This is a genomic window from Nocardioides islandensis (assembly GCF_015352455.1).
GTDB lineage: Bacteria > Actinomycetota > Actinomycetes > Propionibacteriales > Nocardioidaceae > Nocardioides > Nocardioides islandensis.
The window spans coordinates 57,672-114,273 of sequence record NZ_JADKPN010000008.1 but is presented as its reverse complement, the minus strand read 5'-3'; the positions used below and the strand labels follow the sequence as shown (position 1 = coordinate 114,273).

The 56,602-nt window shown below is 72.3% G+C and carries 55 protein-coding genes (2 of these 55 only partly in view); 30 read left to right on the top strand and 25 right to left on the bottom strand.

The features are described 5' to 3' along the window. A protein-coding gene (locus ISU07_RS14115; RefSeq protein WP_194707442.1) for a MurR/RpiR family transcriptional regulator crosses the window boundary here: on the top strand, nt 1-357 show its 3' end. Its footprint begins 564 nt before the window's first position; only the last 357 of its 921 coding nucleotides appear in the window; its start codon lies off the left edge, out of view; it ends in the stop codon at nt 355-357. Here the strand turns inward: ISU07_RS14115 and ISU07_RS14110 are convergent. Beyond that, on the bottom strand, nt 354-1,340 hold the full coding sequence (locus ISU07_RS14110) for an N-acetylglucosamine kinase (RefSeq protein WP_194707441.1): 987 nt from the start codon (nt 1,338-1,340) through the stop codon (nt 354-356). The two genes, ISU07_RS14115 and ISU07_RS14110, sit on opposite strands and share 4 nt — an antisense overlap. A 55-nt stretch (nt 1,341-1,395) precedes the next feature. On the opposite strand from ISU07_RS14110, the gene ISU07_RS14105 reads away from it, so the two are divergent. After that, a complete protein-coding gene (locus ISU07_RS14105) occupies nt 1,396-1,905 on the top strand; it encodes a YciI family protein (protein WP_194707440.1) in 510 nt (169 codons plus the stop codon). A gap of 6 nt (nt 1,906-1,911) precedes the next feature. Here ISU07_RS14105 and ISU07_RS14100 read toward each other — a convergent pair whose 3' ends face one another. Together ISU07_RS14100 and ISU07_RS14095 are read right to left on the bottom strand one after the other, a co-directional pair. Further along, nucleotides 1,912-3,516 carry a glycoside hydrolase family 13 protein gene (locus ISU07_RS14100; protein ID WP_323742613.1) on the bottom strand — a complete coding sequence of 535 codons (1,605 nt, stop codon included), beginning with the start codon at nt 3,514-3,516 and terminating at the stop codon, nt 1,912-1,914. Between the two features lie 82 nt (nt 3,517-3,598). Continuing rightward, nucleotides 3,599-4,918, bottom strand: a complete 1,320-nt coding sequence (locus ISU07_RS14095; RefSeq protein WP_194707439.1) for an ABC transporter substrate-binding protein — start codon at nt 4,916-4,918, stop codon at nt 3,599-3,601. Between the two features lie 149 nt (nt 4,919-5,067). Between ISU07_RS14095 and ISU07_RS14090 the strand changes: the two genes are divergently transcribed. From ISU07_RS14090 to ISU07_RS14080, 3 genes are all read left to right on the top strand, one after another. Then, nucleotides 5,068-6,114, top strand: coding sequence for a LacI family DNA-binding transcriptional regulator (locus tag ISU07_RS14090; RefSeq protein ID WP_323742612.1), 1,047 nt, complete (start codon nt 5,068-5,070; stop codon nt 6,112-6,114). A gap of 265 nt (nt 6,115-6,379) precedes the next feature. Then, nucleotides 6,380-7,348 carry an aldo/keto reductase gene (locus ISU07_RS14085; protein WP_194707438.1) on the top strand — a complete coding sequence of 323 codons (969 nt, stop codon included), beginning with the start codon at nt 6,380-6,382 and terminating at the stop codon, nt 7,346-7,348. Beyond that, nucleotides 7,345-8,787: a hypothetical protein gene (locus ISU07_RS14080; protein ID WP_194707437.1), complete on the top strand. Its 1,443-nt coding sequence runs from the start codon at nt 7,345-7,347 to the stop codon at nt 8,785-8,787. Before ISU07_RS14085 ends, ISU07_RS14080 begins: the two co-directional genes overlap by 4 nt. Before the next feature lie 96 nt (nt 8,788-8,883). Here ISU07_RS14080 and ISU07_RS14075 read toward each other — a convergent pair whose 3' ends face one another. Further along, nucleotides 8,884-9,546 (bottom strand): helix-turn-helix transcriptional regulator, encoded by a 663-nt coding sequence (locus tag ISU07_RS14075; RefSeq protein WP_194707436.1) that lies wholly within the window; start codon nt 9,544-9,546, stop codon nt 8,884-8,886. An 88-nt stretch (nt 9,547-9,634) separates the two neighbouring features. Here ISU07_RS14075 and ISU07_RS14070 point away from each other — a divergent pair, with 88 nt between their 5' ends. After that, nucleotides 9,635-10,081, top strand: coding sequence for a DoxX family membrane protein (locus ISU07_RS14070; protein WP_194707435.1), 447 nt, complete (start codon nt 9,635-9,637; stop codon nt 10,079-10,081). Here the strand turns inward: ISU07_RS14070 and ISU07_RS14065 are convergent. From ISU07_RS14065 to ISU07_RS14050, 4 genes are all read right to left on the bottom strand, one after another. Continuing rightward, nucleotides 10,071-10,757 (bottom strand): calcium-binding protein, encoded by a 687-nt coding sequence (locus tag ISU07_RS14065; RefSeq protein ID WP_194707434.1) that lies wholly within the window; start codon nt 10,755-10,757, stop codon nt 10,071-10,073. The two genes, ISU07_RS14070 and ISU07_RS14065, sit on opposite strands and share 11 nt — an antisense overlap. 99 nt (nt 10,758-10,856) lie before the next feature. Then, a complete protein-coding gene (locus tag ISU07_RS14060) occupies nt 10,857-11,225 on the bottom strand; it encodes a hypothetical protein (RefSeq protein WP_194707433.1) in 369 nt (122 codons plus the stop codon). Further along, on the bottom strand, nt 11,222-12,616 hold the full coding sequence (locus ISU07_RS14055; RefSeq protein ID WP_194707432.1) for a DUF4331 domain-containing protein: 1,395 nt from the start codon (nt 12,614-12,616) through the stop codon (nt 11,222-11,224). The genes ISU07_RS14060 and ISU07_RS14055 overlap by 4 nt, the downstream gene beginning before the upstream one ends. Before the next feature lies 1 nt (nt 12,617). Further along, nucleotides 12,618-12,884, bottom strand: a complete 267-nt coding sequence (locus tag ISU07_RS14050) for a hypothetical protein (RefSeq protein WP_194707431.1) — start codon at nt 12,882-12,884, stop codon at nt 12,618-12,620. A 101-nt stretch (nt 12,885-12,985) separates the two neighbouring features. Here ISU07_RS14050 and ISU07_RS24050 point away from each other — a divergent pair, with 101 nt between their 5' ends. From ISU07_RS24050 to ISU07_RS14035, 3 genes are all read left to right on the top strand, one after another. After that, nucleotides 12,986-14,380 (top strand): class I SAM-dependent methyltransferase, encoded by a 1,395-nt coding sequence (locus tag ISU07_RS24050; RefSeq protein ID WP_323742611.1) that lies wholly within the window; start codon nt 12,986-12,988, stop codon nt 14,378-14,380. A gap of 244 nt (nt 14,381-14,624) precedes the next feature. Continuing rightward, nucleotides 14,625-18,992 carry a S8 family serine peptidase gene (locus ISU07_RS14040; RefSeq protein WP_194707430.1) on the top strand — a complete coding sequence of 1,456 codons (4,368 nt, stop codon included), beginning with the start codon at nt 14,625-14,627 and terminating at the stop codon, nt 18,990-18,992. Nucleotides 18,993-19,055: 63 nt separating this feature from the next. Next, nucleotides 19,056-19,526: a hypothetical protein gene (locus tag ISU07_RS14035; protein WP_194707429.1), complete on the top strand. Its 471-nt coding sequence runs from the start codon at nt 19,056-19,058 to the stop codon at nt 19,524-19,526. 35 nt (nt 19,527-19,561) lie between these two features. Here the strand turns inward: ISU07_RS14035 and amaB are convergent, their stop codons facing one another. Beyond that, entirely contained in the window at nt 19,562-21,088 is a 1,527-nt protein-coding gene (amaB, locus tag ISU07_RS14030; protein WP_194707428.1) for an L-piperidine-6-carboxylate dehydrogenase, read from the bottom strand. After that, nucleotides 21,085-23,226 carry a thiamine pyrophosphate-dependent enzyme gene (locus ISU07_RS14025; RefSeq protein WP_194707427.1) on the bottom strand — a complete coding sequence of 714 codons (2,142 nt, stop codon included), beginning with the start codon at nt 23,224-23,226 and terminating at the stop codon, nt 21,085-21,087. The genes amaB and ISU07_RS14025 overlap by 4 nt, the downstream gene beginning before the upstream one ends. A gap of 41 nt (nt 23,227-23,267) precedes the next feature. Here ISU07_RS14025 and ISU07_RS14020 point away from each other — a divergent pair, with 41 nt between their 5' ends. After that, the gene (locus ISU07_RS14020) at nt 23,268-24,083 is read left to right on the top strand and encodes a thioesterase family protein (protein ID WP_194707426.1); all 816 of its coding nucleotides are present in this window, start codon (nt 23,268-23,270) and stop codon (nt 24,081-24,083) included. 11 nt (nt 24,084-24,094) lie between these two features. Here the strand turns inward: ISU07_RS14020 and ISU07_RS14015 are convergent, their stop codons facing one another. After that, entirely contained in the window at nt 24,095-25,180 is a 1,086-nt protein-coding gene (locus ISU07_RS14015; RefSeq protein WP_194707425.1) for a hypothetical protein, read from the bottom strand. A gap of 17 nt (nt 25,181-25,197) precedes the next feature. On the opposite strand from ISU07_RS14015, the gene ISU07_RS14010 reads away from it, so the two are divergent. The 3 genes from ISU07_RS14010 to ISU07_RS24835 all read left to right on the top strand — a co-directional run bounded on the left by ISU07_RS14010 (nt 25,198) and on the right by ISU07_RS24835 (nt 28,891). Further along, nucleotides 25,198-25,587, top strand: coding sequence for a (deoxy)nucleoside triphosphate pyrophosphohydrolase (locus tag ISU07_RS14010; RefSeq protein ID WP_194707424.1), 390 nt, complete (start codon nt 25,198-25,200; stop codon nt 25,585-25,587). A 677-nt stretch (nt 25,588-26,264) separates the two neighbouring features. After that, nucleotides 26,265-27,176, top strand: a complete 912-nt coding sequence (gene mshB, locus ISU07_RS14005) for an N-acetyl-1-D-myo-inositol-2-amino-2-deoxy-alpha-D-glucopyranoside deacetylase (RefSeq protein WP_323742610.1) — start codon at nt 26,265-26,267, stop codon at nt 27,174-27,176. A 65-nt stretch (nt 27,177-27,241) separates the two neighbouring features. Next, the gene (locus ISU07_RS24835; RefSeq protein ID WP_194707422.1) at nt 27,242-28,891 is read left to right on the top strand and encodes a VanW family protein; all 1,650 of its coding nucleotides are present in this window, start codon (nt 27,242-27,244) and stop codon (nt 28,889-28,891) included. Here the strand turns inward: ISU07_RS24835 and ISU07_RS13995 are convergent. The 4 genes from ISU07_RS13995 to ISU07_RS13980 form a co-directional block, all read right to left on the bottom strand. Beyond that, a complete protein-coding gene (locus ISU07_RS13995; protein WP_194707421.1) occupies nt 28,855-29,280 on the bottom strand; it encodes a RidA family protein in 426 nt (141 codons plus the stop codon). The two genes, ISU07_RS24835 and ISU07_RS13995, sit on opposite strands and share 37 nt — an antisense overlap. Further along, complete coding sequence (gene aspS, locus ISU07_RS13990) at nt 29,277-30,557, bottom strand: aspartate--tRNA(Asn) ligase (RefSeq protein WP_194707420.1); 1,281 nt, start codon at nt 30,555-30,557, stop codon at nt 29,277-29,279. Before aspS ends, ISU07_RS13995 begins: the two co-directional genes overlap by 4 nt. 205 nt (nt 30,558-30,762) lie before the next feature. Beyond that, complete coding sequence (locus tag ISU07_RS13985) at nt 30,763-32,061, bottom strand: carboxypeptidase-like regulatory domain-containing protein (RefSeq protein WP_194707419.1); 1,299 nt, start codon at nt 32,059-32,061, stop codon at nt 30,763-30,765. Between the two features lie 126 nt (nt 32,062-32,187). Further along, entirely contained in the window at nt 32,188-33,102 is a 915-nt protein-coding gene (locus tag ISU07_RS13980) for a GNAT family N-acetyltransferase (protein ID WP_194707418.1), read from the bottom strand. An 86-nt stretch (nt 33,103-33,188) separates the two neighbouring features. Between ISU07_RS13980 and fdxA the strand changes: the two genes are divergently transcribed. After that, nucleotides 33,189-33,515, top strand: a complete 327-nt coding sequence (gene fdxA, locus ISU07_RS13975; RefSeq protein ID WP_194707417.1) for a ferredoxin — start codon at nt 33,189-33,191, stop codon at nt 33,513-33,515. Further along, a complete protein-coding gene (dapC, locus tag ISU07_RS13970; RefSeq protein ID WP_194707416.1) occupies nt 33,515-34,645 on the top strand; it encodes a succinyldiaminopimelate transaminase in 1,131 nt (376 codons plus the stop codon). The genes fdxA and dapC overlap by 1 nt, the downstream gene beginning before the upstream one ends. A 259-nt stretch (nt 34,646-34,904) precedes the next feature. On the opposite strand, the gene ISU07_RS13965 is transcribed toward dapC, so the two are convergent. The 4 genes from ISU07_RS13965 to ISU07_RS13950 form a co-directional block, all read right to left on the bottom strand. Continuing rightward, nucleotides 34,905-35,099, bottom strand: a complete 195-nt coding sequence (locus ISU07_RS13965) for a hypothetical protein (RefSeq protein ID WP_194707415.1) — start codon at nt 35,097-35,099, stop codon at nt 34,905-34,907. A gap of 320 nt (nt 35,100-35,419) precedes the next feature. Continuing rightward, the gene (locus tag ISU07_RS13960) at nt 35,420-36,388 is read right to left on the bottom strand and encodes a hypothetical protein (RefSeq protein WP_194707414.1); all 969 of its coding nucleotides are present in this window, start codon (nt 36,386-36,388) and stop codon (nt 35,420-35,422) included. Between the two features lie 18 nt (nt 36,389-36,406). Next, entirely contained in the window at nt 36,407-37,345 is a 939-nt protein-coding gene (dapD, locus tag ISU07_RS13955; RefSeq protein ID WP_194707413.1) for a 2,3,4,5-tetrahydropyridine-2,6-dicarboxylate N-succinyltransferase, read from the bottom strand. Nucleotides 37,346-37,380: 35 nt separating this feature from the next. After that, complete coding sequence (locus ISU07_RS13950) at nt 37,381-37,914, bottom strand: DinB family protein (protein ID WP_228521902.1); 534 nt, start codon at nt 37,912-37,914, stop codon at nt 37,381-37,383. 77 nt (nt 37,915-37,991) lie between these two features. Here ISU07_RS13950 and ISU07_RS13945 point away from each other — a divergent pair, with 77 nt between their 5' ends. Further along, nucleotides 37,992-38,156 carry a hypothetical protein gene (locus ISU07_RS13945; RefSeq protein WP_194707412.1) on the top strand — a complete coding sequence of 55 codons (165 nt, stop codon included), beginning with the start codon at nt 37,992-37,994 and terminating at the stop codon, nt 38,154-38,156. Between the two features lie 3 nt (nt 38,157-38,159). Here the strand turns inward: ISU07_RS13945 and ISU07_RS13940 are convergent, their stop codons facing one another. Continuing rightward, nucleotides 38,160-39,044 (bottom strand): diacylglycerol kinase catalytic domain-containing protein, encoded by an 885-nt coding sequence (locus ISU07_RS13940; protein WP_194707411.1) that lies wholly within the window; start codon nt 39,042-39,044, stop codon nt 38,160-38,162. Further along, nucleotides 39,041-39,991, bottom strand: coding sequence for an SPFH domain-containing protein (locus ISU07_RS13935; protein ID WP_194707410.1), 951 nt, complete (start codon nt 39,989-39,991; stop codon nt 39,041-39,043). Before ISU07_RS13935 ends, ISU07_RS13940 begins: the two co-directional genes overlap by 4 nt. An 87-nt stretch (nt 39,992-40,078) precedes the next feature. Here ISU07_RS13935 and ISU07_RS13930 point away from each other — a divergent pair, with 87 nt between their 5' ends. The 3 genes from ISU07_RS13930 to ileS all read left to right on the top strand — a co-directional run bounded on the left by ISU07_RS13930 (nt 40,079) and on the right by ileS (nt 45,321). After that, nucleotides 40,079-40,756, top strand: a complete 678-nt coding sequence (locus ISU07_RS13930; RefSeq protein ID WP_228521901.1) for an NUDIX hydrolase — start codon at nt 40,079-40,081, stop codon at nt 40,754-40,756. 1 nt (nt 40,757) lies between these two features. Next, the gene (locus ISU07_RS24830; RefSeq protein ID WP_194707409.1) at nt 40,758-41,774 is read left to right on the top strand and encodes a methyltransferase domain-containing protein; all 1,017 of its coding nucleotides are present in this window, start codon (nt 40,758-40,760) and stop codon (nt 41,772-41,774) included. 295 nt (nt 41,775-42,069) lie between these two features. After that, entirely contained in the window at nt 42,070-45,321 is a 3,252-nt protein-coding gene (ileS, locus tag ISU07_RS13920) for an isoleucine--tRNA ligase (protein WP_194707408.1), read from the top strand. Here the strand turns inward: ileS and ISU07_RS13915 are convergent. Beyond that, a complete protein-coding gene (locus ISU07_RS13915) occupies nt 45,299-46,387 on the bottom strand; it encodes a M48 family metalloprotease (RefSeq protein ID WP_194707407.1) in 1,089 nt (362 codons plus the stop codon). The two genes, ileS and ISU07_RS13915, sit on opposite strands and share 23 nt — an antisense overlap. Nucleotides 46,388-46,454: 67 nt before the next feature. Between ISU07_RS13915 and dapE the strand changes: the two genes are divergently transcribed. Genes dapE through ISU07_RS13890 form a run of 5 tightly spaced genes read left to right on the top strand, consistent with a single transcriptional unit; the run spans nt 46,455 to nt 49,857 of the window. After that, nucleotides 46,455-47,597 carry a succinyl-diaminopimelate desuccinylase gene (gene dapE, locus ISU07_RS13910; RefSeq protein WP_194707537.1) on the top strand — a complete coding sequence of 381 codons (1,143 nt, stop codon included), beginning with the start codon at nt 46,455-46,457 and terminating at the stop codon, nt 47,595-47,597. 4 nt (nt 47,598-47,601) lie between these two features. Then, nucleotides 47,602-48,354 (top strand): LOG family protein, encoded by a 753-nt coding sequence (locus ISU07_RS13905; protein ID WP_194707406.1) that lies wholly within the window; start codon nt 47,602-47,604, stop codon nt 48,352-48,354. Between the two features lie 22 nt (nt 48,355-48,376). After that, nucleotides 48,377-48,670 (top strand): DivIVA domain-containing protein, encoded by a 294-nt coding sequence (locus tag ISU07_RS13900; protein ID WP_194707536.1) that lies wholly within the window; start codon nt 48,377-48,379, stop codon nt 48,668-48,670. Nucleotides 48,671-48,685: 15 nt separating this feature from the next. Beyond that, the gene (locus ISU07_RS13895) at nt 48,686-49,084 is read left to right on the top strand and encodes a hypothetical protein (protein ID WP_194707405.1); all 399 of its coding nucleotides are present in this window, start codon (nt 48,686-48,688) and stop codon (nt 49,082-49,084) included. Further along, nucleotides 49,063-49,857, top strand: coding sequence for a DUF2817 domain-containing protein (locus ISU07_RS13890; RefSeq protein ID WP_194707404.1), 795 nt, complete (start codon nt 49,063-49,065; stop codon nt 49,855-49,857). The genes ISU07_RS13895 and ISU07_RS13890 overlap by 22 nt, the downstream gene beginning before the upstream one ends. A 219-nt stretch (nt 49,858-50,076) precedes the next feature. On the opposite strand, the gene ISU07_RS13885 is transcribed toward ISU07_RS13890, so the two are convergent. Further along, complete coding sequence (locus tag ISU07_RS13885) at nt 50,077-50,868, bottom strand: enoyl-CoA hydratase-related protein (RefSeq protein ID WP_194707403.1); 792 nt, start codon at nt 50,866-50,868, stop codon at nt 50,077-50,079. Between the two features lie 70 nt (nt 50,869-50,938). Beyond that, the gene (locus tag ISU07_RS13880) at nt 50,939-51,727 is read right to left on the bottom strand and encodes a PaaX family transcriptional regulator (protein WP_194707402.1); all 789 of its coding nucleotides are present in this window, start codon (nt 51,725-51,727) and stop codon (nt 50,939-50,941) included. A 117-nt stretch (nt 51,728-51,844) separates the two neighbouring features. On the opposite strand from ISU07_RS13880, the gene ISU07_RS13875 reads away from it, so the two are divergent. The 3 genes from ISU07_RS13875 (at nt 51,845) to ISU07_RS13865 (ending at nt 53,936) form a co-directional block, all read left to right on the top strand. Next, the gene (locus ISU07_RS13875; RefSeq protein WP_082574674.1) at nt 51,845-52,012 is read left to right on the top strand and encodes a DUF3117 domain-containing protein; all 168 of its coding nucleotides are present in this window, start codon (nt 51,845-51,847) and stop codon (nt 52,010-52,012) included. 74 nt (nt 52,013-52,086) lie between these two features. Next, a complete protein-coding gene (locus ISU07_RS13870) occupies nt 52,087-53,586 on the top strand; it encodes a leucyl aminopeptidase family protein (protein WP_228521900.1) in 1,500 nt (499 codons plus the stop codon). After that, complete coding sequence (locus ISU07_RS13865) at nt 53,586-53,936, top strand: hypothetical protein (RefSeq protein ID WP_228521899.1); 351 nt, start codon at nt 53,586-53,588, stop codon at nt 53,934-53,936. Before ISU07_RS13870 ends, ISU07_RS13865 begins: the two co-directional genes overlap by 1 nt. 5 nt (nt 53,937-53,941) lie before the next feature. On the opposite strand, the gene ISU07_RS13860 is transcribed toward ISU07_RS13865, so the two are convergent. Then, nucleotides 53,942-54,601: an O-methyltransferase gene (locus ISU07_RS13860; protein WP_194707400.1), complete on the bottom strand. Its 660-nt coding sequence runs from the start codon at nt 54,599-54,601 to the stop codon at nt 53,942-53,944. A gap of 181 nt (nt 54,602-54,782) precedes the next feature. Between ISU07_RS13860 and sigE the strand changes: the two genes are divergently transcribed. The 3 genes in view from sigE to ISU07_RS13845 are tightly spaced (at most 23 nt apart) and all read left to right on the top strand, a layout consistent with a single transcriptional unit that may run on beyond the window. Beyond that, nucleotides 54,783-55,382, top strand: coding sequence for an RNA polymerase sigma factor SigE (gene sigE / locus ISU07_RS13855; RefSeq protein WP_323742609.1), 600 nt, complete (start codon nt 54,783-54,785; stop codon nt 55,380-55,382). Further along, nucleotides 55,379-55,843 (top strand): anti-sigma factor, encoded by a 465-nt coding sequence (locus tag ISU07_RS13850; protein WP_194707399.1) that lies wholly within the window; start codon nt 55,379-55,381, stop codon nt 55,841-55,843. Before sigE ends, ISU07_RS13850 begins: the two co-directional genes overlap by 4 nt. Before the next feature lie 23 nt (nt 55,844-55,866). Next, on the top strand, nt 55,867-56,602 hold the 5' portion of the coding sequence (locus ISU07_RS13845) for a S1C family serine protease (RefSeq protein WP_194707398.1). It continues 599 nt past the right edge of the window; only the first 736 of its 1,335 coding nucleotides appear in the window; its start codon is at nt 55,867-55,869; its stop codon lies off the right edge, out of view.

Here is a 56,602-nt window from a genome sequence, read left to right as displayed (position 1 = left end):
GCCTCGTTGCTGACGGCCGACGACGTCGCGATCGCGATCTCCCACTCGGGCGCGACCCGCGAGGTGGTGGAGCCGCTGCGGCTGGCCGCCGACCGGGGAGCGGTGACGGTCGGGCTGACCGGCGACCCGCGGTCCGCCGTCGCCGCCGCGTCCCGCCACTTCCTGCGGACGGCGGCCCTCGAGACGTCGTACCGCAACGGCAGCCTGGCCGCCCGGCACTCGCAGATGATGATCGCGGACTCGCTCTACATCCGGGTCGTGCAGCTGACCCCGGACCGCTCCGCCGCGTCGATGGCCCTCACCGAGCACATCTCGCCGTCCCACTCCGTGACGGCGCGACGCAGCCGGCCGCGCTAGCCGCTTCCTGGGTGGCGCAGGGCCGCCAGTGATCCCGCGATGCGATCGAACACGGCCCGGTCGACGGTGACACCTCGTCGGCGCAGGGCGAGGGTTGCGGCGCCGGCCACGCCGTCGGCGACCCGGACGACGGGTCCGGCGCCGCCACGCCGACGGAAGGCGGTCTCCACGGCGGAGGCGACGGCCTGCTGGTGGAGCAGCACGCTCCCGCCCATCACGAGGGGTCCCTCGACGTCGGCGCCGCGGACGCTGTCCAGGGTGTGCGCCAGGGCCTCCGAGGCCGCCGCGACGATGGCGGCTGCCGTCGGGTCGTCTCCGGCCGTGAAGGCGAGGGGCGCGAGGCGGGCCAGGCGGACCGGGAGGTCCGCGTACACGGCCTCGACCAGCCGGGCCAGGGGTCGTTCGTCGGAGTCGATCCCGAGCTGCGCCAGCACGAGCGGGGTCAGCGTCGTCGACGGTCCTCGGCCGTCCAGGTCCGCGACCACGGCCTGCGCGACCCGATGGCCGATCCAGAACCCGGACCCCTCGTCGCCGAGCAGCCATCCGGTCCCGTCGGAGGTGGCCTCGACCTCCCCGCCGCGCACCCGGATCGCTGCCGCCCCCGTACCGGCCACGAGGCCGTAGCCGTCGGGGTCGCTGGTCCCCGCGCAGTACATGGCGAGGATGTCGGACTCCACGAGGAACGGTGCGTGCACGCCGGCGGCCGCCAGTCCGGCGGTGATGGGTGCGTGTTCCGGCCCGTCGTCGGACCGCACGGACTTCGACCCCGCCATCGCGATCGCAGCGCCTCGGATCTCGCCGGGCTCCACCTCCGCCGACACGATCGCCTGGCGCACGGCCGCTCCCAACGCGAGCACGACGCTCTCCGGACCGCCGGAGATCGGGTTCCCGCTTCCCGCCGTACCCAGCCCGAGACAGGCCCCGGTGTCGTCCACCACCACCGCTCGGGTCGACGAACCTCCGGCGTCGACCGCGACCAGCACGGCCGGAGCCTACTAGCGGTGGGCGCGGTCCAGCTGTGGTGGCAGGGTGGCCGGTGTGCACGTCCTCGTCCTCGGCCGCGACGGTCCGCAGTTCGTGCACGAGGAGCATCCCCTGCACGAGGAGCACCAGGCCTACATGGACCGCTGGCTGCCCCGGCTCCTCGCCCGGGGCCCGCTCCTGAGCCCGGACGAGCACGAGGGGAGCGTGCACGTGGTCCGGGTCGACGACCCGCACATGGGCCACGCGTTCGCCTTCGAGGAACCGTTCGCGGCGGCAGGCTGGTACGCCGCGGTCACCGTGACGCCCTACCTCCCGCTGACCGACGGGACGATGTGGGACCGCCCGAGGGCACCGCGCGGGACGAGGTCGAGCTTCGTGACGGCGACGTCGACGCCTGGAGGGACGTACGACGACTGGGTCTTCGCCGGCTCGCTCCTCGACGCAGACGGACTCGTCGTGGGGTTCGCGGGAGCGCTCGACCTCACCGAGCACGAGGCGGCGGCCCGCGTGCCCGGGGCCGAGGTCAGCCGCTGGCGGCGGGGCGGCCGCGACCAAGAGGTCTGACCCGTCTCAGCCGACGTACCACGCCGCGGTGTCGGTGGGCAGGCGTCCATCAGGCGACCCCGGCTCGCTCCAGAGCGTCGGCGGACCCGGGAGGTCGACGGGCGTGGGCCCGAGGTTGACCACACAGCGCAGCCGATCACCGCGCCGGAAGTCGAGGACGCGGTCGGACGGGTCGCCTGCCCAGACGAGACCTGGCTCGTCGCGGAAACCGCGCCGCAGGCGAAGTGCCTCACGGTAGAGGTTCAAGACCGAGCCGGGGTCCCCGTCCTCGGCCTCGACGGTCAGGTCCGACCACGTGGCCGGCTGCGGCAGCCACGGTGCCCCCGGGCCGTCGGTGAAGCCGTACGGCGGGTGGTGGCCGGACCAGGGCAGCGGGACGCGGCACCCGTCGCGCCCCCGGGCCCGGCCGGCGGTACGTCGGTAGACCGGGTCCTGGAGCGCGTGCTCGGGGAGGTCCTCGACCTCGGCCAGGCCGAGCTCATCGCCCTGGTAGACGTAGACGCCGCCGGGCAGGGCGAAGGTGAGCAGGGCGGCCGCGCGGGCCCGACGGCGGCCGAGCACCGGGTCGGTGATGCCGCCGGTGCGGCCGAGGCGGGTGACCGGCCGGACCTCGTCGTGGCTGGACAGGGCCCAGGTGGCCGGTGCGCCGCTGGGCGCGAGGGAGGCCAGGGTGTCGTCGACGACGGACCGCAGCACCGTGGCGTCCCACGAGGCGTGCATGAACGTGAAGTTGAACGCCGTGTGCAGCTCGTCGGGGCGCACGTACCGGGCGAGCCGCTCCGGGTCCTTGACCACGGCCTCGGCCACGGTCACCTGCTCGCCGGGATGGTCGTCGATGACCCGGCGCCAGCGTCTGAAGATGTCGTGCACGCCGTCGGTGTCCCACTGCGGGTGGTCGGCCCATTCGCGCGGTGTCCACGCGACCTGGAGTGCCGGGTCGGCGTCCGGGAGACCCGCGGGCTTCGCCATCGCCGACGCGGCGTCGACGCGGAAGCCGTCCACACCCCTGTCCAGCCAGAACCGCAGCACCCCGTCGACATCCTCGGCCACCCGGGGCGAGCTCCAGTCGAGGTCGGGTTGCTCGGGGGCGAACGTGTGGAGGTACCACTGGCCGGGTGAGCCGTCGGGGTCGGTCGTCCTGGTCCAAGCGGAGCCCCCGAAGGCGCTGATCCAGTTCGTGGGCGGCTCTCCGCCCTCGGGGCCACGGCCGTCCCGGAAGAAGTACCGGGCCCGTGCGGGTGAGCCCGGTGCGGCGGCGAGGGCTTGCCGGAACCAGGGGTGCTGCTCGCTGGTGTGGTTGACCACCAGGTCGACCAGCACGCGGAGCCCGAGTGCGTGGGCCCGGTCGAGGAGCTCCTCGGCGTCGGCCAACGTGCCGAACCGTGGGTCGATGTCGCGGTGGTCGGTGACGTCGTACCCGCCGTCTGCCATGGGCGAGGGGTACCAAGGCGCGATCCACAGCGCATCCACCCCCAGCCCGGCGACGTACGGCAGCCGGTCGATCACGCCGCGCAGGTCCCCCTCACCGTCGCCGTTCCCGTCGGCGAAGCTGCGTGGGTAGATCTCGTAGATGGCCGCGTGCCGCCACCACGCCAGGTCCTGCGTGCTCACGTCCCACCCCCAGCTGATCCGGTGTCGCGGACGAGCCGTGTGGGGCGAGGCTCCCAGACCTCGCCCCACACGGTTCGTGATGTCAGCCGGCCGGCCAGCTGGCGTCGATGTTGGTCAGCGCCGTGTCGAGGTCCTCCTGCTCGGACACCCACGCCGTCATCTCGCGCCAGAAGCTGCCTGCTCCGACCTCGCCCGGCATCTGGTCCGACCCGTCGAACAGGAATGCCGTCGAGTCGTAGGCCACCTGTGCCATCTGGGCGGTGAGCGCGTCGGGGTACAGGCTGGTGTCGAAGTTCTTGTGGGGAGAGATGAAGCTGCTGATCGGCGCGGCCTCGAGACCGAGGTCAGGGTCAGCCAGCATCTTCATGACGGTCTTGGCGTTGTCCGAGTCGTCGAGCAGCACCGCGAGGTCACCGCCGCCCAGGGTCGGGTTGTCGCCGCCCTCCTCCAGGGGCGGGAACCCGAAGGCCCCGATGTCGTCAAGCGTCGTGCCGGCCCCCTCGACGATGAAGTTCGGGATGAAGCTGCCCTGCTTGAACAGCCAGCAGGACGGGCCGCCCGGGTCGAACATCGGGTAGCCGGCGTTGGCGAAGCCGGTGCTCGCGATCGCCTTGCGCCCGCCCAGCACGTTGCCGTCGGTGAACATGATCTTCTCGAAGGTCGCGGCCGCCTGGCGGACCAGGTCGGAGTCGAACGGGATCTCGTGTGAGACCCACTGGTTGTAGCCGTCGACGCCGCCGTACCTCATCACGAGATCCTCGAACCAGTCGGTGGCCGGCCATCCGGTGGCCGTGTCGGACTCCAGGCCCATGCACCAGGGCGTCCCGCCGTCCGCCTTGATCTGGTCGGTGAGGGCGAGGAGCTCGTCGAGGGTCTTGGGTGCCTGGTACCCAGCCTTCTCGAAGGCCGGCTTGTTGTAGAAGACGAGGCTCTTGACGTTCATCTGGACCAGGAGCCCGTAGAGCTTGTCGTCGAACGTGCCGACGTCGAGCGTGCCCGGGATCATCGTCTCGCCCAGGGCGGCGGTGTCGACGACGTCGTCCAGCGGGTACGCCGCGCCCAGGTCGACGATGTCGCCCACGACGCCGGGTTGGGGGATGAGCGCGATGTCCGGTTGGTCGCCGGCCTGCAGCTTGGTCATGATCAGCTGGTTGATGTTCTCGACCTTCTCGAACTTGATCGTGAGGCCGGCTTCCTTCGCGGCGGCGTCCAGGTGCTGCTGGAAGCCGTCGATGATGGGCTGGTCGACGCTGGCCCAGATCTTGATCGTGGTGCCGCCGGAGTCCCCGCCGCTGTCGCCCCCGCAGGCGGTCAGTGCGGCGGCGCCGAGCAAGGCGGCGGTGATCCCGAGAGCGGCCCGCCGGGCCGACGCGCGCGGGCCGCGTGGTCGTAGCTGGTTCATGCAGGGGCTCCATTCGTCACGGAGGTGTTGGAAACGTTTCCGAAACTGTGCCAGTCGACCGAGTCAACGTCAAGAGCTGCGCTCAATGTGAGGGGCAGATGGGCGCGTTGGAAACGCTTTCTGAGCCTCGCACCGTAGGATGAGCGATCGTGGCGAAGCGCACGAAGAACGACGAGCTGGCCCAGCTCGCCCGGAACGTCAACATGGCCGACGTCGCTCGGGCGGCCGGGGTGTCGATGGCCACCACGTCGCGGGCACTCAACGACCAGCCCGGCGTCGCGCCGGCGACGCGCGAGAGGGTCCTGGAGGTCGCGCGTCAGCACGCGTACGTCGTGTCGCCCGCCGCCTCGACCCTGTCCGGCGGCGCAACTCGTCGCATCGCCGTGGTGGTCCCCCACCTGAGTCGCTGGTTCTTCGGCGAGGTGCTCGAGGGCATCGACGCGACCCTGCGCGGTGCGGGCTACGACCTGATGCTCTACCGCGTGGGCGAGGGGGCCGACCGCGACTCGTTCTTCGAGCTGCTGCCCGCGCGCCGCAAGGTCGACGGTGTGCTCGTCGTCGGCATCCCGGCGAGCGAGGCGGAGCAGGAGCGGCTGACGACGATGGGCGTGCAGATCGTCGCCGCCGGCGGTCAGGTCGCGCCGTATCCCACGGTCAGCATCGACGACCACGGCGCCGGACGGCAGGCGGTCAACCACCTCGTGAACCTGGGTCACCGCCGGATCGCGATGATCGACGCCATCGACCCCAACGCCTCGCACTGGCCGGTCGCCGGCCGCGCGCTGGCATTCACCGAGGCCCGCGAGGAGCGGGACCTGGACCCGGATCCCGAGCTCTTCCAGCGGGTGCCGTGGTCGGCGCGGCACGGAGCCGAGGCGATGGCGGCACTCCTCGCCCTGGACGAGCCGCCGACCGCCGTGCTCGCGCACTCCGACGAGCTCGCGATCGGCGCCCTTCACACGATCCGACGCGCCGGCCTGGACACCCCCCGTGACATCTCGGTCGTGGGCATCGACGACCACCCCCTGTCGGAGGAGCTCGACCTCACCACGGTGAGACAGGACGTGCGGGAGCAGGGGCGCCTGGCCGCGCGCATGCTGCTCGACGGGCTGGCCGGTCTCGACCAGGCACCGTGGACCGTGCTGCCCACGCGTCTGGTCATCCGCGGTACCACGGGGCGGCCGCGACAGGGGTGAGGGGTGGCCGCCGTCGGCCGCCACCGCTCACACCCTGACCGAGCCATCAGCCCGTGATGCGGGCGCTCCTGAACGGACAACAGGGCGACGAGCAGCACCCGCGCGCGGGTGCTCGAGACGAGACGAGACATGAGCGGTTCCCTCGGACGATCGACGGCCGAGGACCCTCCGCCCCCGGTGAGGCCACGCTAGGGCGGCCGGGGTGCGACGAACCGTCAGCCGGGCGACACTTCTGGGCGCCGCCCGGTGCGGAAGGATGACGGGCATGGACTACACGCGTCTCGGTACCTCCGGGCTGAAGGTCAGCCGCATCGCGTTGGGTTGCATGAGCTTCGGCACCGGCGACGGCGCGCACGAGTGGGCGCTCGACGACGAGGCCGCCGCACCGGTCTTCCGTGCGGCGGTCGAGCACGGCGTCACCTTCTGGGACACCGCCAACGTCTACAGCGCCGGTACGTCGGAGGAGGTGACCGGCCGGGCGATCAAGGAGTACTCGCGGCGAGAGGACGTCGTGCTCGCGACCAAGGTGTTCTTCCGGATGCACGACGGCCCGGGCGGCTCCGGCCTGTCCCGCAAGGCCATCCTCGAGCAGGTCGACGCGTCCCTCACCCGTCTCGGCACCGACTACGTCGACCTCTACCAGATCCACCGCTTCGACCCCGAGACCCCGGTCGAGGAGACGATGGAGGCGCTGCACGACGTGGTGAAGGCAGGCAAGGCGCGGTACATCGGCGCCTCCTCCATGTGGGCCTGGCAGCTCGCCACCATGCAGCACGCCGCGGAGCTCAACGGCTGGACGCCGTTCGTCTCGATGCAGGACCAGTACTCCCTGCTCCAGCGCGAGGAGGAGCGCGAGATGTTCGGCCTGCTCGACCACCTCGGCGTCGCGAGCATCCCGTGGAGCCCGCTGGCCAAGGGCCGTCTCGCGCGTCCGTGGGGCGGCACGACCCAGCGCTCGGAGACCGACGCGTTGCAGCGGAGGTACGACGACGAGTCCAACCCGCCGATCGTCGGGGCCGTGCAGCAGGTCGCCGAGGCCCGCGGCGTCCCCATGGCCCAGGTCGCCCTCGCCTGGGTGCTCCGCAACCCGGTGGTGGCCGCGCCGATCGTCGGACCCACCAAGGTCGAGCACCTGACCGACGCGGTCGCCGCGGTCGACCTCGAGCTCACCGACGACGAGGCGGCGGCCCTCGAGGCACCGTACACGCCACGCCTGCCCTCCGGTTTCGCGTGACCACGCACGGCATCTCCTTCCCGGCGACCGAGGACGGCTCGCGGCCGACGACCTCGGTGGCGCGCAAGGTCGTGGCCGAAGCACTGCGTCCGGTCGACGCGCTCGGTGCGGACGCGGCCGAGCGCGAGACGGCCTGGCGCAGCCGGTACCTGCTGCACTTCCGGCGACTCGTCGAGGCGGGTCTGCCGAGCCCCGACGCGTGGTGCGCGATCGCGGACGCCGGCCTGGACGCCGTACGCCGCCGCCTCGTCGTCGCGGCCGAGGGCGGTGACCGGCCGCTGTCCTCGCTGGCGTCGGCTCCGGCAGCCCGGTCGCTCGACACGCTGGAGGTGCGCGGGCAGGGGGAGCCGTTGACCGACCTGGTGCTGCCGTACCGCGGCCGGCGGCTGACCGGCGCTGTGCTGGACGCTCAGCTGGACGCGTGGGAGCGCGCCGGCGTCCTCGAGCCCTCGGCCGCCGCCGCCGTCCGCGAGGTCGCCGCGCACCCCGAGTGGCTGCGGCTCGAGGGCCGCACGGTTGGCGTGCTGGGCGCCGGCGCGGAGATGGGACCCCTCGGGCCGCTGCTGCGCTGGGGTGCCACGGTCGCGGCAGTCGACCTGCCGACGCCGGCGATCTGGGAGCGCGTGCTGGGCACGGCCCGGGCCGCCGCGGGCCGGCTGCTCGTGCCGGTCGTCCCGGGGACGGAGGACGCCGGGGTCGACCTGCTGGCCGAGGTACCGGAGACCAGCGACTGGCTCGCCGGCCTCGACGGGCGGCTGGTCGTCGGCAACTACCTCTACGCCGACGGCGGCACGCACGTCCGCGTCTCGCTGGCCGCCGACGCGCTGGCCTCGCGGGTGACCGCGGCCCGCCCGGACACCGCCCTGGCCTTCCTCGCCACTCCGACCGACGTGTTCGTGGTCCCGGGCGACGCGGTGGCGCACTCGGGGGCGGCGTACGACGCCCGCTCCGCCGGCAGCAAGCTCGTCGGCCGCCCGCTGCGCTGGGCGTCGCGCGGCCGGCTGCTGCACCGGCAGTACGCGCCGGGCGCCGACCCGGGCATCTCCGACTGCCTGGTCCCGCAGCAGGGCCCCAACTACGCGCTGGCCAAGCGGGTCCAGCGCTGGCGTGCCTGCACCGCCCGCCGCGACGGCCAGCAAGTGTCCTTCCACGTCGCGCCGTCGACCCGCACCCGTTCGGTGGTGAAGAACCGCGCCCTCGCCGCCGCCTTCGCCGGCGCCCACCGCTTCGGTGTGGAGGTCTTCGACCCCTCGACCTCCAACACCCTCATGGCCGCACTCCTGGTCCACGACCTGATGAGCGAGCACCCGGTGCACGCCCACCCCTGGATGGACGAGGCGTACGGCGCCGTCCACGGCGGCATCTGGCGCGCGCCGTACGAGCCCCGCAGCGCTCTCGGCCTCGCCGCGCTGCTGGGGTTCGCCAGCGTGCGGGGCTGATCGAGGACGCTGCCCGACCAGCGGTGCGTGAGTGTCGGTTTCCGCGGCCGAGACCGACCCTCACTCACCGGCGCGCGGGGCGAGCTCCGAGGTCGATCACGACGGACGCACCTTCACGCAGCACAGACCGTCCTCCGGCTCCAGCGAGGCGGCGCCCGGGCAGCCGAGGCCGTCGGCCACGCCCTGCACGAAGCGCTGGTTGACGCCGCAGACGAGGTCGGTGTGCTGGCGGGCGAGGGCGTCGAAGGGACAGTTGGCCAGGAGCAGGACGCCGTCGTCGAGGCGTGGCTCGTACCCCTGGGTGGCCAGCACGTCGGCCAGGCCGGCCAGCGAGGGCTCGGCCTGGGCCTCCCGCGCCAGCGCGGTGCCCTCGTCGCGGGCGCTCGCGGCGACGGCCTCGTCGAGGGAGGTGCCGGAGCCGGCGCGGTTCACGGCCGCGGCCAGGATGCTGCCGACCAGGTCGTAGCGGCGAGGCGGAAGGGAGACCGCGATCTCGGCGTCCACGCGGCGGTAGAGCTTGCTCGGCCGGCCGGCGCCGGGACCACGGCGGCCGCTCAGCCGGCGGTACTCGACCTCCAGCAGGCCGTCGGCCACCAAGCGGTCGAGGTGGTGGCTCACGTTGTGCCGGGCCAGACCCAGGGCCTCCACCGCCTGGTCGCGGGAGACCGCGTCCGGCTGGGCGACGACGTAGGCGTAGAGGGCGCGCCGGGTGTCGTCGGCGAGGGCGCCGATCCCCGTGACGCGGGCGCGCAGGTCCATGACGCGATTCTAAAAGAGATTGGTCTTGACACAAGAGGTGTGGGTTTCTAACGTCAATCAAGATCACTTTTAGAAATCGGAGGCACCCATGTCCACGAACCTCGACCGCCGCACCCCGGCCGGCGCGCTCGCCACCCTCGCCGGCCCGGACGCCGCGTTCTTCCTGCTGCGCACGGTCTTCACGATCGCGCCGATCGCGTTCGGGCTCGACAAGTTCACCCACCTGCTGACCGACTGGTCGCAGTACCTCGCCCCCTGGATCGACGACCTCGTGCCCGGGAACGCCGACCAGGCGATGTACGCCGTCGGCGTGGTCGAGGTCGTGGCCGGGCTGGTCGTCGCGTGGCGGCCGCGGTTCGGCGGGCTGCTCGTCGCGGCGTGGCTGGGCGGCATCATCCTCGACCTGGTCACGCTGGGCGACTACTACGACGTCGCCCTGCGCGACTTCGGCCTGCTCGTCGGCGCGCTCGCGCTCAGCGCCCTGGCCGCCGGTCGTGGCCAGGACGTGCTCCAGCGGGACCCGGCTAGTTCTTGATGACGACCTTGCAGTTGCGCAAGGCGTCGAGCGGGTCGCGGTGGCCGATGTAGACGATGACGCCGGGCGGGGCGGGGACGACGATCTGGTTGCAGAAGAAGTCGTCACGAACGCCGTCGTCGGTGGCGACGATCTTGTTCATGCCCTCCTCGCCGTACACCTCGTCGGCGCCGGGACCGGGGTAGATGACGTCGTCACCCTCGTCGCCGGTGATCGAGTCGTTGCCGTCGCCGCCGTAGATCCAGTCGTTGCCCTGGTCCCCGTCCAGCTCGTCGTCGCCGGGACCGCCGTACACGTGGTCGTTCCCGGTGCCACCCTGCGGGTGGTCGTTGCCGCCGCCGCCGTAGATCCAGTCGTTGCCGTCGTTGCCGTGCAGCCAGTCGTTGCCGTCCTCGCCGTACGCGGCGTCGTCACCGCTGCCGAGGCGGATGTAGTCGTCGCCGGCGAGGGCCAGGACGCGCTGGCCGTACCGCTTGGTGATGATCGTGTCGTTGCCCATGGTGCCCTGCACCACGGAACGCTTGGCCGTGCGCGCGTCGGACGCGTGCGCACCGGTCGTGTCGGTGACTGTCGTCGTCGCTCCGGAGAACGCGGGAACCGCGACGGCGGCCAGGCAGATCGTCTGGACCGTCGCGAGCGCAGCGAACAACCGGGCCCTTGGGGGGAGAGAACCCATGAGTGGAAGGTAACAAGAAGACGACGGCTCTGTCAGGCCGTCGCCCCAGGCCCACCCCCAGGGCTAGACAGTTCTACCCCGGGGGTGGGCCGGTGACTTTCAGGGTGTCGGCCACTCCACGAACGTGACCTGTCCGCCGGTGATCTCGGCGGTGAGGAGCACCTCGTGGGCGCCCTTGGCGTACAGCGCGTAGCTGCCCTCGCTGAGCTCGGGGAACACCAGCGACGGCTGCGTCCCGCCGGGCACGGGGCGGTCCACGACGGCGACGTGGGCGCGATGCGCATGGCCATGCCCGTGCGTGTGCCCGTGGGGGTGGACCACCTCCACGCCGTCGATCTCGATCTCCTGCCCGAGCATCGACGCCGGCATGGCGACCACGAGGGCGCCGATGTCACCGCCGATGTCGAGCAGCACCGAGCCCTGGCCGGCGTGCGGGTTCTCGTGCCCCATCTCTGCGGCGACGCTCATGACGCCTTCGTGGTCCCGGGCGCCGTCTGGTACCCGCCACCGGGCAGGCCGAGGAACGGGAAGCTGTCGGTCACGCCGGCGTTGGTGTTCGTCGTCCCGTCCGCGGCGGCGCTGGCGGCGCCGTCGGGCTTGAAGGACGGGTCGACCAGCGGGATGGTCAGGCCGGCCACGGCCCGCAGCGCGATGGTGACGACGTCGTCGTTGGGACGACGGCCGTTGGGCCAGCCCGCGGCGTCGCCGGCCACCAGGCCGAGGTCGTTCGGCTGGGCCGTCGGCGGGATCGCCACGTTGAGCCGGAGCATGTCCGCCTGGGTCGCGCCGGTGAAGTTCTGGAACCCGGGAACCACGCCCTTCGGGATGCCGGTGAGCAGCACCGCGTTGAGGTCGGCCCTGGGCTTGTCGTACTTCGCCAGGTTCGGGAACGCGCCGGGGTACAGCACGGGCAGCAGCCCTGCGAGCTCCGGCTTGTTCACGTACTTCGTGTAGCGCTTGTCGTCCCACGGCGGGCGGGCGTTCCACTCGTCCTTCTCGGCCATCGGCACGATGACCTCGTTGAACAGCGGGTTGGCCAGCCGGGAGACCTGCTCCCAGGGACCGTGGCCGACGTACTTGCCCTTGTCCTTGTCCCACATGCGGGACTTGCGGCGGCTGGCCGTCGCCCACACGCCGATGACGGCCTTCGGGCTGAGCGCGCTCTTCGGCTGGCTGCCGTCGCGGGTCAGCTGCTTGATCGGGATCTCGATCGCGATCGTGTGCACGTTGTAGGACTGCACCGAGTTGACGCCGTTCATGTTCGGCATCGAGATCAGGTGCGCCTCGTTGAGCGGACGTAGCGCCCCCAGGTCGAAGATCGAGCCCAGGTCGACGTGGAACGCGTCGGCACGCTGGCCGCAGAACACACGCGCGCCCTGCTTGACGGCGTGCACGGCCTCGCTCGAGAGCTTGGCGTAGTTCGGCGTCGAGCGGGGTCCGACGTTGACCGGCGGCGTGCGCAGGCCCTTGCCGAGGACGGTCTCCTTGCGGACCTTGTCGCCCTTCCAGTCGATCCGGGTCACGGTGTAGAACTGCGGCCGGTTCCAGTTCGGGCTGGCGATCGAGGTGATCGGGCCGGTGTTGTACAGGAAGGTCTTGTCGTTGCGGACCTTCGTGGAGAACTTGAACTGGAAGCTCACGTCGCGGGTCGCGTCGCCGCGGTTGTTGACGTGGATCTCGTACAGCACGTCGTCGCCGAACTCGTAGAAGTTCGGTCCGCCGTCGGGCTTCTGGAGCGGGATGAAGTTGGCGATCAGCGTCACGTGGTCGGGCCGGTCGGGGCTGACGAACGCGTAGGTGTCCGTGCCGTCGGCGACGGGGTCCTTGCTGATCTCGGGCGCTTCGCGGTGTGACGACATGTCAGCTACCTCCTGCCGCGTTGAGGATGCGCGCGGCCAGGTCTCGGTCGTGGACGACGATCTCCCTCTCGCCGACCATCAGGTGGACCCGGTCGCTGAAGTGGTGCTCGACGTACGCCACCACGGGCTGCTTGGCGCTGCCGGCGTCGCGGGTGGCCGCGGCGGGAGCCGCTGACGCCGATCCCGTCCCGGTCATCAGTCCGGCCGTCGTACCGGCCGCCCCGATCCCTGCCGCAGCGAGGAACTTCCTTCTGCTGGTGTCACTCATCTGGTCCTCCACATCGGGTTGCGCCCGTCGTCAGTGACGTACGCCACGAGAGGTTCGGACCACTGAGGACGACCGGATTGGTCGGCGGTTGAATGGGGCGGGTGCCCGACCCCTTGTTCGCCGACCGTCGGCTCGCCGTCGTCTACGACCCGCTGGACCCCGACCGCAGCGACCTCGAGGTGTACGCCGCGGTGGTCGACGAGCTCGGCGCCCGCACCGTCCTCGACCTCGGGTGCGGCACCGGCACGTTCGCGGTCATGCTGGCCGCCCGGGGACTGGACGTCACCGGCGTGGACCCGGCGGGCGCCTCGGTCGACGTCGCGCGTGGCAAGCCGGGGGCCGACCGCGTGCGCTGGGTGGTCGGCGAGATCGACGCCGTCGCGGACCTCCGCTTCGACCTGGTGACGATGACCGCCAACGTCGCCCAGGTGTTCGTGACCGACGAGGCGTGGCGGCACGTGCTCGAGACGGCGTGGTCCGTGCTGAACCCCGGTGGTCACCTCGTCTTCGAGACCCGCGACCCGGCCCGCGAGGCCTGGCTGGAGTGGACCAAGGAGGAGTCGTTCGCCGCGGCCGACGTCGACGGCCAGGGACACGTGGAGTCGTGGCACGAGACGACCGACGTCGACGGCGAGCTGGTCACCTTCCGGTCGACGCTGGTGTTCGAGGACGCCACGCTCACCTCCCAGTCGACGCTGCGCTTCCGCGACCGCGCCGGCATCGCCCGCGACCTCGAGGCTGCCGGCTTCGTCACGACGGACGTGCGCGACGCCCCCGACCGTCCCGGCTGCGAGCTGGTGTTCGTCGCGAACCGCCCCGACGAGTCGCTGGCCGCCAGCAAGGAACGGGCCTGGCGCGAGCTGGGCGTCATCGACGCGGCGTTGCTCAGCGGCCAGATCGACGAGGATGCCTGGCACGAGCGCGTGCTCGCCATCGTCGAGCCGGCGTACCTCGCCGCCGCCACGCCCCAGGGCCAGTCCGGTCACAGCGGGGACGACGCGCGGTGGGAGCACGCCCGTCGCCTCCTGCTTGACGCCGTCCCCGACGGCAGCGACCTGCTCGACGTCGGCTGCGCCAACGGCCACCTCATGGAGTCGTTGACCGTCTGGGCGGCCGCCGAGGGCAGGACGCTCGAGCCGTACGGCGTGGAGATCTCGGCCCGCCTCGCCGACCTGGCGCGGACGCGGCTACCCCAGTGGGCGGACCGGATCTGGACCGGCAACGCGATGACCTGGGTGCCCCCGCGCCAGTTCGCGGTGGTGCGCACCGGCCTGGACTACGTGCCGCCGCGCCGCCGGGCCGACTTCGTGGGCCGGCTGCTGGAGGACGTCGTCGCACCTGGCGGGAGGCTCGTCATCGGGGTGTACAACGAGGAGAAGGACCGCGACAACGTCGCAGACTCCTTGCGCGGCTGGGGTTTCGACGCCGCGGGCTCGACGTCTCGGGCCCACCGCGACCCGCGCGTCCGTTACAAGGTGGTCTGGGTCGACGCCTGAGGGCCAAGGTGGTCTAGTCAACCTGTGGCCGCTCCGCGAGCCTGAGAGAGCCGTCAGGGACTAGTCATATCGGGTCATTTCCGGACTCGGGCCACCCCAGGCATTGCCCCACCCGAGGACCCGGGCGTAGGACTGCCCGCTAAGCACAACACAACTCAGGTGTGCATGGGGTTCGGTCGTCATGACCGGGTCACGCTGTGGGGCCAGTCCGCACACCATCGACCATCACCGTCAAGGGGTCTCGATGAGCCTGCCCTACTTCCGCACGTCCCTGTCCACATCTCGTGCCCGGTCCGCCCGCGGGTCGTTCGCCTCCGTCGCCGCCCTGAGCCTCGCGCTCGGCACCGCGCTGGTCGGGCTGACCACGCCGGCCGCACAGAGCGCTGCTGCGCCCCGGGCGTCCGCGTCCGTCGCGCACTCGCCGCTCGCCGTCGCCGCGTCCACCAGGGCCGGCAAGCCGCCGAAGGTCGACTACGCCATCCATCTCCGGGGCCGCATCATCGGTCCGGATGCTCGCGTCGACCGAAAGCTGCTCCGCTCCATCAAGCACGGAGCGACCACGAGACACGTCATCGTGCAGCTCGAGCGGCTGCCCAAGGCCGGTCGTCGCGACATCGCCGGCCTGGGCGCGATCGGCATCCGTCCGGTCGGCTACCTGAGCAGCACCACCGGGGCGAGCACCGCGTACGTCGCGGCCGTCCGGCCGAGCCTCAACACGCGCAGTGCCACGTGGAAGAACCTCGTCCGCACCATGGTCCCGCTCCGGGCGCGCGACAAGGTGGACAGCCGCTTCCAGCGAGGTGACGCGCTGATCCAGTTCTTCCGGGACGTGTCGGCCAAGCAGGCCTCCGCCTCACTGGCCCGGGTCGGCGTGAAGGCCGAGAAGTACGGTGTGGGTTCCTACACGGCCAGGCTGTCGGCCAAGCAGGTCTCGAAGCTGTCGAAGACCGACCGGGTGCAGTGGATCCAGGCGGGCCCGGTCCGCAACGCCCCGGTGAACGACAAGAGCCGCGCGCTGATCAACGTCGACGCGGCCCAGCAGCTCGACACGGCGTCCGGTCAGTACAACGGCCTGTCCGGCCTCGGCACCGTCGTCGGCATCATGGACACCGGCGTCGACAGCGAACACCACGACTTCGACGGCCGCATCGACCGTGCGCAGGACAACGGCAGCGGCAGCGACCACGGGACGCACGTGGCCGGCATCGCGGCGGGCAGCGGCTTCCAGAGTGACAAGAACGACGACAACAACAGCCCCAACGGCGGGACCGCCTTCCAGTGGCGCGGCATGGCGCCCCAGGCCCACATCGTCGCCTACGGCCAGGACCACAGCGCCCCCACGCTCATGGACGCGATCAACAACTTCGGCATGGACGTGAGCAACCACTCCTACGTGCTGCAGCTCCAGGGTCAGTACGACGCCGACGTGGCGTCCGTGGACACCATCGCGCGCGGCGACGCGGGCTTCCCGGCGCGCACGATCGTCTGGGCGGCGGCGAACAACGCCGACTACGCGTACACCTGCTCCGCGACCGATCCTCTGTACCCGAACCAGCCCCGGCCGCAGTACCCCGGGCTCGACGGCAGCGGGAACTGCCCCGGGGCCTACCAGACCGGCTACTTCTCGGTGCTGAGCCCCTGCAAGAACTGCATCGACGTCGCCGCCATGACTCCCAACCCGGGCTCCACCTGGGCGACGTTCTCCAGCCTCGGCCCGAACATGGACGGCCGACTCGGCCCGATCGTCGCGGCCGACGGCTCCGGCGTGGTCTCCGTCGGGGCGGACGTGCCCACGCCGGGCAACGGCTACCGGATGAAGAGCGGTACGTCGATGGCTGCCCCGGCGGTCAGCGGCGTGGTCGCTCTGATGCGCCAGCAGTACGGACTGAGCGGCTACGGCATCAACGGCCCGCTCACCTCCACCGACAAGGCGATCCTCATCCAGACCGCGGTCGACCAGGTCGGCACCAGCGGCGCCGGCAACCCGAACAACGACACGGGTGTGCCGACCACCTGGGGCGCCGGCCCGGACTGGGTGACCGGGTTCGGCACCGTCGACGCCCTGGCGGCGACGAACCTCATCAAGGCCCACGGCTTCGTCGAGGGCTCCGTGGACGCCGCCGGCCCGACGGACGCCTTCCCGGTCTCGGTCGTGCCCGGGCAGAAGCAGGTCAAGATCTCGCTCGCCTGGAACGACCGCCCCGGCGACCCCACGACCGATCTCACCGCAGCGAAACTGGTCAACGACCTGGACCTGACCCTGACCGACCCGAATGGTGTGACGCACCGGCCGCTGGTGCTGCCGGTGATCACGCCGTTCGACTGCGACAACGTCACGGCCGGCAACCAGGCCGGCACGTGTGCGGGCAACCAGGACACCGGCAACTTCGCCACGGTCGCCACCGAGGGCACCGACCGGCGCAACGTCGTCGAGCAGGTCGTCGTCGGTTCGCCGGCAGGACCCAACCTGCCCGTCGGCACGTGGACCGCGCGTGTCAGCGTGCTCAACAACGACACCACGGTGCGCCTGCCGATGGGCGGCGCGCAGACCTACTCGCTGGCCGGTGTGACCGACGCGCGGGCGAACCTGTCCGTGAGCAAGTCCGACACCCCGGACCCGGCCACCGCCGGCAACCAGCTCTACTACGACATCACGGTGACCAACCACGGCCCCGACGACGCGACCAACGTCGCCGTGCAGGACGTCCTGCCCGCCGGTGTCGACTACGTCACCAACGACATCGCGCCGCCGAACGGCTGCGTGGAGGCTCCTGCCGGCACGCTGACCTGCACGCTGGGTGACATCAAGAACGGGCAGAGCAAGACCTTCCGGATCAAGGTGTTCATCCACCCGGACCTGGTCTCGAGCCACAACCCGGCTCAGCCGTTCACCATCTTCAACACGGCGACTGCTGCGTCCAACACGCCCGATCCCGACACGTCGGACAACTCCGACACCGAGGGCACGATCGTGGAGGACAGTGCGGACCTGCGGGCGACCAAGCTCTGCAAGCCCGACACCACGCTGCTCGCCGGGCAGACGGCGCACTGCACGATCTTCATCGACAACCTCGGGCCGTCGTACGCCCGCTCGGTGACCCTGACCGACGTGATGCTGGCCAACGGCTCGTTCGCGGTGAGCAGCATCCAGCCCAGCCAGGGCTCCTGCGGCCTGGTCGGCCCCGTGACCGGCGGCCAGCGGTTCGTGTGCAACCTGGGCACGCTGGCGAACGCCACTCCATCGACGGCGGGGCGGGCCACGGTCGACTACGACGTCACGGCGGACGAGGCGATGGACATCAACAACGTCGCCACCGTCACGGCGTCGACGCCCGATCCCGACACGACCAACAACATCGCCCAGCACTCGTTGAGCGTCACGGCCGTGACCGACCTCCAGATCACGAAGACGCTGACGATCCCCGCAGCGCCGCCGGTGGTCGCCGGGACCGATGCCACCTACACGATCACGATCAAGAACAACGGTCCGTCGACGGCCACCGGGGTGAAGGTCGAGGACAACGTCCCGGCCGGGACCCAGGTGCTGGCGGTGACGCCGTCCGCAGGCACGTGCAACGCGGGCGTGCCCGGTGACGCGTTGCGGCCGACGGTGTGCTCGTTCGGGAACCTGGCGAAGAACGAGACCCGGACGGTCACGGTGGCGATCCACATCCTGCCCGGGACCCGTGGTCCGCTGAACAACGACGCCCGGGTGAGCAGCACCACCTTCGACAACGACCTGTCGAACAACCTGGCCACCACCGGCAGCTCGGTGGTCGGGTCGGCCGACCTGTCGATCACCAAGTCCGACTCGCCGGACCCGGTCGTCGCGGGCTCGCAGCTCACCTACACGATCACCGTGACGAACGGCGGCCCGTCCACCGCTGATGACGTGGTCGTGACCGACGCGTTGCCGGCCGGGACGTCGTACGTCTCGGGCGTCAACGGCAGCAACCAGACGGTGTGCACCCTGGTGCAGAACAACACCGTGACCTGTTCCCTGGGCACGTTGCAGCCGGGCACGACGGGCACGATCTACCTGACGGTGAAGGTCGCCGCTTCCGTGCCGACGGGGACGGTCCTCTCCAACACCGTGTCGGTGGGCTCGCGGACTCCCGACCCGAACAACGCCAACAACACGGCCACCGAGACCACGACGGTGACGACGTCGGCCGACGTGTGGCTCGACAAGCAGGCCACGCAACGCTCCGGCAACCCGGCGCCGACCGTGATCTACACGCTCGTCGTGCACAACGACGCCGGTTGCGAGACCGACGCCCAGTCGACGCAGACGCCCACCTGTGGTGACGGCGGCCCGTCCGATGCGAAGGACATCACGGTCGTCGACACCCTGCCGTTGACCAACAAGAAGCTGACGGTGCAGTTCGTCTCGCCGCAGTGCACCTACAACAAGTCGACCCACAAGGTCACGTGCACCGCGTCGAACCTGCCCGCCGGGGCCAAGGTGACGTTCGTGATCGAGGCGCAGGTCCAGGGCAGCGTCGGCACCATCCTCAACACCGCCACGGTGACCAGCACCACGCCCGACCCCGCGACGGGGAACAACACCAACGCGGCGTCCATCGTGATGAAGGGCGGAACGGGCAAGTAGATGTGCCGGGGGGTCAGCCGGCCGGCCTCGTGCCGGCCGGCACACCCGGCCCGTGGTCGTGACGTGCCGGAGGTCGCCCGGATGCTGCTGGCGTGGGGGGTGGCCCTGGCCCTGACGGCCTGCTCGGACGCCGGCGGATCCTCGGACTCCCGGGAGTCCGGGCCGGTGTCGCCGACGGCCCCGCCCCCGACCGCGACGACGGCGGGTCCCGACGCGGCGGTGGCGACGCAGCTGCGCGCCGTCGCTGGCTGCGAGGGGTCCGGGCTGAACAACCACGTGGCGGACTTCTCCTGGAGACCGGCCGAGCCGCCCGGCGACGGACAGCGACTCGTCCTCAGCTACGTACCCGGTGGCCTCGAGACCGACGCCTTCTTGCGGACGGGGACGCTCCCGGCCGACCAGTCCAGCTATCACTGGACCCAGATGAACCCGGGCACCGGTCCGCGTACCTGGCGCGTGCTCACCAAGCGCGGTGCCACCTGGGTACGGAGCGAGACGGCCACCTTCCACGGGGTGGACTGCCCGGACGGTTGACCTGACGTGCGCCGGGAGCCGGCTCCGCTGCTCGATCAGACGTCGAACGTCACGCCCTGGGCCAGCGGCAGGTCGCCGGAGTAGTTGATGGTGTTGGTGGCGCGCCGCATGTACGCGCGCCAGGCGTCCGAGCCGGACTCGCGGCCGCCGCCGGTCTCCTTCTCGCCGCCGAACGCGCCGCCGATCTCGGCCCCGCTCGTCCCGATGTTGACGTTGACGATGCCGCAGTCGGAGCCACCGGCGGACATGAACAGCTCGGCCTCGGCCTGGTCCTGGGTGAAGATCGAGGACGAGAGCCCTTGCGGCACGGCGTTGTTGAGGGCGATGGCCTCGTCGAGGTCGTCGTACGCCAGGACGTACAGCAGCGGCGCGAACGTCTCGGTGTGCACCACGTCGCTCTGCGCCGGCATCCTCACGACGGTCGGCTGCACGTAGTAGGCGTCCCGCGCGTCGGCGTCGAGCACCCGCGACCCGCCGACGACGAGGGAGCCGCCCGAGGTGGTGGCCGCCGAGATCGACGTGGAGTACGACGCGAACGCGCGCTCGTTGACCAGCGGGCCGACCAGCGTGCCGTCGTCCAGGGGCGAGCCGATGGGCAGCTTCTCGTACGCCGCCGCGACCCGGTCGGTGACCGCGTCGACGACCGAGGAGTGCGCGATCACCCGGCGCATGGACGTGCAGCGCTGGCCGGCGGTGCCGGCGGCCGAGAAGACGATGCCGCGCGTGGTCAGGTCGAGGTCGGCCGACGGCCCGACGATCGCCGCGTTGTTGCCGCCGAGCTCGAGCAGCGACCGCCCGAACCGGGCGGCAACCCGCGGCCCGACCTCCCGGCCCATCCGGGTCGAGCCGGTCGCCGACACCAGCGCGACGGCGGGGGAGTCGACGAGCGCCATGCCGACGGCGGCGTCGCCGAGCACCACCTGGGACTCGTCCCCGGAGAACCCCGCGTCGACCAGGGCACGGCGCAGCAGCGCGGCCGACGCGAGGGCACACAGGGGCGCCTGCTCCGACGGCTTCCAGACGACGGTGTCGCCGCAGACCAGGGCGATCGCGGTGTTCCACGACCACACCGCGACCGGGAAGTTGAACGCCGAGATGACCCCGACCACGCCGAGCGGGTGCCAGGTCTCCATCAGGCGGTGCCCGGGCCGCTCGCTCGTCATCGTCCGGCCGAAGAGCTGCCGAGACAGACCGACGGCGTAGTCGCAGATGTCCACCATCTCCTGGACCTCGCCGCGCGCCTCGGAGCCGATCTTCCCGACCTCGAGGGTGACCAGGGTCGCCAGGTCGTCGAGGTGCTCGCGCAGCAGCTCGCCGAACCTGCGCACCACCGCGCCACGGACGGGCGCGGGCACGAGACGCCACGCGTCGTACGCCGCCGCGGACCGCGCCACGGCCGCGTCCACGTCCGCCGGCGTCGACCACGCGAGCGAGGAGACCGGCAGCCCGTTGACCGGCGACCGGCCCACCTGCGCGCCGCCGGCGGCCGACAGGTCGACGCCGCACGCCGCCGCGGCTGCGGCTGCGCGGGACGAGAGGTCGGACTCGGAGGGGAGGCTCATACGAGCGACGATAAGGCAGCGACCACGTCGTCCTCCGTGAGCACCACGTGGGCGGCGGCCGGCCCGAGCGGCACGAAGGAGTCCTCGGCCGTCACGCGGGCGATCCGCCCGCCGTACCCGCCCTCGACCAGCGCCGTCACCACGCCCTCGGAGACCCCGCCGGAGCGCCGCGTCTCGTCGACGACGAGCACCGCCGGGAACGCCGCGACGACCGAGAGCAGGTGCAGCACCGGCAGCGGCACCAGCCAGCGCAGGTCGAAGACGGTCGCCTCCACCCCGGCCCGCTCGGCGGCCCGCCTGGCCATCGCGACGCCGTTGCCGAACGTCACGACCAGCACCTCCCGGCCGCCCCAGTGGAGGCGCCCGGTCTCGCGGTCGGACTTGCCGGGACGCCAGGCCTCGGGGGCGGCGTACGGCGCGGCCTCGTCCTTGTCGTGGTACAGCGCGGTCGGCTCGAGCAGCACCCCGACCCGCCCCTCGCCGACGGCGAGTCCGGCCAGGGTGCGCAGCAACGCCGGCGCCTCGGCCGCGCTGGACGGGCAGGCGACGAGGATGCCGGGGATGTCGCGGAGCACGCCGATCGCGTTGTCGTTGTGGAAGTGGCCGCCGAACCCCTTCAGCGACGCCAGCGAGGCGATCCGCACGACCATGCCGTTGGCGTACTGACCGTCGGAGAAGAACTGCAGCGTCGCCGCCTCGCCGCGCAGCTGGTCCTCGGCGTTGTGGAGGTACGCCAGGTACTGGATCTCTGCGATCGGCAGCAGCCCGGCCAGCGAGGCGCCCAGCGCCAGGCCGAGGATCGTCTGCTCGTCGAGCGGGGTGTCGAAGACCCGCGCGGCACCGAACGTCTTCTGCAGCCCCAGCGTGACGCCGTACACGCCGCCCTTGGTGCCGACGTCCTCGCCGAGCACGATCGCCTGCGGGCAGGCCGCGAGCACGTCGGTGAGCGCGGCGTTGACCGACTGCGCCAGCGTCAGCGGCCCGGCCTCCTCGGGCAGCCCGCGCGGGAAGGACGCCTTGCGGTCGTCGGCGGCGGCGAGGTGGGCGGCACGCGTACGTCGGTCGAGCGGCCGCATCACGTCCGCGGCCGACTCCAGCCGGTCGGCCGGTACGGCGTCGCGCGCGGCGCCGGCGACCCGGCTGCGCGCCGCTTCGTACCTGGCCAGCACCGCGCCCGGGGACCAGCCCGCGTCGACCAGCGCCCGGGCGGTGCCGAGCAGGGGGTCGCGCTCGTAGTCGGCGACCACGTCGCGCTCGCGCCGGTACCCCAGCTCGGCGTCGGACCCGGCGTGGCCGAGGTACCGCACGGTCCGCAGGTGCAGCAGCACCGGCTTCCGCTCCGACCTGACCCACTGCGCGGCCTCGGTGGCCACCGTCAGGGTGTCCAGCGCGTCGGCGCCGTCGGCCGCGACGTACTCGAACCCAGGCCGCGAGGACAGCGCCTCCTCGACCCAGCCCGGCGGGCTCGGCACCGAGATGCCCCAGCCGTTGTCCTCGACCACGACCAGCAGCGGGAGCGGGAGCCGCTGGTGCACGGCGTGGCCGGCCGCGTTCAGCGCCCCGACGGCCGTCGAGTGGTTGATCGACGCGTCGCCGAGGCTGGCCACCACGACGGCGTCGTCGGGCCACGGCGTGGTGACCCCGATCCGCTGGGCGCGGTGGATGCCGAACGCCACCCCGACGGCGCGGGGCAGGTGCGAGGCGATGGTCGACGTCTGCGGGATCACGTGCAAGGCCGGGTGGCCGAACACCTTGTGGCGGCCGCCGGTGATCGGGTCGCGGACCGAGGCGGTGAGCCCGTGCAGCACGTCGCGCACCGGGTCGACGCCGCTGACCTGGGCAGCGCGGGCGCAGTAGAAGCCGCCGGACCGGTAGTGCAGCAGCGCGGGGTCGTCGGGCCGCAGCGCCAACGCCACCGCCGCGTTGCTCTCGTGCCCGGCCGACCCGATCGTGTAGAAGCCCTCGCCCTGCGCGTGCAGGTCGCGGGCCACGAAGTCGAGGTGCCGGCTCAGCGCCTGCGCCTCGAACAGCCGGCCCAGATCGTGGTCCAGCCGCTCGTCCGGCTTCCCTGCCGGAGGCGCCGGAGCGGGCCAGGAGGCGACGGTCGACCTGAAGTGCTCGTCGAGGCCCACCGTCACCCGACCCACTATGCCGTGGCCCGGCCGATAGCCTCCGGCGGGTGACCGACGTACCCGCCGAGTTCGACCGCGCCACCGGAGTCACCGCCTCCGCCGACGGCACGTACGCCGCCGACCTGGGCGCCGGCTGGGTGGTCGGCGGCGGCGTGAACGGCGGGTACCTGCTGGCCACCCTCGGTCGCGCCCTCGGGCAGACGGTGCCGGGCAAGCCCGACCCGGTCGCGATCAGTGCCTACTACCTCGCCGCCAGCACTCCGGGACCGGCGACGGTCACCACGCGGGTGCTCCGCGACGGCGGATCGGTGGCGACCCTGGCCGCGGACGTCAGCCAGGGCGACAGCCACCGGATCACCGCGCTGGCGGCGTACGGCGACCTGTCCGGGCTGACCGACGACGTCGCCACCACCGCCTCCCCGCCCGACCTCCCGCCGCTCGAGCAGTGCGTCGGGTTCGGCGACGCGCCGCCGGAGTTCCGCGACCAGGCACCGCCGCTGATGTCGCGGTTCGACATGCGCTTCGACGTGGCGTCGGCCGGCTGGGCGGTGGGCACGCCGAGCGGCCGCGGGCTGATCCAGTGCTGGTTCCGGCTGCCCGACCGCGAGCCCGACCCTCTGTCGCTGCTGCTGGCCGTGGACGCCATGCCGCCCGCGACGTTCGACCTCGGGATGTACGGCTGGGCGCCGACGCTCGAGCTCACCGCCCATCTGCGCGCCCGGCCCGCCCCCGGCTGGCTACGGCTGCGGCACGCCACCCGCAACGTCGCCGGCGGGATGTTCGAGGAGGACTGCGAGGTCTGGGACTCCGCCGACCGGCTGGTCGCGCAGTCCCGCCAGCTGGCGCGTACCCCGCGGCCGTAGCCGGCAGTGGATCAGTCGAAGTAGCTGCGCTTCATCGAGAACACCCAGCGGCGGTGCGGGTGCTCGCTGACGGACCAGAAGCGGTCGGTCGAGGGCCAGTAGGCGATGTCCTCTGGTCCCATCGGGGTCGCGAAGCGGTGCTCCTCCAGGTTGCCGGGCGTGCCGACGTACATCGAGCCCGGCTTCCACGGGCCGTGCGAGACCGTCACGTGGTAGCGGCCGTCGACGATCGAGGCGCCCTGCATCCGCACCACGCCGCCCTCGTCGAAGGCCATCGGCCGGGCGTACCCGTCGTCGCCGGTGGCCAGCATCAGGGTGTCGGGCTCCAGGTCGTACCTGGCCAGCCGCGTCGTCTGTCCTGTCTGCCCGTACTCGCCCGCGACGATCGCCGGTCGCTCCCCGCCGCGGTCCAGCGACAGGAACGAGTAGCGCAGCCGCGTGGTGCCGTCGTCGGCGTACGCCTTGTAGGAGAAGCGGACCGGGAGGACGTACCGGTAGCCGTACGACGCGACCTGGCCGCCGCTGACCAGGCCGAGCCGGTCCCACGCACCGTGCCCGCGCACGTCCGGCACGTGCATCAGGTCGTCGACCTTGCAGGTGATCAGCCCGCGCGCGGTGGCGGCGACGTGGAGGTAGGGGCCGTTCCAGACGATGCCACCGGCGTGCACCCGCAGCGGCCGGAGCACGAGCATCCCGTGCCGGTCGAGGACGGGGACGACGAGCAGCACGTGCCGGTACCGCAGCGACGCCAGGTCGACGAAGGTGATCCGGACACCGCGTTCGTCCTTGGCGTACCAGCTCACCGCGAGCACGTGCTTGCCACCGATGTCCTCGGTGTCGGAGGCGTCGGCCGACGTCGACACGCCCTGCGGCCACCACACGGGGTCCGTCCGGTCGCGCTCGTCCCACGAGAAGCCCCAGTCGACGGCCTGCCCGAGGCGCCACCTGCCGAGCAGGAACGTACGCCGGGCCTGCCGGTTGAGGTCCGCCAGCACGGCGTCGACGCCGGCCCGCCCGCCCAGCAGCGTGGCCATCGCCTCGATCTCGCGGACGTTCTCGTCCGTGCGCCGCAGGTGCACGCCGTGGGTCACGGACATCACCCTAGGGTCGGAGGGTGAGGGCGCTCGTGGTCGGCGCGGCGGTCGTGCGCGACGGCCGCGTGCTCGCGTGCCGGCGTACGTCGCCTCCCGAGGCCGCCGGCCGGTGGGAGCTCCCCGGGGGCAAGGTCGAGGACGGCGAGACGCCGGAGTCGGCCCTGGTGCGGGAGGTGCGGGAGGAGCTCGGCTGCACCGTCGCCGTCGAGCGGTGGCTGGACGCCGAGGCGCCGATCGGCGAGGGGTACGTGCTGCGCGCCGCGCTCTGCACCCTGGCCGCCGGCGAGCCGGTGCCGGTGGAGCACGACGCCGTCCGCTGGCTCGCGCCCGACGAGCTGGACGACGTCGACTGGCTCGCCCCCGACCGCCCGTTCCTGCCGCAGATCCGCGTCGCGCTGGTCGAGCCGTGAGGCCGGCTTGTGTCTGACCGGGTCTCGACACGGGCTCGCCCAGGGGCTCGCCCGGCTGATGGTGGTCGAGCCGTGAGGCCGGCCACGGCCGAGCGTGTCGAGACCCGGTGACCGTGGTTGAGGCCGGCTTGTGTCTCACCGGGTCTCGACACGGGCTCGCCCTGGGGCTCGCCCGGCTCGACCACCATGGGCGCCTGACCGGCTGGTGGTGGTCGAGCCGTGAGGCCGGCCACGGCCGAGCGTGACCGGCTGATGGTGGTCGAGCCGTGAGGCCGGCCACGGCCGAGCGTGACCGGCTGGTGGTGGTCGAGCCGTGAGGCCGGCCACGGCCGAGCGTGTCGAGACCCGGTGACCGTGGTGGAGGCCGGCTTGTGTCTGAGGGGGTCTCGACACGGGCTCGCCCAGGGGCTCGCCCGGCTGATGGTGGTCGAGCCGTGAGGCCGGCCACGGCCGAGCGTGTCGAGACCCGGTGACCGTGGTGGTGGCCGGCTTGTGTCTGAGGGGGTCTCGACACGGGCTCGCCCGGGGGCTCGCCCGGCTCGACCACCATGGGCCGGGTCTCGACACGGGCTCGCCCGGGGGCTCGCCCGGCTCGACCACCATGGGGCGGGTCTCGACACGGGCTCGCCCGGGGGCTCGCCCGGCTCGACCACCAGGGGGCGCCTACGCTCGAACCCGTGACTTCTGCACCTGACGAGCGCATCCTCCTCGTCCACGCCCACCCCGACGACGAGACGATCCAGAACGGCGTGACGATGGCGAAGTACGTCGCCATGGGCCGCGGGGTCACGCTCGTCACGTGCACCGCCGGCGAGATGGGCGAGATCCTCGTCCCCGAGCTCGAGCACCTCGCCGCCGACCGGGAGGACGGGCTCGGGGAGCACCGGCGTGGCGAGCTCGAGGACGCGATGAAGGAGCTCGGGGTCACCGACCACCGGTTCCTGGGCGGGTTCGGCACCTACCGCGACTCGGGCATGCAGTGGCACGAGGACGGGTACGCCGTCCCCGCCGACGACACTCACGCCAACGCCTTCTGGAACGCCGACCTGCGCGAGGCCGCCGACCACCTCGTCACCGTCATCCGCGAGGTCCGGCCCCAGGTGCTGGTCACCTACGACCAGTTCGGCAACTACGGGCACCCCGACCACATCCAGGCCCACCGCGTGGCGACGTACGCCGCGTCGCTGGCCGCGGTGGCGTCGTACAAGCCCGACCTCGGCGAGCCGTGGGACATCCCGAAGATCTACTGGACGGCGATGTCCGAGAGCCGCTTCCGCGAGCGGCTGCGCCGGCTGCGCGACGAGGGCGACACCGAGACGTGGAAGGGCATGGAGCCCGACGACGACTTCGGCCCGTGGGTGACGCCGGACGCGATGATCAGCGCCCGCGTCGACGGCGCCGACGAGATCGACACCAAGCTGGCGGCCCTCGCGCGGCACCGCAGCCAGGTCAAGCTGGACGGCCCGTTCTTCGCGGGCGCCGAGAACGGCTCGTCGATGTGGGGCGAGGAGTTCTACCGGATCGCCAAGGGTTCGCGGGGTCCGGTGGGCGACGAGGGGTGGGAGTCCGACCTCTTCGCGGGCCTCTGACGGGTCCCTGACACACCCGGTTCGATGAGCCGGACCCGGCCGCCCGGGCTCCCTACCATTGACCGGTGGGGCGAAACGACCGCGATCGAGCCGGCGCCAGGGTGGTGCTGGTGATGCTCGTGGTGCTCATGGTGCTGGTGGGAGGCGGGTACGTCGCGGCGTACGCCGGGTCCCAGCACAAGACTCCGCGCGGGACGACGGTCTCCGGGGTCAACGTCGGAGGGCGCTCGCTGATGGCCGCCGCCCAGGCACTGCGGGCCGGACTGGCCACCCGGGTCAACGCGCCGATCACGCTCGACATCGGCGGCAAGAAGCAGGATGCGATGCCGGCCGAGATGGGGCTGGGCATCGACTACGTCGCCTCGGTGCGGCAGGCCGGCGCCGGCGACAGCTGGGAGCCGGAGCGGCTCTGGGACTTCTACACCGGCGGCGCCGACCTGGACGCGGTGGTCACGGTCTCGGCGATGACGATGACCGACTTCGTCGCGGGGCTGGCGGCCGGCAGCGGCGTCACCCCGCGCGACGGCGGCGTGCGGTTCGACCACCAGCGGGTCCAGGTCGTGGAGCCGCGGGCCGGGCGCACGATCGACCCCCAGCAGGCGCAGGCCGCGATCACCGCGGCGTTCCTCTCGAACGACCGCACCGCCCACATCGACCTGGTGCCCTCGGCACCGGCCGTCGACGACGAGGACGTGCAGGAGGCGGTCCGGACGTTCGCAAATCCCGCGATGTCCGGGCCGGTCGCCCTCGAGCTCGACACGCAGCAGGTGCGGCTCCAGCCCCGCGACTTCGCCGACGCCCTGTCGATGCGGGCGGTCGACGGACGGCTCGTGCCGCAGGTCCAGGCCGCCCGGCTCGTGGCGCTGGTCAAGGACCGGCTGCTCGGCCACGGCAAGCCGCAGGACGCGGAGGTGGCGCTGATGGGCGGCCGGCCCCACGTCCGGCCCGCGATCAACGGCGTGAGCTTCGAGCCGGCGTCGGTGGTGGCGGCGTTCACCGCCGCGCTGGTGCTCCCCGAGGGCCAGCGCGTCGCCCCCGTCGACGTCGAGCTGCACGAGCCGACGTTCACCACCGAGGACGCCACCGCGCTGGGCATCGAGCACCGGGTGGCCGTCTACTCCACGACGTACTCGGTCCAGGACGACGGCCCCGACCTCGAGCGTGCTGTGTCCCTGCTCGACGGGACCGTGATCAAGCCGGGCGACACCTTCTCGTGGGCGACCGTCGCCGGCGGCGGCTACGGCGCGGACGCGCTGCCGGTCGCGACCGCGCTGTGGAACGCCGCGTTCGAGGCGGGGTACGGCGACGTCGAGCACCACGCGCCGGCGACGTACGGCGGCCGCTCGCCGGTCGGCCGGCAGGCCACCGTCGAGGGGGGAGCGGACCTGCGGTTCTCGGTCGACTCGCCCTCGGGTGTCCTCGTCCAGGCCAAGCTCACCGGTGCCGCGCCGGGGTCGCCGGGGACGGTGAAGATCGTGCTGTGGTCGACGGCCGCGTGGGAGGTCACCACGTCGACGTCGGCGCGCTACGCACTCGTCGAGCCGGCCACGGTCGACGGTGGCACCGACGGCTGCGTGCCGTCCGCCGGCCGACGCGGCTTCAGCGTCGACGTCAGCCGCCACCTGCACAGCCTCGTCGACCCGGCGACCGCCGACCGCGACGAGACGGTGACGACGACCTACGCGCCGGTCGACGCCGTCGTCTGCCCCGGCTGATCCGGCGGGTCCGGCAGCACCGCGTCCAGCTCGACCTCGACCACCCACCGGGGGTCGAGCATGCCGACGACCACGAGCATCGTGGACGCCGGCCGCACGTCGGCGAACACCTCGCCGTGCGCCTGGCTGGCCGGACCCTCGTACCTGCGGTCGGTGAGGTACGTGCGCGTGCGCACCGCGTCGCCGGCGGACCCGCCGAGCCGGGCGAGCGCGTCGAGCGCGATCTCCCAGCAGCGGCGGGCCTGCACGAGCGGGTCGGGGTCGACGTGGCCGTCGGGCCAGATCGGCGCGGTGCCCGACACGTACACGTGTCGTCCGGTGCGCACGGCCCGGCTGAAGCCCACGGTCTGCTCGTACGGCGACCCGCTGGCCACGCGTTCGTCGCTCATGGGGCCAGCCGGTGGAGGTCGCGCGGGAAGAGCGTCACCTCACGGATGTTAGGGCTCTGCGTGAGCCGCCCGACGAACCGTTCGAGCCCGATCGCGAAGCCGCCGTGCGGCGGGATGCCGCGCCGGAACGCCTCGACGTACGACGCGTAGGGCTCGTACGGGTAGCCGCGCTCCTCCAGCGTGCGCACGTAGTCGTCGTACCGGTGCAGCCGCTGCGCCCCGCTGACCAGCTCGGTGCCGCGGAAGATCAGGTCGAAGGACCGGCTCCAGTGCGGGTCGGCCGGGTCCGGGTGGCTGTAGAAGGCGCGGTTCGCGGTCGGGTACCCCTCGACGACGACGAAGTCGCTCCCGTGCTCGGCCCTGGCCCACTCACCGAGTGCTCGCTCGTGGGCAGGAGCCAGGTCGGGCTCGTCGGCGGGTGCGCCGGCGATCTCCAGCGCCTCGCGGAAGTGCAGGAGCGGGATCTCCTCCAGCACCACCGGCAGCTCGATCCCGAGCCGCTCGACGGCCGGGGCGGCGTACGTGCCGACGGCCTCCACCATGCCGGCGACGACGTCGCGGAGCACCTGGATCACCTCGCGGTGGTCCTCGATGAACCCGAGCTCGACGTCCAGGCTGAGGAACTGCGCGACGTGGCGCACCGTGTCGTGCGGCTCCGCGCGGAACACGGGCCCGACCTCGTAGACGCGCTCGAACACCCCGACCAGCACCTGCTTGTAGAACTGTGGTGACTGGGCGAGGTACGCCGGCCGGCCGAAGTAGTCGACCTGGAAGACGTTCGCGCCGCTCTCGGTGGCCGACTCGACCAGCTTGGGCGTGGCGATCTCGGTGAACCCGCCCGCGTCGAGGGTGTCGCGGAAGCCCTTCATCGCGGCCGCCGCCAGCTCCCACTTGGCCCGCTGCACCGGGTGCCGCCAGGTGACCGCCGCGTGGTCGAGCAGCGTCGGGAGGGAGGCGCTCAGCGTCGGCCGCCACAGCTCGACGGGCGGGGTGTCGGCGTCGTCGGACAGCGCGGTCACGGTCGGGTCGGTGACCTCGACGCCACCGGGCGCCTGTGGGTTCGCGGTCGCCGTCCCGGTCACCTCGACCGGCGTCTCCTCCGGCGGCAGTCCCTGCGCGGCGTCTCCGCGGACGACCACCTGCGCGAGGCCGGAGCGGTCGCGGACCACCAGGAAGGTCAGCTGCGCCAGCTCGCGCCGGCGGTGGACCCAGCCCTGGATGCGGACGGGCTCGCCGGGGGTGGCGGTCGGCAGGTCGGTACAGAGCGTGCGTTGCATGGTTACCTCCAGTAGGCGGAAAGCCCTGGAGGTGTGGGCGGGGGCAAGGTCGCGGTGCCACCACACCTTCGCCGGGTCGGCCCCGGCCTCTCGTCGGTACGCCGGACGCGCGGACCCGGCTCCTCTCTCGAGCGAGGGTTGTCAGGCCTCACCGGTGTCGGGGCCAAGCGTACGGACGCCCCAGGCGCGCCGCCACACCGATTCGTCAGCGCTCGACCTCGGCACTGCGCCGAGTCCTGACCCGGAGTGGCTCGTACCCGGAGGCCGAGGCCTTCACGCGGACACTCAGACGCTGGCCGACCAGCTGCGAGCCGATGACGAGGGTGCGTTTGGTGGCGCCGCGGATCTTCGTGTGTCCGGCGAACCACTGGTAGTGCAGCTTGACCTGCTGTGGCTGCCACTGGCCAGACGTGACCTTGATCTTCTGTCCCACCCGCAGGACGCCCCTGATCCTGGGCGACTCGCTGTTGTGGATCACACCCGGCTTCACCATCGCCGTCGACTCCGACTGCGCGTAGCCGATCCAGTAGCCCGGTTGGGAAGCGGTCACGCGCACGCGGATGGTCCTGCCGATGTCCGCCGCCGTCGGTCTGAACGTCGATCCGGTCGCTCCCGGGATCGCCACTCCTTTGGACTGCCACTGGTAGGTCACGCTCACACCGGCGGGCACCCAGGAGCCTGGCGTGGCGGTGAGCTCCTCGCCGACCCGCGGCCTTCCCAGGATGTCGGGGGGAAGCACGTTCCTGATGGCCAGCGGTCCCTGCGCAGGGTCCAGCACCGCGTCGAGGCCACTCACCTGCTGGCCTACGGCGACGGCAATCGGAGCGGCGCTCTCCAGGGTGCCCGCGTCGTTCCAGTACTCGTCGACCTGCCAGATGGCGTCGTGGAACCCTAGGCGGTAGGTGCCGGCCTGGAGGCCGGCCGCACGGTAGGCGCCGGTCCCGTCCAGGTAGGCGTTCGCACGCCACTTGTAGGCGCCACCGACCAGCCGGTAGACGACGACCATGCCCTTGGTGACGGGCGTCCCGTCAGGATGGGTGAGTCGTCCCGAGAGGACGGCCGCGGGTGCGAGCGACGCGTCGATCCCCGTCGTCGCCCCGGCGCTGCTCGCCGCGACCGGGTCGGACGTCTCCATGTCGAGCTTGTTGTCGTAGTACTCGGTCGCGTACGCGCCGGAGGGATCGTCGAACGACACCCGGTAGGTGCCGTCGTTCATGAAGATGTCGTACCCGCCCGTCGCGTCGGTGAGCTTCGAATAGACCGAGGCGCCCTGGCCCGGCGGCGGGAGGGTCCAGACGCCGACCATCACACCGGCGAGCGGCTGGCCGCCCGAGTCGGTGACGGTCCCGATGATGTGGCCCGGGGCGGCCGCCGCGGCACCGCCGACCACCGCATCGTCGGCCACCGCGATGGCCGACGACGTCCCACCGACCGTGCCCATCGTCAGCAGGCCGCCGACCACGAGCGCCAGAGCCCCTGGAGGGCGAGCGAGCCACCTGTGCATGACCTCACCTCGTTCCATGTCGAGCGCCGCCGCAGGTCAGATGGCGGTGCACCACCAGGTTGCGACGTCCGTCGGTCGGGGGGCAGAGGCAACCGACCTCCCGTCGCAGGACCGACGGCCCCGGGTTCAGCGCCCGGGCGTCAGGTACGCGTACTGGTGGTGGGTCGTGAAGCCGAGCGACTCGTACAGCGCGAGGGCAGGTGAGTTGTCGCCGAGGACCTGGAGGTACGCCGTGGTGGCGCCGAGCTCGGCGGACCAGGCGAGGAGCGCGGCCATGATCGTGCGGGCGAGGCCCTGGCGGCGCCGGAGCGGGGCGACCTCGATGCCGCGGAAGCCGACCCAGTCGTCGGCGTACGCCGCGTGGCCCTGGGCGGCGCCGGGGAGGCAGGCGGTGGCGATCCCGCCGTCCAGGGTGATGACCACCGCGGAGACGTCCACCGACGCGACGGCACGGGCGGCGGTGGCCACCGGGGCGAGCTGGAACAGGGTGTCGGCGTCATGGCTCTCGGGCACCCAGCCCAGCTCCTCGAAGTAGCGCCGCTCGTCCGAGGTGCCGAGCACCGCGGCGACCGGTGGCTTGCCCAGCGCCGCGTAGTGCGCCTCGACCCCGGCGACCTCCACCCCGCCGTACTCACCCCCACCGGGGAACGCGAGCACGGAGTTGGCCCGCCGGGCGGTGGCGGTCGCCGACGACCGGAGCAGCCAGCCGGACGGGCCGTCGACCTCGCGCACCTCGAGGTCGGGGAAGAGCGTGAACGCCCGCACCTGCGCATCCCGCGGCGACACCCGCAGCCGTGGTGAGGGCCGGGGCGGGACGGGCTTGCCGGACACGATGTCGGCGACCGGGATCGCGACGTCGGGCCCGCCCGCGTCCGGCGACACCACGCACAGGCCGTCGCCCCACGCCACGCACACGCCGAGCAGGTCGGTCATCGCCGGGCCGCCGGACGGGCCCGTCTCGCCCGGCAGCACGCGCCGGACCACGATCCGACTCCCCACGACATGCGGGCCCAAGGAACGGGCCTGGGCGGAGGTCGGCACGGGCAAAGACTAGGCTGGGGCCAGTCAACGGCAGAGCCCGCGACACCGTCTCGCCCACCAGTGTGGTCTGTAACAGGAGGAACAGGGTGACCTACGTCATCGCCCAGCCGTGCGTCGACCTGAAGGACCGGGCCTGCGTCGACGAGTGTCCCGTCGACTGCATCTACGAGGGCAAGCGGATGCTGTACATCCACCCCGACGAGTGCGTCGACTGCGGCGCCTGCGAGCCCGTCTGCCCGGTCGAGGCGATCTTCTACGAGGACGACACCCCGGAGGAGTGGAAGGCCTACTACGACGCCAACGTCCACTTCTTCGACGACCTCGGCTCGCCCGGTGGCGCGGCCAAGCTCGGCGAGATCGACCACGACCACGAGCTCGTCGCGGCCCTGCCGCCCCAAGAGCACGACGAGTAGTGCGCCAGCGGGTCTCCCAGAGACTCCCTGACTTCCCCTGGGACAAGCTCGCCCCCGCGGCCGAGCGCGCCCGCGCGCACCCCGACGGCATCGTCGACCTGTCGGTGGGCACGCCCGTGGACCCGACGCCCGAGTCCGTACGGCGCGCGCTCGCGGACGCCGCGGACAGCCCGGGGTACCCCGTCACGATCGGCCGGACCGAGACCCGCGCGGCCGCCCTCGGCTGGATGGAGCGCCGCCTCGGCGTGACCGGCCTCGGGCTCGACGCCGTGATCCCGAGCATCGGCTCCAAGGAGATGGTCGCGAGCCTGGCCCTCCACCTGGGCGTCGGCCCCGGCGACCTGGTCGTGTATCCCGAGCTCGCGTACCCGACCTACGACGTCGGCGCGCTGCTCGCCGGCGCCCGCACCCTCGCCGCCGACTCGCTCACCGCGATCGGTCCCGAGCGACCGGCGATGCTCTGGCTGAACTCGCCCTCGAACCCCACCGGCCGGGTGCTGCCGGTCGACCACCTCCGCAAGGTCGTGGAGTGGTGCCGCGAGCGCGGCACGGTACTGGTCTCCGACGAGTGCTACGTCGAGCTCGGCTGGGAGACCCAGCCGGTCTCCGTGCTGCACCCGGACGTCTGCGGCGGCTCGCCGGACGGCATCCTGGCCGTCCACTCGCTGAGCAAGCGCAGCAACCTCGCCGGCTACCGGTGCGCGTTCGTCGCCGGGGACCCGGACCTGGTCACCGAGCTGCTCGAGGTCCGCAAGAACCTCGGCCTGATCCTGCCCGGACCGCAGCAGGTCGCCATGGCGGCCGCCCTGGCCGACGACGCGCACGTGGACGAGCAGCGGGAGCGGTACGCCGCCCGGCGCGCGCTGCTGCGGCCGGCGCTGGAGGGCGCGGGGTTCCGGATCGACCACTCCGAGGCGTCGCTGTACCTGTGGGCGACCCGCGGTGAGGACTGCTGGGCCACCGTCGACGCCCTGGCCGAGCTCGGGATGCTGGTCGCGCCCGGGGCCTTCTACGGGGCCGCCGGGCGTGAGCACGTGCGGGTGGCCCTGACGGTCACCGACGAGCGGGCGGCCACGGCGGCACAGCGCTTGGCAACCAGCGGACAGACCTCGGGGTCAAGGACCCGGTAACGGGCTGGCAAAGGCCGAGGTGAAGGCGCTGGTAAAGGTCCAGGTAAAGCACCCGGTAAAGCACTCGGTAAAGTCGCAGGTCGTCGCGGCCCGCGCGCGAGAACCCTGGCCGGAAATGCACCGAGCCGATATCGGCGGACCTAGGTCTCGCGGATATCGGCTCGTTTCCGGGAATTCACCGGGAATTGCACGGAAAAAGAGCCGCGGCGCCCGCCCCCCCAGACGGGCGCCACAGCCTTGTGAAGAACATGCGCCTCTCTCAGCAGACCGAGGCGTCGTACAGGTCTCGCGCCTCGATCTGGTGCTCGGCCAGCCGGCCCGGCACACGAACGGCGCTGATCGCGTCCATCCGTACTACCGAGTGGTCGTTCTGGGCGTCCACGAGTACCACTCCGTACCCGTCCACTCCCGCGACGACCCCGGTCAGCCACTGGCCCCCGACCAGCACCTCCACTATTGCGTCGTGATCGTGCGCTCGGTTGAGCGCAGTTCCCATCGTCAAGATCGTGGAACTCTGCATGTTCCCAATCACCCCCCCGCTTGCCGAAAAGCCCCCTCCTCGGCGTTGAAGAGAAAGTTAGCCTGCGAGATAGGGGCTGTGTAGCCCTATCGGCTGCTGATTTCGTCGTGTCGCGACGGTAGTGCCACGGGAGTCGTCACATTCAGGCAAACGGCTTGTCACTGGTCCAGACCACCACGCCTCCCGGCGAGTTCTGAGCGTGGCAACGCCTGTCAACGCGGTGTCGCGGACCCGATCCGGGCCCCGCGAGGGGCTCAGGGAGCGACGTCCACGTGCACGTGGTCGCGGTGCTCGAGGATGCTGCGGTCACCGGTGGAACCGCTCGGCACGCGGTAGTCGAGCCACCCCTCCGACGAGCGGGTGACCCGCCAGACCCGGTCGTCGAAGATGACCGTGGCGATGCCCAGCCGGTCGGCCTGCCCGACCAGGTAGCCGGCGATCGCCCAGCCCAGCCGCTTGTTGGCGGGGGAGACCGGGCGCACGAAGACGTCGATCGCCCGTCCCTCGTAGTGCGCGGAGCCGGGCATGTGGCCGTCGGTGACGCCGCCGGGGGCGAACCCGCCCAGCGGCAGCCCGCCGAACGTCCGCGTCAGGTCCGCCCGTACCTCGGCCGCCCGCCGGGTCAGCCCGGCCTCGTCGAGGTCGGCCGACTGCGTGGGCCGGTCGTCGTCGACGGTGCACCAGAACGCACCCGGCGAGTTGCCGGTCAGCGCCGACGCGAGCACGCGGGCGTCCTCCTCGTGGTCGGCGTACGCCCCCGGGAACCCCGACCGCTGCACCTCCTGCGCCGCCTCGGTGACCGGCAGGGACGTGTACCCGTCGACCTTCGCCAGCGCGTCGTAGAACGCGTTGATCGAGTGGTACGGGTCCAGGATCTGGGCCCGGGTGCCCCAGCCCTGCGACGGGCGCTGCTGGAACAGGCCGAGCGAGTCGCGGTCGCCGTACTCGAGGTTGCGCAGGTCCGACTCCTGGTACGCCGCGGCGAGGGCGATCGTGGCGGCCCGGGCCGGCATCCCGCGCCGGACCGAGAGGGCCGCGATCAGCGCCGCGTTGCCGGACTGCTCGAGGTCCAGCTCGACGCTGTGGCCGTCCACCTGCGCCTGGCACTCCTCCACGGGCGGCAGCAGGGGCGGCAACGAGCCGTCGTGCCAGGTCACGAACGCGGCCGCACCACCGAAGGCGAGCGCGGCGGCGACGAGGACGACGAGGAGACGACGGGTCACGCGGTCAGGTGCCGTCCGTCAGTTCGAGTGCAGGGCGGCGTTCAGCTCGATCCGGCCGGCCTTCCACGGCACCGCCTCGATCGTGCCGGTCACGGAGTTGCGGCGGAACAGGACGTGGTCGGACCCGGACAGCTCGAGCGCCTTGACGACCGTGCCGTCGGGGAGAGTGACCTTGGTGCCGGCCGTGACGTAGCAGCCGGCCTCGACGACGCAGTCGTCGCCGAGGGAGATGCCGATCCCGGCGTTCGCCCCGAGCAGGCAGCGCTCCCCGATCGAGACGACCTGCTTGCCGCCGCCGGAGAGGGTGCCCATGACCGAGGCGCCGCCCCCGATGTCCGAGCCGTCGCCGACCACGACGCCGGCCGAGACCCGGCCCTCGATCATGCAGGTGCCCAGCGTGCCGGCGTTGTAGTTGACGAAGCCCTCGTGCATGACGGTCGTGCCGGGGGCCAGGTGGGCGCCGAGGCGCACGCGGTCGCCGTCGGCGATGCGGACGCCGCTGGGCACGACGTAGTCGACCATCCGCGGGAACTTGTCGATGCCGAAGACCATGACCCGCTGACCCGCGGCCTGGAGCCGGGCCCGGGTCTCTTCGAAGCCGTCGACCGCGCACGGTCCGGCGCTGGTCCACACGACGTTGGTGAGGAGCGCGAAGGCGCCGTCCATCACCAACGTGTGCGGCCGCACCAGGCGGTGGGACAGCAGGTGCAGCCGCAGCCACATGTCCTCGGTCGTGGTCGCCGGTGCCCGCAGGTCGGCGGTGACCGTGCGTACCTCTCGGGTCACCCGGCGCGCGGTGTCGGGGCCGGCCAGCGCCTCGAGCCTCGCCCGCAGGTCTGGGTCCCCCTCGGAGGTCGGCTCGCCGAGCGCCGGCGCCGGGAACCACACGTCCAGGACGGCCCCGTCGTCGGCCACGGTGGCGAGGCCGAGTCCCCAGGCGGTCGAGTGCTCAGTCACGCGGCAAGGCTACGGGGACGCCCCACTGGCCAGACCTACTGACCGGTGCGGCCGTCGATGCACTCCCGCAGCAGGTCGGCGTGACCGCAGTGGCGGGCGTACTCCTCGACCATGTGCACCACGATGTCGCGGATCTCGACGTCGTCGCCGTGGTGCGACACGGTCGCGCCGAGGTCCTCCACGCCCGCGAGGTACTCCTCGGCGAGGTGCACCTGCTCGCGCCAGGTGGCGAACGCGTCGTCGACGACCGCCTGCTCGGCGACCGCGCCGTTGAAGTCGAGGTCGGCGTCGTCGGGCGACTCGTAGAGCCTCGGCACGTCCCGACCCGTGAGCACCCGCTGGAACCACTTGTGCTCGACGTCTGCGAGATGCCGGACCAGCCCGAGCAGCGACATGGTGGACGGGGGCACCGACCTCCGGGCCAGCTGCTCGGCGTCCAGGTCCTGGCACTTCAGCTCCAGGGTCAGCCGGTAGGTCCGCAGGTACTCGGTCAGCACGGCCTTCTCACCCCGGGGCACGAGGTCGGTGTCGCGGGGGTCGTCGGCGGGGTCCAGCCACATGTCGCTCATGCCCTCCAGCCCAGCCGACGCCGGGCGGGAGGAGCAACGGGTTTCCGCCCAGGCGCAGCGGGCGTACCGTGGCGAGCATGCGCGTACGTCGCACCCTCGCGGTCGCCGTCATGGTGCTGGCCTCCGTCACCTGGGGCGCCTCGGCCTCCGCGGCCCCGGCCCAGCACCGTGCTCCGGCCCACCACCCGATCCTGGTCAAGCACACGATGAGCTCGTGCGGCGTGATGGACGGCACCGCCTGAGGGCTACACCACGAGCCGCAGGGTCGTCTCGGCGACCCGGACGGTGAGCCGCTGTCCCCAGGCGAGCCGCAGGGCATCGGCCTCGATGCCGTCGCCGAAGCACACCAGCAGGTCCGAGGCGGACACCACCTCGAGCGCTCCGTCGCGGGCGACCAGGCCCTCGGTGAGTGACGTACCCGTGGCCGGGCTGGGCCACGCCTCCCGCACGAACCACGCCAGGCTCCTGTCGGCGCGACCCGGGAGCGCGAGCAGGCTGTGCCGCTCCTGCCAGGCCGAGCGCAGCCACCCGGTCGCCCCGGTGCCGGTGCCGACGAGCAGCCCGCTCGACGACTGCAGCTCGCTGCCGCCGCCGACCCTCAGCTCGTAGCGGGCCGACTGGTGGCCGGGCTGGCCGATGTACACCTCGTTGAGGGCCCGCACCGACTCGCCGGTGTCCGAGGTCGCCTCCACCATGGTCAGCTCCAGGCACGAGCCGTGGACCGCCCGGAGGATGGCGGCGCCGGCTGCCTCCGGGGCGTGCGGCACGAGCACGCCGGGGTTGCGACCCGGCTCGGGGTCGAAGCCGACGACGGGCTGGCCGTCGACGTACTTGGCGACGTTCGCCACCAGCCCGTCCTGCCCGACGACCAGCACGACGTCCTCGGGTGCGAACGCGAACCGGCTGAGGTCCGCCCGTTCGACCTCGCCGCGCCGCCAGGTAGCCGGGATGACCGCCGCGACCTGGCGCAGGGCCTCGCGCAGCCGCTCGTCCCGGTCCCGGACCTCCGCGAGCGACCGGCCCCGCTGCGCCAGGAAGAACTCGACCTGGCGGGCGGTGCCGTGCCGCGCGACCAGCTCGTCGTACTCCGAGCGGCGGTGCACGAGGATCGCCCGCGGTGCGAGGGTCATGACCCTCCTCCTCGACGCGCCCCTCCCGTGAGCCGCGCGAGCGCCTCGGTGAGCACGTCGGGGGTGACGGTGAGGTTCTCGATGTGCGGGAGGTTCGCCGCGACGTCCTTGAGGGCGAGGGCGAGCAGGGTCTCGCGGTCGACGGCGTCGTACGCCGCCAGCAGCGCGGCCTGGTTGTCCGCCTCGGCCTGGCCGACGGTGCGCTTGGCGGAGGCCGTGGTCTCGGCCTCGAGCTGCTCGTTGCGGCCGCGCTGGGTGACCAGCTCCTCCTCGCGGCGGGCGATCTCGATCTTGCTGGCGAGCTCGTTCTCCGCGATCGCGGACTCGCGCTCGACGGCCAGCGCCCGGCGCTCGTAGGTCGCCTTGTCCGCCTCGGTCTGGATCCGCTCGCGGGTCTCGACCTGGAGGGCGCGCTCGACGTCGGGGTCGGTGCGCACCGAGACGACGCGGACGTCGGTGACGACCAGGCCGCGCTCCCGGAGACGGGAGTCGGCCGCGAGCGCCGCGGCCACCGTGGTGCGGATCGGCCCGATCCCGTGGGCCAGTGCCTGCTCGAGGTCCATCCCGCCGATCAGCTCGACCGCCGGCTGCTGGGCCAGCTCGCTCATCAGGCCGCCGAGGGTCTCGAGGGGGGCCGACCGCCACGCGCCCGACCGTGGCGAGATGGCGAAGTCGGTCCGGGTGACCGCGACCGTCGGGTCCTCGACCCGGAAGGTGACCGTCGAGGCGACGGTGACGTCCTGGAAGTCGGAGGTGCGGGCGTGGAAGAGGACGGTCTGCTCGCGGTCCTCCAGCGGGACCTCGGCCAGGGCCGCGGTTCGGGGCTGGAACCAGAACGACTGGCCGGCCCCGGCACGGCGTACCTTCCCGCCGTGCTGGTGCTGGACCCATGTCGTCGGGTCCGAGCGGAGGTGACTGACAAACGGGTAGTGACGGATCTCGGCCATGGTGACCATCTCCTCTTCTCTTTATCGTCAGTCTGACGATAGTGCGCCGCGTGACTTGTCGTCAATTTGACGGTTATGATCCGCGGCATGGTGGCGCCGATGCACGTGACCGTGGACCTGGTGGTCCTGACCGTCCGGGTGGGCGAGTTCCTCGCGCTGACGATCCGCCGCAAGCTCGATCCGTTCGCCGGGCGGTGGGCGCTGCCGGGCGGGTTCGTGCTCGAGCGCGAGGACCTGGTGGACGCCGCTGTCCGGGAGCTGTCCGAGGAGGCGGGGATCGGCAGCATGCGGACCCACCTCGAGCAGCTGCGCAGCTACGGGCAGCCGGACCGGGACCCGCGCGGCCGGGTGGTCAGCGTCGCCTACCTGGCTCTCGTCCCCGATCCCGGCGAACCCACGGCCGGGTCGGACGCCGACGCCGCTGCCTGGAAGCCGGTCGACTCCCTGCTCCGCAGCCGGACTCTGGCCTTCGACCACGCCGCGATCCTGCGCGACGGGGTCGAGCGCGCCCGGGCCAAGCTGGAGTACACCTCGCTCGGCGCGATGCTCATCCCCGAGCCGTTCACGATCAACGAGCTGCGCGCGGTGTACGGCGCGGTCTGGGGCCGCGAGCCGGACGCGCGCAACTTCCACCGCAAGGTCTCCTCGGCCGAGGGCTTCGTCGAGCCGACCGACGAGACCACCACGCGCGGGGGCGGGAGGCCGGCGCGCCTGTACCTCCGCGGCCCGGCCCGCCTCCTCCACCCGCCGATGCTGCGGTCCTGAGGTGGGCGCCGACGAGCTCTCCTTCGACGACGCCCACGACGCGGTCCTCGGGCCGCTCCTCCTCGCGCGGGGCGTGCTGGACCTGGTCCACGTCGCGCAGGAGCGCGGCCTGCTGACGGCCCTCAGGGAACCGTCCACCGCGCCGGACCTGGCCGCGGCGACCGGGCTGCCCGCGGTCGCGGTCGCCTCCCTGGTCGAGGCGCTGGAGCTCAACGAGGTGGTGGAGCGCTCGGGGGACGGCTACCGGCTGTCGGCGCCGTGGATGGTGCTGACGGGCGACACCGCGATGTCGCCCCTGGAGTCGCTCCTGGAGTCCTCCGACGTCGAGCGGGCGCTGCTGCGGGCGTTCGGCGGGCGGGTCGACTACTGGACGATGTCGTCGGAGCAGCGGCTCAGCTTCGCCCGCGGCATCTCGCCGGACCCGTTCGCGCCCGGACTGGTCGCCGGCATGGGAGCGGCGCTGGGCCGCGACCCGTCGTACGACGTCCTGCGCACGGGCGGCAGCCTGCTCGAGCTCGGCTGCGGCGTCGCGGGCCGGGTGCTCGCGATGCTGCAGGCGCTGCCCGGCATGACCGCGGTCGGGATCGAGCTGTCCGAGGACCTCGCCGCCGAGGCCCGGCGCCGGACCGTGGCGCTGGGGCTGACGGACCGGTTCGAGGTCGTCACCACCGACGCCGCTGCCTTCGACCGGCCGGACGCGTTCGACCGTGGCTACTGGAGCCAGTTCTTCTTCGCCGAGGCCGGCCGGGGACCGGCCCTGGCGACGATGCTGCGCAGCCTGAGGAGCGGGGGACTCCTCGAGGCGCCGCTGCTCGGCGACCCGGAGGAGCTCGCCGCGGACCCGCGTGGCCGGATGGCCCGCGAGCGGTCGGTGTTCCGCGTCGTCCTCGGCTCGTGGGGTGTCCCGGACCGCACCGCCGACGAGCTGGTCGCAGAGTTCGCCGACGCCGGGTTCGTCGACGTCGAGGCGGGCCGCGGCCCCTTCGGCAACTGGCGGGTGCGGGGCCGGCGTCCCTGAGCCAGCTCACCGGGTCTCGTGACGGGCCAGTGTTCGTCTCAGCATCCCTCCTCGACCAGCGGTAATGATTCGTCCGCCGTACCCGGACGCCGTACGCTGGCGACCACAGGCGTTCGAGCCGTCATCAGCGGCGAGCCTCCGGAAGAACGGGGTCGCAAGGCCCTCAGTAGAACCGGACGGGTAGGCCCGTCACAGCCGTGAACGAGCGGTCACCCGAACCTGGGTGGCAAGCGAGGTGGTACCGCGGCGTGAGTCGTCCTCGTGGATCGGCGACGAACACGAGGAGCGAACCCCGATGGCCTACCCCCAGGTCTCCCACACCCCGGCCCCGGACGGAGAGGGCGCCGGCGTCCCGTCGAGCCCGTCCTTCCCGGCGGTCGAGGAGGCGGTGCTGGCGTACTGGGAGCAGGACGGCACCTTCCAGGCCAGCGTCGACCAGCGCGACGCCGGCACCGACGGCGACAACGAGTTCGTCTTCTACGACGGCCCGCCGTTCGCCAACGGGCTGCCGCACTACGGCCACCTGTTGACCGGGTACGTCAAGGACCTGGTGCCGCGGTACCAGACGATGCGCGGCCGCCGCGTCGAGCGCCGCTTCGGCTGGGACACCCACGGGCTGCCGGCCGAGCTCGAGGCGATGCGCCAGCTCGGCATGAAGACGACCGAGGAGATCCTCGACCTCGGCATCGAGCGCTTCAACGACGAGTGCCGCAAGTCGGTGTTCGAGTACACCGGTGAGTGGCGCGACTACGTCACCCGCCAGGCGCGCTGGGTGGACTTCGACAACGACTACAAGACCCTCGACCTCACCTACATGGAGAGCGTCATGTGGGCCTTCAAGGAGCTGTACGACAAGGGACTGGCCTACGAGGGCTTCCGCGTCCTGCCCTACTGCTGGAACGACGAGACGCCCCTCTCCAACCACGAGCTGCGGATGGACGAGGACGTCTACCAGCCGCGCGTCGACCCGGCCGTCACCGTCGGCCTGCGACTGACCAGCGGCCCGGCCGAGGGCGCGCTGGCGCTGATCTGGACGACGACCCCGTGGACGCTGGCGGCCAACCTCGCGGTCATGGTCGGCCTGGACATCGAGTACGTCGTGGTGGAGTCGGACTTCACCGGTACGCCGGAGCGGTACCTGCTCGCGGCGGCCCGCCTCCCGGCGTACGCCAAGGAGCTGGGGGAGTCGCCCGAGGTCCTCCAGAGACTCTCCGGTGCCGAGCTGCTGGAGAGCACCTACACGCCGCCGATGTCCTACTACCTCGGGCACGAGCGGGCGTTCCGCGTCGTCGAGGCCGACATCGTCACCACCGAGGACGGCACCGGCCTGGTGCACACCGCCGGCGCGTTCGGTGAGGAGGACAAGGTCGTCACCGACCGGGAGGGCATCGAGCCCGTCGTGCCGGTCGACAAGGGCGGGAAGTTCACGGCGCCGGTCGTCGACTACGCCGGCCTGCACGTCTTCGAGGCGAACCTTGCGATCATCGACCACCTGCGCGCCATGACGCGTCGGCCGCTGGTCGAGGAGGTTGCGCAGCAACCGTCACGAGACCCGGCGAGCGACACGGGATCGGTGACGCCGGGCACCGTCCTGCTCCGCCGCGAGTCCTACGAGCACTCCTACCCGCACTGCTGGCGCTGCCGCGAGCCGCTGATCTACATGGCGGTGTCGTCGTGGTTCGTCTCGACCACGAAGATCCGCGACCGGATGCTCGACCTCAACCAGCAGATCCGCTGGGTGCCGGAGCACGTCAAGGACGGCCAGTTCGGCAAGTGGCTGGAGAACACCCGCGACTGGTCGATCTCGCGCAACCGCTTCTGGGGCAGCCCGATCCCCGTCTGGCGCAGCGACGACCCGGCGTACCCACGGGTCGACGTCTACGGCTCGCTCGACGAGCTCGAGCGCGACTTCGGGGTGCGACCGGACAACCTGCACCGGCCGTTCATCGACGACCTGACGCGTCCGAACCCGGACGACCCGACCGGTCGCTCGACGATGAGGCGTGTCACCGACGTCATGGACTGCTGGTTCGAGTCAGGTTCGATGAGCTTCGCCCAGGTGCACTACCCGTTCGACAACACCGAGTGGTTCGAGCACCACTTCCCGGGCGACTTCATCGTCGAGTACATCGGCCAGACGCGGGGCTGGTTCTACACGATGCACGTCCTGGCGTCGGCGATCTTCGAGCGGCCGGCGTTCGAGACCTGCGTCAGCCACGGCATCGTGCTCGGCTCCGACGGCCAGAAGATGAGCAAGTCGCTGCGCAACTACCCCGACGTGCGCGAGGTGTTCGACCGCGACGGGGCCGACGCGATGCGCTGGTTCCTGATGTCCAGCCCGATCCTGCGCGGCGGCAACCTCATCGTCACCGAGCGGAACATCCGCGAGGGCGTGCGGCAGGTGCTGATCCCGTTGTGGAACTGCTGGTACTTCTTCGCGCTGTACGCCAACGCGGCCGGCTACACCGCCCAGCGGCGGACCGACTCCGCCGACCCGCTGGACCGGTACCTGCTGGCCAAGGCGCACCAGTACGTCGCGGACATGACGCGTCAGCTGGACGACTACGAGATCGCCAACGCGTGCGACTCGACGCGGTCCTTCCTCGACGTGCTGTCGAACTGGTACATCCGTCGCTCACGCGAGCGCTTCTGGGCGTCGGGCGAGCTCACCGACTCCAACCGCGACGCCTTCGACACGCTCTTCACTGTGCTCGAGGTGGTCGCCCGCGCGACCGCGCCGCTGCTGCCGCTGACGACCGAGGAGATCTGGCGCGGGCTGACCGGCGAGCGGTCGGTGCACCTGACCGACTGGCCCGACGCCGACGAGCTGCCCGCCGACGACGGCCTCGTCACCGCGATGGACCAGGTGCGTGAGGTCTGCTCGGCGGGATCGGCGCTGCGCAAGGGCGCCGGGCTGCGCAACCGCCTGCCGCTCGCCGAGATGACGATCGTCGTCGCGGGCGCTGAGGAGCTGGCCGGCTTCGAGCCGATCGTGGCCGACGAGCTGAACGTGAAGTCCGTGCGGCTGCTCGAGGCCACCCACCCCGACGCCGCGTCGTACGGCGTCTCCCAGCGGCTCACGGTCAACGCGCGGGCCGCGGGTCCTCGGCTGGGCAAGGACGTGCAGACCGCGATCAAGGGCTCGAAGTCGGGCGACTGGTCGGTCGGCGCGGACGGCAAGGTCACCGCCGGGGGGCTGGTGCTGGAGGACGGCGAGTACACCCTCGACACCGTGGCCGGCGGCGACGAGGGCGCCGCGACGGGGATGCTGCCGCGGGGCGGGTTCGTGGTGCTGGACACCGCGCTCACGCCCGAGCTCGAGGCCGAGGGTGTGGCCCGCGACCTGGTGCGGGCCGTCCAGCAGGCGCGGCGCGACGCCGGCCTGGCCGTGTCCGACCGGATCGTGCTGACGGTGGCGGCCCGCGCCGAGGTGGCCGACGCCGCCCGGGCTCACCGCGACCTGATCTCCGCCGAGACGCTGGCCACCTCGCTCGACGTCGAGGTCTCCGACGTCGAGCACCCGGTCATCGAGCTGCAGCGAGCTTGAGGTTGTCCAGCCTCTCGGCGAGCGTCGGGTGGGCGGTGCGCAGGCGGTACCTCAGCCCGCCGCGTCCGCCCAGCGGGATGCCGTCGTCGAACTGGACCAGGTAGCGCGCGAGCGGTTCGGCGCCGACGCGCGACGCGGCGTACGCGTCGGCGTCGAGCTCCTGGCTCACCTGCAGCAGGCCGAGGACGAGGTGGCGGAGGAGCGGCAGCAGGACGACGACCGCCAGGCTGAGCAGCAGCGCGCCGTCCCCGTGGTCGACCGCGGCGGGGAGCAGCGTCAGGGCGCACAGCACCATCAGCACCGTCGACAGCACCGTCCAGCCGATCCGCCACGCGATGTGGTGGCGGTCGCGGTGGGCCGCCTCGTGCGCGAGCACCGCGGCGAGCTGGTCCTCCGGACCGGCGAGCACCAGCTCGCCGACGAAGATGCGGGCACTCGGCCCGGCACCCGCGACGCGGGCGTTGCGACCGTCCCGCTCGACCCGGATCCGGTCCATGTGCAGCCCGTAGTTCGCCGAGAGCCGCCGGATGACCGCCGCCTCCTCGGGCGTCGGCTCCCGGGTTGCCTCGCCGAGCCGGTGCAGCAGCGGGGCGCCGACGACGAGGACCAGCACGAAGCCGAGGTACAGCAGCGTGAGCTGGAAGCCTGACACGCCCTGGTCGAGCACCTGGACGAGCACGCCCGGCACGAGGTACCGCGGGAGCAGCTGCACGACGACGACGCGCAGCGCCCGCGCCATGGCCGGGCCGTACGGCGTCTCGGCTCCGCTCAACCGGTGGATCGCGACCACCATCGCGTCCAGCCAGACCGCCGTCGCGCAGAGGCGGAACAGGAAGGCCGCGAGGGCGGCGCTCAACGCCCAGGCCTCGCGCAGCGCCGGCACCTCGAGCAGCACCTCGCCCGCGCAGATGACGCCGAGGCCGAGTCCGAGGGAGGCGGGGATGCTGCTGGTCGCGCGGATGCGGGCCAGCTGGTCGGGGAGCGGCAGACCCGAGTGCCGGGCGCGCCGTACCTCGCCCGCGACGAACACGCGGACCAGGACGAGCCCCACCAGCAGCGTCAGCACGATCTTCCCCCTCCCGAGACGCGCCCGAGACCAGGCAGGAGCCTACGTGCCTGACAAGATGACGGCCATGCCCCCGGACCAGGCTCTAGACCTGTCGCTCGATGTCTCCGGCGACACGGTCGCGCTGCTCGAGCAGCTGGTGAACATCGAGTCGGTGAGCCGCAACGAGCAGCGCATCGCCGACGCGGTGGAGGCCGTGCTGCGCCCGCTCGCACACCTGGAGGTCTCGCGGCACGGCAACACCGTCGTCGCGCGCACGGCGCTCGACAACTCTTCGGGTCGCGGTGAGCGGGTCGTCATCGCCGGTCACCTCGACACCGTGCCGCTGAACGACAACCTGCCGGCCGTGCACGGCCAGCAGGATGGCCGGGAGGTCCTGCGTGGGCTCGGCACGTGCGACATGAAGGGCGGCGTCGCGGTCATGCTCAAGCTCGCCGCCACCGTGCCCGCGCCCAACCGGGACCTCACCTATCTCTTCTACGAGTCCGAGGAGATCGAGACCGAGTACAACGGGCTGCACCTGCTCTCCCAGAGCGACCCGGACCTGCTGGCCGCCGACTTCGCGATCCTGATGGAACCCTCCGACGCGGTCATCGAGGGCGGCTGCCAGGGCACCCTGCGCGTCGACGTGACGGCCCGGGGCGAGCGCGCCCACTCGGCTCGCTCCTGGATGGGCGTGAACGCGATCCACCGGGCCGGCGAGATCCTGGACCGGCTGAACGCCTACCAGGCGCGGATGCCGGTGATCGACGGGCTGGAGTACCACGAGGGCCTCAACGCCGTGGGCATCACCGGCGGGGTGGCCGGCAACGTGCTGCCCGACGTCTGCACCGTCTCGGTCAACTACCGGTTCGCCCCGGACCGCAGCGAGGCCGAGGCCGCGGCGTACGTCCGGGAGTTCTTCTCGGGCTTCGAGACCGTGGTCACCGACTCGGCCCCGGGCGCGCTGCCCGGGCTGGACCGGCCGGCGGCGAAGGAGTTCGTCGAGGCCGTCGGCGGTGAGGTCAACCCGAAGTTCGGGTGGACCGACGTGGCGCGGTTCTCCGCCCTCGGCGTGCCCGCGGTGAACTTCGGCCCCGGTGACCCGATGCTGGCGCACAAGCAGGAGGAGTACGTGCCGGTCGAGCAGGTGCACCGCTGCGAGTCGGTCCTGCGGACCTGGCTGACCGCTGGGCCCTCCGTTGGGCCCTCCGTTGGGCTGGGAGGCTGAGCTGGTGGTGAAGAGCAAGACCAAGGGCCCCGTCGTCCAGCGTCGAGATCAGATCGACGAGGGCACCACGGACCAGCGCCTTCTGGATTCCAGAGGCCCCTCCGACTGGATCCACACGGATCCGTGGCGGGTGATGCGGATCCAGGCGGAGTTCATCGAGGGGTTCGGGGCGCTGGCCGAGCTCGGGCCGGCGATCGCCGTGTTCGGGTCTGCGCGCACCCACCCCGGCCACGAGCCGTACGACCAGGCCGAGGCGGTCGGCCGGGCTCTGGTCGAGGCCGGGTTCGCGGTGATCACCGGCGGCGGCCCGGGCTCGATGGAGGCCGCCAACAAGGGCGCCAGCGAGGCCGGCGGCGTCAGCGTGGGGCTGGGCATCGAGCTGCCCTTCGAGTCGGGGCTCAACCAGTGGTCCGACATCGGGGTCAACTTCCGCTACTTCTTCGCCCGCAAGACGATGTTCGTCAAGTACAGCCAGGGCTTCATCGTGCTGCCCGGTGGCTTCGGCACGCTGGACGAGCTCTTCGAGGCGCTCACCCTCGCGCAGACGGGGAAGGTCACGTCGTTCCCGGTCGTGCTCCTCGGCACGACGTACTGGTCCGGGCTGCTCGGCTGGCTGCGCGACACCGCGCTCGATCGGGGCACGGTCAAGCAGAGCGACATCGACATGCTCCAGCTCACCGACGACGTCGACGAGGCGGTGGCCGTGATGGTCGCGGCCCGCGACGAGCGGCTGGCCCAGGAACGAGGACGCCGATGAGTGGGGGAGTGATGCCCCGGTGATGTGGTTCTTCGCGATCCTCGTCGTGCTGGCGATGGGCGGCATCGCCATGGTCGCCGCGGGACGCGGCACACCGATGTCCCGGGAGTACGACGACCGGCCCGACGTCCTCGTCCCGCGCGACCGCACGCTCGTCGGCGACGACCTGCGGACGGTCCGGTTCTCGCTGGCGTTCCGCGGCTACCGCATGTCGGAGGTCGACGCGCTGCTGGACCGGCTGGCCCGGGAGATGGAGGATCGGGACACCCCCGACCCCGGAGCGGCGCGCGTCGAGGACGACGCGACCGCCGATTGAGGCAGACTGCTGGCCGTGAAACCCGAGTACGTCGTGTACGTGCTGACCTTCTTGGCAGCCGTCGTCGTGGCGCTGACCCGGATCCGGCTGATGAAGGACTCCGCCGCCGGGCGGCACCAGGTGGGTCTCGGGATCCTCAACGTCCACACCTTCTGCGGCGTCCTGGCGCTGGTCGGGTGGGTGGTCTACCTCGTCGGCGCGAGCGACCTGGTCGGCGTGGTGGCGCTGGCGTTCTGGTGGCTCACCGCCCTGGCGGGCCTGCTGATCCTGCTGCGCTGGCTGCCGTCCCGGGGCAAGCACGCCACCGGCGCGCGCGACGACACCTGGTCCGAGGGACCGGGGCTCTCGATCCTCGGGCACGTCGGGATGTTCGTCGGCGTGCTGGTGTTCACGTGGTTCTACGTCTCGCGCTGAACCTCGGGCTGAAGCTCGGGCTGAAGCTCGGGCTGGGCCTCGCGGTCTCCGGGGTCGTCCTCCTGGGCCCGCCGGCCTCCGCCGTCGAGTCGCGCGCACCCAGGGCGGCGTACGCCTCGGTCGAGATCGGCCGCTCGGTCGCCGGCCGGCCGATCGTGGCCTGGCACCTCGGCGAGACGCGCAAGCCGAAGGTGGTGCTGGTCGCCGGCATGCACGGCAACGAGGCCGCGCCGACCGCGATCCTGCGGACCCTGCGCGACGGCAAGACCGTGCACGGCATCGACCTGTGGGTGGTGCCGGCGTACAACCCGGACGGCCTCGCCCGCGGGACGCGCCGCAACGCCCGCGGCGTCGACCTCAACCGCAACTACCCGTACCACTGGGCGCCCCTCGGCGGCTCCTACTACTCCGGCCCGAAGCCCGCCTCGGAGCCGGAGACCCGCGCGATGATGCGGTTCCTGGGGAAGGTCCGGCCCGACTACATCCTGTCGTTCCACCAGCCCCTGCACGGCGTCGACGTCGCCGTCGAGCGCCCGGCGTTCGCGCGCCGGGTCGCCCGGATGCTCGGCCTCCCGACCACCACCCTCGACTGCGGCGGTGTCTGCCACGGCACGATGACGGGCTGGTACAACCACCGCTTCCCCGGCTTCGCCCTCACCGTCGAGTACGGCGCCCGCCCCGGCGCGTCCCTGATGACCCGTACCGCCCCCGGCCAGGTCCTCCGCGTCTTCGGTGCCTGGCGGGGTACGAACCTCGCCGAGCCCCTTCCCTGAGTCGAGTTGCGCCTCCGGTACGTCCGAGTTGCGCCTGCGGCACGGTCGAGTTGCGCCTGCGGCACGGTCGAGTTGCGCCTGCGGCACGGTCGAGTTGCGCCTGCGGCACGGTCGAGTTGCGCCTGCGGCACGGTCGAGTTGCAACTCGCGGGTACCGGAGGCGCAACTCGCGGGTACCGGACGCGCAACTCGCGGGTACCGGAGGCGCAACTCGACGGATCACCGGCCCTCGAAGACCGGCTTCTCCTTGTTCACGAAGGCGTGGACGGCGGCGGCGTGGTCGGCGGTGGAGCCGGTGAGGGTCATCATCTCCGACTCGAAGGCGAGCGCCTCGTCGAAGGTGTGGCCGGCGGCGTACGCGATCGAGCGGCGGATGGCGCCGAGGGCGACGGTGGGGCCGGCGGCCAGGGACGCGGCAAGGGCGGCCACCTCGGCGGCCAGGTCCGAGGCGGGGACGACGCGGGTGGCCAGGCCGAGGGCGAGCGCCTCGTCGGCCTTGATGGTGCGCGGCTGGTACATCAGCTCGATCGCGCGAGCCGGGCCGACCAGCCGCTGCAGCGTGAACGAGGAGCCGGTGTCGCAGGAGAGCGCGACGCCGGCGAAGGCCAGGTTGAAGCCGGCGGTGTCGGCCACGATGCGCAGGTCGCAGGCGAAGGCGAGCGACGCGCCGGCTCCGGCGGCGACGCCGTTCACGGCGGCGACGACCGGCTTGGCCATCCCGGCCAGGGTGGACACGATCGGGTTGTAGTGCTCGTCGACGGTGCGGAACAGCTGGTCGGAGGACTCCGACTGGAGGATCTCGATGTGCTGCTTGAGGTCCTGGCCGACGCAGAACGCGCGGCCGGTGCCGGTGAGCACGACGCAGCGTGCGGCCGGGTCGTCGGCGACCGACCGGACGGCGTCCAGCAGGGCTTCCTTGGTGGCGACGTCGAGGCTGTTCATCGCGTCGGGCCGGTTGAACGTGATCGTGGCGACGCCGTCGGCGACGTCGAGAAGCACAGGCTCGCTCATGCCTTTGGGGTCCCCGCGGCAGCGTGCCGATCACGAGCGAAGCGAGTCACCGCGCGGTGTCGTGGGGTATTCATGCCGACGATCCTGCCGCAAGGCAGCGCAGCACGAACCTCGTGGCCCCGGGCTCGAGCCGGGTCGCCTCGTCGTGGAACAGCTCCTCGGCCACCCGGCCCGGCCAACGCTCGGGCAGCAGCTCGGCGGGCAGTCCCGGGTCGGAGAAGAGGAACTTGCGCCACTCGTGCACGAGGTGGAACCGCGCCGCGAACATCGCCTCGTCGTCGTCGCCGTGCCGGTCGAGCTCGGTCACGACGAGCCGGTCGGCGTCCGCGGTCCACGAGGAGTACGCCGCGGCGAGGGCCGGCAGGTCCCACGTACCCGCCGGGTCGACCTCGAAGGTCTCCGCCACCGCCGTGCGCAGCGAGCCGCCGGCGCGCTCCACCGTCGGCCGCAGGTCCTCGCGGTGCCAAGGCCCGACCCAGACACCCGGCGCGTACTCGGCCAGCCCGAGGAAACCGAGCTCGTCACGCAGGCGGGTTCGAGCGGACCGGTCGCGCGGGGCGTCGACGAACGCCAGCCGCCAGCGGCCGTCCCAGGGCGGCGTACCCCTGCGGTAGATGCGGTCCGCGGTGTCGGCGAACCGCTGCACGGCCTGGTCCGTCGCGCGGTACCCCGGTCCCGCCGGCAGCGTTACCGGGGCCAGCCAGCCCTGGGCGACCATCCGCGACACGGCGGTCCGCACAGCCGGCGCGCCGATGCCGACGGGGGCGAGCAGCCGGACCAGCGACGCGATGGGTGCCTGGTCGCCGCGTGCTCGGAGGTGGTCCCCGAACACGTCGAACAACGCCGAGCGCGCGTGCATGCGCCGAGTCTGCCTGACCACCCCGGGCGGAGGAATCACACCTGCGCACGCCCATGGGGGATAATGACTGCGGCGCAGAAGCGTCCCCTGGGAGCAAACGTCAGGAAGAGGTGCCGGATGGCGGCAATGAAGCCGCGGACGGGTGACGGTCCGCTGGAAGTCACCAAGGAAGGACGCGGCATCGTCATGCGTGTCCCGCTCGAAGGTGGCGGCCGCCTGGTCGTCGAGCTGAACGCCGAGGAGGCCGGCGCTCTCGGCGATGCCCTCAAGGACGTCGTCGGCTGAGCCCCGTGGCCCAGGCAAACGGTCGACCGACGACGCTTTCCCTCCCACCTCAGGTATCTCCCCCCCAGTTCGCCTTGAGCGGTGCGCTGCCGCACGTCCTCACGGGCGTGGACGTGGTGGCGCTGCCCGTGCTCCCCTCGAGCGTCGAGGACGGTGACGTCCTCCTCGGGCCCGGGGCCGACCAGATCAGCGCCGGCACCGGCGCCGACCTGCTCGGCGCCTGCGAGGTCGCCTCGGCGACCGGGAAGGCCGGCGAGGTCACCGCGGTCGCCGTTCCCGGCGGTACGCCGGAGAACCCGGACCTCACCCTGGTGCTGCTCGTCGGCGTCGGCGACCAGCGGCCCGCCGACTTCCGTCGCGCCGGGGCCGCGATGGCCAGGGCCGCCCAGGACCGTCAGGGTGTGGCGAGCAGCATCGCCAGCGTCGGCGGCGTCGAGGCGCTGGAGCCGTTCGTGGTCGGCGCGATGCTCGGCTCCTTCGGCTTCCACTGGCGCTCGCACGGTCCGCAGCACCACCCGGTCCCGACCGTGGTGCTGGCCGACACCGAGGCCGACGACCCGACCGAGGCCGCGCTCCGCCGCGCCGTCGCGATCGGCGGCGCCGGCTGGCGGGCCCGCGTGCTGGCGACCGTTCCAGCCAACCTGAAGAGCCCGGAGTGGATGGCCGAGCAGGCCCGCACCCTCGGCGACGACACCGGCCTGAAGGTCACGGTCTGGGACGAGGCGAAGCTGGCCAAGGAGGGCTTCGGCGGCATCCTCGGCGTCGGCCGCGGCTCCGACCAGCCGTCGTGCCTGATCCGGCTTGACTACACGCCCGAGGGGGCCTCGTCGAAGACCCCGCGCGTCGTGCTCGTCGGCAAGGGCATCACGTTCGACTCCGGCGGCCTGTCCATCAAGCCGGCCGACTCCATGACCACCATGAAGCGCGACATGACCGGCGGCGGGGTCGTCATGTCCGTGCTCGGCGCCCTGGCCGCGGTCGACTGCCCGGTCAAGGTCACCGGGCTGGTCGCCGCCGCCGAGAACGCCGTGGGCGCCGACTCGATGCGCCCCGGCGACGTGCTGCGCCACTACGGCGGCCGCACCAGCGAGGTGACCAACACCGACGCCGAGGGCCGCCTGGTGATGGCCGACGCCCTGGCGTACGCCGTCGACAAGCTCGACCCGGTCGCGATGGTCGACGTCGCCACGCTGACCGGTTCGATGAAGGTCGCGCTGGGCCAGCAGATCGCCGGGTACTTCGCCAACAACGAGGCGCTGGCCTCCGCGATCTTCGAGGCCGGCGAGGCGTCCGGCGAGCCGCTGTGGCGGTTCCCGCTGGTGCGCGACTACGAGGACAAGCTCGCGTCCAAGATCGCCGACGCCGACAACGCCGCCGGCGGCGCCGGGTCCATCACGGCCGCCCTCTTCCTCCAGCACTTCACCGGCAAGGTCCCGTGGGCCCACCTCGACATCGCCTCGGTCGGCGACGCCCCGGAGGAGAGCTTCGAGTGGACGGCCGGCCCCACCGGCTTCGGCGCCCGCGCCCTGCTGTCCTGGCTCGGCCAGCCCGACCCCCTGGAGGGGATCGCGTGATGGCCGGTCACGAGATGGGACTCACCGTCCGCTGGTCCCTCGCCGCCGCCGAGGACGGCGTGGAGGAGAAGCTCGCGGCGTACGTCGCCGAGACCTCGCACGCCCGCTTCTCCGGCCAGGCGGGCCTGCGGTTCAAGACCTGGCGGATGCGGCCGGGGGAGTGGTTCGAGGGCTGCTACGTCTTCGCCACCGACGAGGCGCGCGCGGAGTTCCAGGAGACCTTCAGCGCGACCGCCGCGGAGGCCCCGGGCTCGCAGATCATCGGCTCCGCGCCGGTCCTCATCGAGCCGTGCGAGGTCGTCGCCGTCGCCGAGGGCGGCGAAGGGTTCCTGGCCGCGCCGAGCTACTGAACGTCCTACTGGACGTCTTCGGGGGCCCACTCCTTCTTCGCCAGCAGCAGCCCGTCCCCGACAGGCAGCAGCAGAGGCACGAGCTGCTCGTGCTCGGCGACGGCGCGGCCGAGGTCGCGGATCGCGACCGTCTCCTCGTCGCGCTGGGCGGGGTCGGCCACCCGGTCGTGCCACAGCGCGTTGTCGAAGGCGACCACGCCGCCGGGACGCAGCAGGCGCAGGGCCTCCTTGAGGTACGCGGCGTACTCGACCTTGTCGCCGTCGCAGAACACGATGTCGTAGTGCGCGTCGGTCAGCCGCGGGAGCACGTCCAGGGCGGCGCCGGCGATGGTGCGGACCCGCTGCGGCGCGATGCCGGCCTCGGTGTAGGACTCCCGCGCCAGCCGCTGGTGCTCGGCCTCGATGTCGACCGTGGTCAGCACGCCGTCGCTGCGCATGCCGCGCAGCAGCCAGACGCCGGAGACGCCGGCCCCGGTGCCGATCTCGACGACGGCCCGGGCGTCGAGCACCGAGGCCAGGAACCGGAGGGCCGCGCCACCGCCCGACCCGATCGCGACGGCCCCGACCTCCTCGGCCCGGGCGCGGGCGTTGGCGAGCACCTCGTCCTCGGGCACGAAGGCCTCGGAGTAGGTCCAGGTCGCCGGCTTGGGAGGACTCGTCGCCATGGCGCGACCCTACTGCGCGAGGACCCCCGCGGCCGGCTGGGAACACCGTGCCCCGGTGGATCGTTGTCCCGGCAAGAGAGACAGGGATACTTGGGCTGACGATCAGGTTCCTCTCAGGACCGGTCCCTACGTTGAGGAGTGACAGAAGCTGTTCGGACAACGCAGGCGTGAGGTGACTTCCGTGGAGGACACGGTCGACGCCGTCCCCACGTGGGACGAGATTGTCGAGCGCCACTCGGACCGTGTCTTCCGGCTGTCCTACCGCCTCACCGGCAACCGCCACGACGCCGAGGACCTCACCCAGGAGGTCTTCGTCCGGGTGTTCCGCAGCCTGTCCACCTACCAGCCCGGCACCTTCGAGGGCTGGCTGCACCGCATCACCACGAACCTGTTCCTCGACCAGGCGCGCCGCAAGCAACGCATCCGCTTCGACGCCCTGTCCGACGAGCGTGCCGAACGGCTGACCAGCGCGAGCGCGTCGCCCGACGCGGCGTACGCCGACCGCACCTTCGACGACGATGTCGAGCTCGCCCTGGCCAGCCTGCCGCCGGAGTTCCGCGCGGCCGTCGTGCTCTGTGACGTCGAGGGCCTCTCCTACCAGGAGATCGCCGACATCATGGACGCCAAGCTGGGCACCGTCCGCTCGCGCATCCACCGCGGCCGCGCGATGCTGCGCGAGGCCCTCGCCCACCGCGCGCCCTCGGCCGGGAGGGAGCGGTACGCAGGCCCGACGGCGCCGGGCGTCGTCCCTGCGGCAGGGCCGGCAGGGGGTTGGGCATGATCGGGGGCCACCTCGGCACGCGCGTCAGCGCGCTCCTCGACGGGCAGCTGCCCGCGGAGGAGGAGGAGCGCGCGTGGGCGCACGTCCACTCCTGCCACTTCTGCCGTGACCTCGTCGAGCGCGAGGGCTGGGTGAAGACCCGGCTGTCCACCCTGTCCTTGGGTGGCGACGGCTGCGCCTCGGAACGCCTCAAGGACGCCCTGATGGGCGCGCAGGCGGGGCTCACCCCTGGTGACGCCCTCCTGGCCCTGAGCGCCAAGCCGCGCCGGGGCAGCCTGGTCGCGATCGGCGGCGGCGCCGCCGGGGCTGCCGTTCTCGGTGTGCTGGCCCTCGGGGCCGCGCCCGCCAACGCGCCGTCGATCGACCGGCGCCCGCCGGCAAGCAACCCGGGCACGACCCTCGTGAGTCCGGCCAGCGTCACGCGCGCCCACGTCGAGGCGACCCTCTCCCGGCGCCGCTAACACGCATCGGGGACACTAGGGGGGTGACGGACAGGCCCCCCGACGGATCCTCGGACTGGTCCTCGAGCTGGGAGGACACCGCGCCGATCGGCCGGTCCGGTGAGCAGACGGGTGACCGGGCGTCCTGGCTGCCACCGACGCACCAGCCACCACCGCCCTGGCAGCAGCAGACCTACCCTGCGCCGGGCACGCCGCTGACGCAGCCGCTGCCGGCGTACGCCCACCCCACGTCACACCGCGGCCACGGCCGCCGGGTCTCCCGGTGGATCTGGCCGGCCGTCGTCGCGCTGGCCCTGGTGGTCGGCGGGATCGCCGGAGCGGTCGGCGGCGCGGCGTACGACCGGCTGACCGCCGACCACGACAGCGGGGGCCGCTTCTCCGGCGGGCTGCAACAGGCGGGCGCCCGGTCCGAGGCGCCGCTGCCCGTGCAGAACGGCTCGGTGGCCGCGGTCGCCCAGGAGGTCCTGCCGAGCACGGTGCAGATCCTGGCGGAGTACCAGGGCCAGGCCGACGGCGCGACCGGCTCCGGCTTCGTGCTCGACGGCGAGGGCCACTTCATCACCAACAACCACGTGGTCGCCGACGCCGCCGAGAACGACGGACCGATCGAGGTCGTCGACCAGGACGGCAACCGGTACGACGCCACGGTGGTCGGCCGCAGCCCCACCTACGACCTCGCCGTGCTCTTCGTCGAGCAGGGCCCCGATCTGCCGCCGGCCGCCCTGGGCGCCTCGCAGGTGCTGCACGTCGGCGACTCGG

Excerpts from the sequence above, each read along its gene's own strand:
- ISU07_RS14095 (WP_194707439.1), bottom strand. The coding sequence starts at position 4,918 with ATGAACCAGCTACGACCACGCGGCCCGCGCGCGTCGGCCCGGCGGGCC.
- ISU07_RS14085 (WP_194707438.1), top strand. The coding sequence starts at position 6,380 with ATGGACTACACGCGTCTCGGTACCTCCGGGCTGAAGGTCAGCCGCATC.
- ISU07_RS14075 (WP_194707436.1), bottom strand. The coding sequence starts at position 9,546 with ATGGACCTGCGCGCCCGCGTCACGGGGATCGGCGCCCTCGCCGACGAC.
- ISU07_RS14070 (WP_194707435.1), top strand. The coding sequence starts at position 9,635 with ATGTCCACGAACCTCGACCGCCGCACCCCGGCCGGCGCGCTCGCCACC.
- ISU07_RS14065 (WP_194707434.1), bottom strand. The coding sequence starts at position 10,757 with ATGGGTTCTCTCCCCCCAAGGGCCCGGTTGTTCGCTGCGCTCGCGACG.
- ISU07_RS14060 (WP_194707433.1), bottom strand. The coding sequence starts at position 11,225 with ATGAGCGTCGCCGCAGAGATGGGGCACGAGAACCCGCACGCCGGCCAG.
- ISU07_RS14055 (WP_194707432.1), bottom strand. The coding sequence starts at position 12,616 with ATGTCGTCACACCGCGAAGCGCCCGAGATCAGCAAGGACCCCGTCGCC.
- ISU07_RS14050 (WP_194707431.1), bottom strand. The coding sequence starts at position 12,884 with ATGAGTGACACCAGCAGAAGGAAGTTCCTCGCTGCGGCAGGGATCGGG.
- ISU07_RS14040 (WP_194707430.1), top strand. The coding sequence starts at position 14,625 with ATGAGCCTGCCCTACTTCCGCACGTCCCTGTCCACATCTCGTGCCCGG.
- amaB (WP_194707428.1), bottom strand. The coding sequence starts at position 21,088 with ATGAGCCTCCCCTCCGAGTCCGACCTCTCGTCCCGCGCAGCCGCAGCC.
- ISU07_RS14015 (WP_194707425.1), bottom strand. The coding sequence starts at position 25,180 with ATGTCCGTGACCCACGGCGTGCACCTGCGGCGCACGGACGAGAACGTC.
- ISU07_RS13995 (WP_194707421.1), bottom strand. The coding sequence starts at position 29,280 with ATGAGCGACGAACGCGTGGCCAGCGGGTCGCCGTACGAGCAGACCGTG.
- aspS (WP_194707420.1), bottom strand. The coding sequence starts at position 30,557 with ATGCAACGCACGCTCTGTACCGACCTGCCGACCGCCACCCCCGGCGAG.
- ISU07_RS13985 (WP_194707419.1), bottom strand. The coding sequence starts at position 32,061 with ATGCACAGGTGGCTCGCTCGCCCTCCAGGGGCTCTGGCGCTCGTGGTC.
- ISU07_RS13950 (WP_228521902.1), bottom strand. The coding sequence starts at position 37,914 with ATGAGCGACATGTGGCTGGACCCCGCCGACGACCCCCGCGACACCGAC.
- ISU07_RS13945 (WP_194707412.1), top strand. The coding sequence starts at position 37,992 with ATGCGCGTACGTCGCACCCTCGCGGTCGCCGTCATGGTGCTGGCCTCC.
- ISU07_RS13940 (WP_194707411.1), bottom strand. The coding sequence starts at position 39,044 with ATGACCCTCGCACCGCGGGCGATCCTCGTGCACCGCCGCTCGGAGTAC.
- ISU07_RS13935 (WP_194707410.1), bottom strand. The coding sequence starts at position 39,991 with ATGGCCGAGATCCGTCACTACCCGTTTGTCAGTCACCTCCGCTCGGAC.
- ISU07_RS13930 (WP_228521901.1), top strand. The coding sequence starts at position 40,079 with ATGGTGGCGCCGATGCACGTGACCGTGGACCTGGTGGTCCTGACCGTC.
- ileS (WP_194707408.1), top strand. The coding sequence starts at position 42,070 with ATGGCCTACCCCCAGGTCTCCCACACCCCGGCCCCGGACGGAGAGGGC.
- dapE (WP_194707537.1), top strand. The coding sequence starts at position 46,455 with ATGCCCCCGGACCAGGCTCTAGACCTGTCGCTCGATGTCTCCGGCGAC.
- ISU07_RS13900 (WP_194707536.1), top strand. The coding sequence starts at position 48,377 with ATGTGGTTCTTCGCGATCCTCGTCGTGCTGGCGATGGGCGGCATCGCC.
- ISU07_RS13885 (WP_194707403.1), bottom strand. The coding sequence starts at position 50,868 with ATGAGCGAGCCTGTGCTTCTCGACGTCGCCGACGGCGTCGCCACGATC.
- ISU07_RS13880 (WP_194707402.1), bottom strand. The coding sequence starts at position 51,727 with ATGCACGCGCGCTCGGCGTTGTTCGACGTGTTCGGGGACCACCTCCGA.
- ISU07_RS13875 (WP_082574674.1), top strand. The coding sequence starts at position 51,845 with ATGGCGGCAATGAAGCCGCGGACGGGTGACGGTCCGCTGGAAGTCACC.
- ISU07_RS13865 (WP_228521899.1), top strand. The coding sequence starts at position 53,586 with ATGGCCGGTCACGAGATGGGACTCACCGTCCGCTGGTCCCTCGCCGCC.
- ISU07_RS13860 (WP_194707400.1), bottom strand. The coding sequence starts at position 54,601 with ATGGCGACGAGTCCTCCCAAGCCGGCGACCTGGACCTACTCCGAGGCC.
- ISU07_RS13850 (WP_194707399.1), top strand. The coding sequence starts at position 55,379 with ATGATCGGGGGCCACCTCGGCACGCGCGTCAGCGCGCTCCTCGACGGG.